Origin of the sequence: Nocardia gamkensis NBRC 108242, assembly GCF_001612985.1 — a bacterium.
GTDB lineage: Bacteria > Actinomycetota > Actinomycetes > Mycobacteriales > Mycobacteriaceae > Nocardia > Nocardia gamkensis.
In genome coordinates this window covers 1-57671 of the sequence record NZ_BDBM01000024.1, presented here as the reverse complement: position 1 = coordinate 57671, position 57671 = coordinate 1, and the positions used below count along the sequence as shown (strand labels likewise).

At 68.6% G+C, this 57671-nt stretch carries 46 protein-coding genes (1 of these 46 running past the window's edge); 18 read left to right on the top strand and 28 right to left on the bottom strand.

Annotated elements, in window-relative coordinates; all coding sequences use genetic code 11:
* Positions 1–1049, top strand: the 3' portion of a protein-coding gene (locus NG1_RS20635; RefSeq protein ID WP_062973234.1) for an ABC-F family ATP-binding cassette domain-containing protein. It extends 607 nt beyond the left edge of the window; the window shows 1049 of its 1656 coding nt (coding positions 608–1656); its start codon lies beyond the left edge, outside the window; the stop codon is at positions 1047–1049.
* Positions 1050–1457: 408 nt separating this feature from the next.
* Here the strand turns inward: NG1_RS20635 and glmM are convergent, their stop codons facing one another.
* The 5 genes from glmM to NG1_RS20610 form a co-directional block, all read right to left on the bottom strand.
* Positions 1458–2834 carry a phosphoglucosamine mutase gene (gene glmM, locus NG1_RS20630; RefSeq protein ID WP_062973195.1) on the bottom strand — a complete coding sequence of 459 codons (1377 nt, stop codon included), beginning with the start codon at positions 2832–2834 and terminating at the stop codon, positions 1458–1460.
* 215 nt (positions 2835–3049) lie between these two features.
* Positions 3050–3559: a 30S ribosomal protein S9 gene (gene rpsI / locus NG1_RS20625; RefSeq protein ID WP_062973192.1), complete on the bottom strand. Its 510-nt coding sequence runs from the start codon at positions 3557–3559 to the stop codon at positions 3050–3052.
* Positions 3556–3999 (bottom strand): 50S ribosomal protein L13, encoded by a 444-nt coding sequence (gene rplM / locus NG1_RS20620; RefSeq protein WP_040864934.1) that lies wholly within the window; start codon positions 3997–3999, stop codon positions 3556–3558. The genes rpsI and rplM overlap by 4 nt, the downstream gene beginning before the upstream one ends.
* Before the next feature lie 175 nt (positions 4000–4174).
* Positions 4175–5824, bottom strand: coding sequence for a hypothetical protein (locus tag NG1_RS20615; protein WP_373686126.1), 1650 nt, complete (start codon positions 5822–5824; stop codon positions 4175–4177).
* Between the two features lie 106 nt (positions 5825–5930).
* Positions 5931–8423: an FHA domain-containing protein gene (locus NG1_RS20610; RefSeq protein WP_062973188.1), complete on the bottom strand. Its 2493-nt coding sequence runs from the start codon at positions 8421–8423 to the stop codon at positions 5931–5933.
* A 106-nt stretch (positions 8424–8529) separates the two neighbouring features.
* Between NG1_RS20610 and NG1_RS20605 the strand changes: the two genes are divergently transcribed.
* Complete coding sequence (locus NG1_RS20605; protein WP_062973186.1) at positions 8530–9975, top strand: neutral zinc metallopeptidase; 1446 nt, start codon at positions 8530–8532, stop codon at positions 9973–9975.
* A 6-nt stretch (positions 9976–9981) separates the two neighbouring features.
* Here NG1_RS20605 and NG1_RS20600 read toward each other — a convergent pair whose 3' ends face one another.
* Positions 9982–11331, bottom strand: coding sequence for an FHA domain-containing protein (locus NG1_RS20600; protein ID WP_062973184.1), 1350 nt, complete (start codon positions 11329–11331; stop codon positions 9982–9984).
* Positions 11332–11486: 155 nt separating this feature from the next.
* Between NG1_RS20600 and NG1_RS20595 the strand changes: the two genes are divergently transcribed.
* From NG1_RS20595 to NG1_RS20570, 6 genes are all read left to right on the top strand, one after another.
* On the top strand, positions 11487–12692 hold the full coding sequence (locus NG1_RS20595) for a DUF7373 family lipoprotein (protein WP_062973182.1): 1206 nt from the start codon (positions 11487–11489) through the stop codon (positions 12690–12692).
* Between the two features lie 112 nt (positions 12693–12804).
* Entirely contained in the window at positions 12805–14004 is a 1200-nt protein-coding gene (locus tag NG1_RS20590; protein WP_157114142.1) for a DUF7373 family lipoprotein, read from the top strand.
* Positions 14001–15230, top strand: coding sequence for a DUF7373 family lipoprotein (locus tag NG1_RS20585; protein ID WP_062973178.1), 1230 nt, complete (start codon positions 14001–14003; stop codon positions 15228–15230). Before NG1_RS20590 ends, NG1_RS20585 begins: the two co-directional genes overlap by 4 nt.
* Before the next feature lie 82 nt (positions 15231–15312).
* Entirely contained in the window at positions 15313–16842 is a 1530-nt protein-coding gene (locus tag NG1_RS20580) for a serine/threonine-protein kinase (RefSeq protein ID WP_062973232.1), read from the top strand.
* Positions 16843–17251: 409 nt separating this feature from the next.
* Positions 17252–17569, top strand: a complete 318-nt coding sequence (locus NG1_RS20575) for a WXG100 family type VII secretion target (RefSeq protein WP_039795679.1) — start codon at positions 17252–17254, stop codon at positions 17567–17569.
* 36 nt (positions 17570–17605) lie between these two features.
* Entirely contained in the window at positions 17606–17908 is a 303-nt protein-coding gene (locus tag NG1_RS20570; protein WP_062973176.1) for a WXG100 family type VII secretion target, read from the top strand.
* A 102-nt stretch (positions 17909–18010) separates the two neighbouring features.
* On the opposite strand, the gene NG1_RS20565 is transcribed toward NG1_RS20570, so the two are convergent.
* Both NG1_RS20565 and eccCa (NG1_RS20560) read right to left on the bottom strand, forming a co-directional pair.
* The gene (locus NG1_RS20565; RefSeq protein WP_157114141.1) at positions 18011–19447 is read right to left on the bottom strand and encodes a type VII secretion-associated protein; all 1437 of its coding nucleotides are present in this window, start codon (positions 19445–19447) and stop codon (positions 18011–18013) included.
* Positions 19447–23478 (bottom strand): type VII secretion protein EccCa, encoded by a 4032-nt coding sequence (gene eccCa / locus NG1_RS20560; protein ID WP_062973173.1) that lies wholly within the window; start codon positions 23476–23478, stop codon positions 19447–19449. Before eccCa (NG1_RS20560) ends, NG1_RS20565 begins: the two co-directional genes overlap by 1 nt.
* Positions 23479–23648: 170 nt before the next feature.
* Here eccCa (NG1_RS20560) and eccD (NG1_RS20555) point away from each other — a divergent pair, with 170 nt between their 5' ends.
* Positions 23649–25115 (top strand): type VII secretion integral membrane protein EccD, encoded by a 1467-nt coding sequence (gene eccD / locus NG1_RS20555; RefSeq protein WP_040864923.1) that lies wholly within the window; start codon positions 23649–23651, stop codon positions 25113–25115.
* 10 nt (positions 25116–25125) lie between these two features.
* Positions 25126–26598, top strand: a complete 1473-nt coding sequence (mycP, locus tag NG1_RS20550) for a type VII secretion-associated serine protease mycosin (RefSeq protein WP_084499060.1) — start codon at positions 25126–25128, stop codon at positions 26596–26598.
* A 528-nt stretch (positions 26599–27126) separates the two neighbouring features.
* Here the strand turns inward: mycP (NG1_RS20550) and eccB are convergent.
* Complete coding sequence (eccB, locus tag NG1_RS20545; RefSeq protein WP_245659973.1) at positions 27127–28509, bottom strand: type VII secretion protein EccB; 1383 nt, start codon at positions 28507–28509, stop codon at positions 27127–27129.
* Between the two features lie 217 nt (positions 28510–28726).
* Here eccB and eccE point away from each other — a divergent pair, with 217 nt between their 5' ends.
* Together eccE and NG1_RS20535 are read left to right on the top strand one after the other, a co-directional pair.
* Entirely contained in the window at positions 28727–30370 is a 1644-nt protein-coding gene (gene eccE / locus NG1_RS20540) for a type VII secretion protein EccE (RefSeq protein WP_062973171.1), read from the top strand.
* A gap of 138 nt (positions 30371–30508) precedes the next feature.
* The gene (locus NG1_RS20535) at positions 30509–30760 is read left to right on the top strand and encodes an HMG-box domain-containing protein (protein ID WP_062973169.1); all 252 of its coding nucleotides are present in this window, start codon (positions 30509–30511) and stop codon (positions 30758–30760) included.
* A gap of 332 nt (positions 30761–31092) precedes the next feature.
* Here NG1_RS20535 and NG1_RS20530 read toward each other — a convergent pair whose 3' ends face one another.
* Positions 31093–31653: an NADPH-dependent FMN reductase gene (locus NG1_RS20530; RefSeq protein ID WP_062973167.1), complete on the bottom strand. Its 561-nt coding sequence runs from the start codon at positions 31651–31653 to the stop codon at positions 31093–31095.
* 454 nt (positions 31654–32107) lie between these two features.
* On the opposite strand from NG1_RS20530, the gene NG1_RS20525 reads away from it, so the two are divergent.
* The gene (locus NG1_RS20525; protein WP_062973229.1) at positions 32108–32950 is read left to right on the top strand and encodes an NAD(P)H-binding protein; all 843 of its coding nucleotides are present in this window, start codon (positions 32108–32110) and stop codon (positions 32948–32950) included.
* A 200-nt stretch (positions 32951–33150) separates the two neighbouring features.
* Here the strand turns inward: NG1_RS20525 and NG1_RS20520 are convergent, their stop codons facing one another.
* A complete protein-coding gene (locus tag NG1_RS20520; protein ID WP_062973165.1) occupies positions 33151–33960 on the bottom strand; it encodes an S-methyl-5'-thioadenosine phosphorylase in 810 nt (269 codons plus the stop codon).
* 196 nt (positions 33961–34156) lie between these two features.
* Here NG1_RS20520 and NG1_RS20515 point away from each other — a divergent pair, with 196 nt between their 5' ends.
* Positions 34157–34480, top strand: a complete 324-nt coding sequence (locus NG1_RS20515) for a metal-sensitive transcriptional regulator (RefSeq protein ID WP_062973163.1) — start codon at positions 34157–34159, stop codon at positions 34478–34480.
* 5 nt (positions 34481–34485) lie between these two features.
* On the opposite strand, the gene NG1_RS20510 is transcribed toward NG1_RS20515, so the two are convergent.
* The 5 genes from NG1_RS20510 to NG1_RS20490 form a co-directional block, all read right to left on the bottom strand.
* Complete coding sequence (locus NG1_RS20510) at positions 34486–35421, bottom strand: TAXI family TRAP transporter solute-binding subunit (protein ID WP_245659972.1); 936 nt, start codon at positions 35419–35421, stop codon at positions 34486–34488.
* Positions 35418–36839 (bottom strand): sensor histidine kinase, encoded by a 1422-nt coding sequence (locus tag NG1_RS20505; RefSeq protein ID WP_062973160.1) that lies wholly within the window; start codon positions 36837–36839, stop codon positions 35418–35420. The genes NG1_RS20510 and NG1_RS20505 overlap by 4 nt, the downstream gene beginning before the upstream one ends.
* 28 nt (positions 36840–36867) lie before the next feature.
* A complete protein-coding gene (locus NG1_RS20500; protein WP_040864915.1) occupies positions 36868–37527 on the bottom strand; it encodes a response regulator transcription factor in 660 nt (219 codons plus the stop codon).
* A 46-nt stretch (positions 37528–37573) separates the two neighbouring features.
* Entirely contained in the window at positions 37574–38950 is a 1377-nt protein-coding gene (locus NG1_RS20495) for an MFS transporter (RefSeq protein ID WP_062973158.1), read from the bottom strand.
* Between the two features lie 127 nt (positions 38951–39077).
* Positions 39078–39911 carry an LLM class F420-dependent oxidoreductase gene (locus tag NG1_RS20490; protein ID WP_062973226.1) on the bottom strand — a complete coding sequence of 278 codons (834 nt, stop codon included), beginning with the start codon at positions 39909–39911 and terminating at the stop codon, positions 39078–39080.
* Between the two features lie 173 nt (positions 39912–40084).
* Between NG1_RS20490 and NG1_RS20485 the strand changes: the two genes are divergently transcribed.
* Positions 40085–40597 carry an Hsp20/alpha crystallin family protein gene (locus tag NG1_RS20485; RefSeq protein WP_084499063.1) on the top strand — a complete coding sequence of 171 codons (513 nt, stop codon included), beginning with the start codon at positions 40085–40087 and terminating at the stop codon, positions 40595–40597.
* A 48-nt stretch (positions 40598–40645) separates the two neighbouring features.
* Here the strand turns inward: NG1_RS20485 and truA are convergent, their stop codons facing one another.
* From truA to infA, 8 genes are all read right to left on the bottom strand, one after another.
* Complete coding sequence (gene truA, locus NG1_RS20480) at positions 40646–41467, bottom strand: tRNA pseudouridine(38-40) synthase TruA (RefSeq protein WP_062973224.1); 822 nt, start codon at positions 41465–41467, stop codon at positions 40646–40648.
* A gap of 146 nt (positions 41468–41613) precedes the next feature.
* Positions 41614–42135, bottom strand: a complete 522-nt coding sequence (gene rplQ / locus NG1_RS20475) for a 50S ribosomal protein L17 (RefSeq protein WP_062973156.1) — start codon at positions 42133–42135, stop codon at positions 41614–41616.
* 128 nt (positions 42136–42263) lie between these two features.
* Positions 42264–43322, bottom strand: a complete 1059-nt coding sequence (locus tag NG1_RS20470) for a DNA-directed RNA polymerase subunit alpha (RefSeq protein ID WP_039796155.1) — start codon at positions 43320–43322, stop codon at positions 42264–42266.
* A 104-nt stretch (positions 43323–43426) separates the two neighbouring features.
* Positions 43427–44032 carry a 30S ribosomal protein S4 gene (rpsD, locus tag NG1_RS20465; RefSeq protein WP_043719990.1) on the bottom strand — a complete coding sequence of 202 codons (606 nt, stop codon included), beginning with the start codon at positions 44030–44032 and terminating at the stop codon, positions 43427–43429.
* A 20-nt stretch (positions 44033–44052) separates the two neighbouring features.
* The gene (rpsK, locus tag NG1_RS20460; RefSeq protein ID WP_014349147.1) at positions 44053–44466 is read right to left on the bottom strand and encodes a 30S ribosomal protein S11; all 414 of its coding nucleotides are present in this window, start codon (positions 44464–44466) and stop codon (positions 44053–44055) included.
* A 9-nt stretch (positions 44467–44475) separates the two neighbouring features.
* Positions 44476–44847, bottom strand: coding sequence for a 30S ribosomal protein S13 (rpsM, locus tag NG1_RS20455; protein WP_040864911.1), 372 nt, complete (start codon positions 44845–44847; stop codon positions 44476–44478).
* A 247-nt stretch (positions 44848–45094) separates the two neighbouring features.
* Positions 45095–45208, bottom strand: a complete 114-nt coding sequence (gene rpmJ / locus NG1_RS20450; RefSeq protein ID WP_011207363.1) for a 50S ribosomal protein L36 — start codon at positions 45206–45208, stop codon at positions 45095–45097.
* Positions 45209–45357: 149 nt separating this feature from the next.
* Positions 45358–45579: a translation initiation factor IF-1 gene (gene infA, locus NG1_RS20445; RefSeq protein WP_003418601.1), complete on the bottom strand. Its 222-nt coding sequence runs from the start codon at positions 45577–45579 to the stop codon at positions 45358–45360.
* 511 nt (positions 45580–46090) lie between these two features.
* Here infA and NG1_RS38430 point away from each other — a divergent pair.
* Complete coding sequence (locus tag NG1_RS38430) at positions 46091–49369, top strand: MinD/ParA family ATP-binding protein (protein ID WP_245659971.1); 3279 nt, start codon at positions 46091–46093, stop codon at positions 49367–49369.
* Between the two features lie 51 nt (positions 49370–49420).
* On the opposite strand, the gene NG1_RS38425 is transcribed toward NG1_RS38430, so the two are convergent.
* Positions 49421–49732, bottom strand: coding sequence for a DUF4254 domain-containing protein (locus NG1_RS38425; RefSeq protein ID WP_245548824.1), 312 nt, complete (start codon positions 49730–49732; stop codon positions 49421–49423).
* Positions 49733–50087: 355 nt separating this feature from the next.
* Here NG1_RS38425 and NG1_RS20430 point away from each other — a divergent pair, with 355 nt between their 5' ends.
* Together NG1_RS20430 and NG1_RS20425 are read left to right on the top strand one after the other, a co-directional pair.
* Positions 50088–50894, top strand: a complete 807-nt coding sequence (locus NG1_RS20430) for a GntR family transcriptional regulator (RefSeq protein WP_062973152.1) — start codon at positions 50088–50090, stop codon at positions 50892–50894.
* 3 nt (positions 50895–50897) lie between these two features.
* Positions 50898–51503 (top strand): GNAT family N-acetyltransferase, encoded by a 606-nt coding sequence (locus NG1_RS20425; RefSeq protein ID WP_084499058.1) that lies wholly within the window; start codon positions 50898–50900, stop codon positions 51501–51503.
* Between the two features lie 91 nt (positions 51504–51594).
* Here NG1_RS20425 and eccCa (NG1_RS20420) read toward each other — a convergent pair whose 3' ends face one another.
* The 3 genes from eccCa (NG1_RS20420) to eccD (NG1_RS20410) form a co-directional block, all read right to left on the bottom strand.
* Entirely contained in the window at positions 51595–55674 is a 4080-nt protein-coding gene (eccCa, locus tag NG1_RS20420; protein ID WP_062973150.1) for a type VII secretion protein EccCa, read from the bottom strand.
* A gap of 47 nt (positions 55675–55721) precedes the next feature.
* Positions 55722–57101 (bottom strand): type VII secretion-associated serine protease mycosin, encoded by a 1380-nt coding sequence (gene mycP / locus NG1_RS20415; protein ID WP_062973221.1) that lies wholly within the window; start codon positions 57099–57101, stop codon positions 55722–55724.
* A gap of 32 nt (positions 57102–57133) precedes the next feature.
* Positions 57134–57671, bottom strand: a 538-nt coding sequence (gene eccD / locus NG1_RS20410) for a type VII secretion integral membrane protein EccD (protein WP_063910384.1), incomplete at its 5' end; no start/stop codon positions are given.

Genomic DNA, 57671 nt, shown 5'->3' with positions numbered 1-57671 from the left:
GCGTGCGGGTCCCGCTGATGGTGATCAGTCACGACCGCGAGTTCCTGGCCCGCACCGTGAATCGCGTCGTCGAGCTGGATCTCGCCCAGCAGCAGGTCGGGTTGTACGACGGCGGCTACGAGTCGTATCTGATGGAGCGCGAGATCGCCCGGCAGCACGCGCGCGAGGCCTACGAGGAGTACGCCGACACCAAAGCGGGCTTGGAGTCCCGCGCGCAGATGCAGCGCAACTGGCTCGAGCACGGCGTCCGCAACGCACGCCGCAAGGCGCGCGACCCCAGGAAGATGGACTCGGACAAGGCGGGCCGCAAGATGCGTGCCGAATCCACCGAGAAACAGGCCGCCAAAGCCAGGCAGACCCAGCGCCGCATCGAACGACTCGATGTGGTGGAGGAACCGCGCAAGGAGTGGGACCTGCGCATGAGCATCGCCGCCGCCCCGCGCAGCGGCTCGGTGGTCGCGACGCTGTCCGCGGCGAAGGTCACCCGCGGCGACTTCACGCTGGGCCCGATCACCACCCAGGTCGACTGGGCGGATCGCATCGTCCTCACCGGGGCGAACGGCTCCGGGAAGTCCACCTTGCTGGCGCTGTTGCTGGGAAAGCTCCGGCCGGACAGCGGGACCGCGAGCCTGGGCTCCGGCGTCGAGATCGGCGAGGTGGACCAAGCTCGCGCGCTGTTTCGCGGAACCACCGCGCTGGCGGACACATTCGGCACCGAGCTGCCTGATCTGCCGGAGGCGGAGGCACGCACGCTGCTGGCGAAATTCGGCCTGCGCGGCCCGCACGTGCTGCGCCCGTGCGACACCCTCTCCCCAGGCGAACGCACCCGCGCCGCCCTCGCCCTGCTCCAAGCCCGCGGGGTGAACCTGCTCGTGCTGGACGAGCCGACCAACCACCTGGACCTCCCCGCCATCGAGCAGCTGGAGCAGGCCGTCGAATCCTTCACCGGCACACTGATACTCGTCACCCACGACCGCCGCATGCTGGACACCGTCCGCGCGACCCGCCGCTGGCACATGACCGCGGGCACGCTCACCGAGACAGTCTGACAACGGGCGCGCGTCGGCGCGACGCAGCATCCACCGAACCGCGCCGGTCGCGGCCCGGCTCACCTTCACGCGGCCACCGCGTGCCCGCCTGATCACCGGTCATCAGCACGACCGCCGACCACAACCAACCGCGTGCACGATGCCCAAAACCCGCGCCCCCACGCGCCCAGCACACCCCAACTCCCGATTTCGAGCGAAGCCAGACCGAGCATCCGCCGTCCGCGGCCCGGCTCACGTCCGCCACGTCCACGACTGCTCACCGGCCGACGGGACAACCGCCGCCCACAACGAACCGCGTGCACGATGCCCAAAACTCACGCCCCCACGCGCCCAGCACACCTCAACTCCCGATTTCGAGCGAAGCGAGACCGAGCATGCGCCGTTCGCGGCGCCGAAGGCGCTGCCAAACTACACAGCCGCAACCCGCTTGGCGAGGTCGTCGGCGAGCTGGCGTGCTTGGCCGGGGTCGGTGGCCTCCACCATCACGCGCACCAGTTCCTCGGTGCCGCTGGGGCGCAGCAGTACTCGCCCGGAGTCGCCCAGTACGCGCTCCGCTTCCAGCACCGCTTCCCGGATCTCGGGTGCGCGTGCGACCACGGACTTGTCGCTGACGGGCACGTTCACCAGGATCTGCGGCACGGTCTGTAGCACGCTCGCCAGGTCGGCCAGGGTGCGCTGGGATTGCGCCATCCGCGCCATCAGGCGCAGGCCGGTGAGGATGCCGTCGCCCGTGGTGCCGTATCGGGGGAACACCACGTGCCCCGACTGCTCGCCGCCCAGGGTGAAACCGCCGCGCCGCAATTCCTCGAGCACATAACGGTCGCCGACGGCGGTGGTGCGCACGGTGATTCCGGCCGCGCGCATGGCGATGTGCAGCCCGAGGTTGCTCATCACGGTGGCGACCAGGGTGTTTTCGGTCAGCTCGCCCGCGTCGTGCATGGCCAGGGCGAGGATCGCCAGGATGGCGTCGCCGTCGACCACATTGCCGTAGGCGTCGACGGCCAGGCAGCGGTCGGCGTCGCCGTCGTGCGCGAGTCCGAGATCGGCGCCGTGCTCCACCACCGCGGCCCGCACCTGGTCGAGATGGGTCGAGCCGCAGCCGTCGTTGATGTTCAGCCCGTCGGGCTCGGCGTTGATGGCGATCACCGTCGCCCCGGCCTCGCGGTAGGCGGCGGGTCCGACTTCCGCGGCGGCGCCGTGCGCGCAGTCGACCACGACGGTCAGTCCGGATAGGTCCTGGCCGGTCGCCTCCACCAGGTGTTCCACGTAGCGTTCGTGGGTGCCCGCGAGGCTGTACTGGTCCGGGATGCTGAGCCCTTGATCACGCGCGCCCGCCGCGTTGCGCACCCGTCCGATGCCGGCGCCGGTCGGGCGGAACGGCGTCTGCGCGGCCATCAGCGCCTCGATCCGGTCCTCGATCGCGTCGTCGAGTTTGTGCCCGCCTGCGGCGAAGATCTTGATCCCGTTGTCGGGCATCGGGTTGTGCGAGGCGGAGATCATCACGCCGAGACACGCGTCGTACAAACCGGTGAGGTAGGCGACGGCGGGCGTCGGCAGCACCCCCACCGCGAGCACGTCCACGCCCGCCGCGGTCAGACCCGCGGTCACGGCGGCCTCGAGCATTTCCCCGCTGGCCCGCGGATCGCGGCCGACCACCGCGAGCGCCCGCATCTTGCCCCGGCTCAGGATCTGCGCGGCCGCGCCGGAAACGCGCAGCGCCAGCTCCGGACTCAGTGATTCGTTGGCAAGCCCGCGGACTCCGTCGGTGCCGAACAACCGTCCCATACCTCGCCCCTCATTGATGATCTGTGGCGTAGGCGTCGACCTGGGAGGCACCGGCCTGTGCACCACGAAGGCCCCGCGAACGCCGCGTGTTCATACAGCGCGAGAGCAGGCGACCAGCTGTTCGCTGGGAGCCTGCTCTCGTACAGCTGCCGCGACGACCGTACCGCGTCCGGCACCGCTGGGGCGCCGGACGCGGAAGATCGACGATGCCGATATCAGCGCTTCGAGTACTGCGGCGCCTTACGCGCCTTCTTCAGACCGTACTTCTTGCGCTCGGTGGCACGCGGGTCACGGGTCAGGAAGCCGGCCCGCTTGAGGGCGGGACGGTCCTCGGGGGTGACCTCGATCAGCGCGCGGGCGATGGCCAGCCGCAGAGCGCCTGCCTGGCCGGACGGGCCGCCGCCGACCAGGCGGGCGTGCACGTCGAAGGACTCGGTGCGCTCGACGGTCACCAGCGGCGACTTGACCAACTGCTGGTGCACCTTGTTCGGGAAGTAGTCCTCGATGGTGCGGCCGTTGAGCACGAAGTTGCCGGAGCCGGGGAGCAGGCGCACGCGCACGACGGCCTCCTTGCGGCGGCCGACGGTCTGCACCGGGCGGTCGATCACGACCGGAGCGTAGGACGCCGAGTCCTCGGAGTCCTCGTAGCCCGCGCCGTCCTCGACAGCTTCGGCAGCGTCGAATTCCTCGACGAAGTCCTCGTTGAATTCCTCGGGAGCGGTCACTGGGCCACCTGCTTGATCTCGAACGGAATGGGCTGCTGGGCGGCATGCGGGTGCGTCGGGCCCGCGTAGACCTTCAGCTTGCCCGCGATCGCGTTGCCGAGCTTGTTCTTCGGGATCATGCCCTTGACGGCCTTCTCCACGAGCCGATCGGGACGCGTCTCCAACACCTGACCGACGGTCCGCGACTTGAGGCCGCCCGGGTGCCCGGAGTGGTGGTGGATCAGCTTGTCCTGCCGCTTGTTGCCGCTGATGGCAACCTTGTCGGCGTTGATGATGATGACGAAATCGCCACCATCGACGTGCGGGGCGTAGGTCGGCTTCGTCTTGCCACGCAGCAGATTCGCTGCCTGGACGGCGAGACGGCCGAGCACTACGTCAGTGGCGTCGATGACGTACCACTTACGGGTCACGTCACCCGCCTTGGGGCTGTACGTAGGCACAGTGCTTCCCTGTCTGTCGTCGGTGTTGCCGGCCCAGCGTGTGGTCGAGGTGTTCCCGGCGGCCGGTGGAGACCCGGGACTCGGCGGACGTTCGGGCGATTCATCAGGAGTCGACCGGACGTTCCACACGCCGACGAGCCACGATACCAGTGGGGTATCGCGGGAGGAAATCGCCTCAGGTCTCGATCGGCGGGCCGAAGTCCATGGCGCCGGGCGGTCCGGGGATCAGGTAGCGCAGGGTGTCGACGTCGGGTCGTCCGCACTCGGCCGCGCTTTCCCGCACTTCCCGCTGGTCCCCGCGAGCGTTGGTGACTCCCGGTCGCGGCTTGGTGATCGCGTAGGGGGCGGTCGCACAGGCGACCGGATCGGCCGCGGCCATCTTCTCCGACACGACCGAACCCGTGTCCAGGACGACCGACTGCGCGGTCAGCTCCACCCGATGATTCCCGGACGGAAGCGCGACCACGGCCAGCGCCACCGCACCGACCACGGTATTGGCCCCGAACAGGTTGCCTTTCATCTTGTTCCACAGCTTGCCCTTGCGGTGCCGGTCCTCATCGTCGGACTCGGCGCCCTGGTCCTGCCATGGTCCCTGGCCGCCGGGGTACTGCGACTGCTCCGGTGCCCCCGGATAGGGCGGCCGTGGGCCGAGGGGCGCCACCGGCCCCCCGGGCGGCGGCCCCGCGAGCCCGCCGCCTGCCTGCTGATCCTCGGACGCGCTCGGCGGCCGGGTGAAACGGCTGCCCAGCTCGGCGAGGTTCGGCGGGAGGCCGCGCGGCGCTTCGTCGGGTCCGATCCTGGTCGTCGCCTCGTCGGGCTGGGTCGGATATCCGGGCCCGTACTGGACGCCGGGCACCGGCCTGCTCGACCGCTGTCCCGCGTCCGCCGGTTGCGGCGGGGCCGTGGCCTGCGACGGGTACTCGATGGGGCGCTGCGGAGCGGGCGCGGGTTCGGCGTGGCCGCTCGCCGGTTCCGGCTCACCCGCCTCCGTATCGCTCACCAGCAGGTGCGCCGCGCCGAGGACGAGCGCGTGCATCGGATGGTCGGCCACCTGCAGGCGGTGCCCGAGATGGTTCTGGAAGGCCAGCCGCAGCGCATCGTTGAAGCGCACATTGCCCGACAGCAGCACCGTGGAGGTGTCCGCGCCGATCGAACGTGCCGCCGCCATCACCTCGATCACGACGTCGTCCGCCGATCGGGCGTCGCGCATGGCCTCCGCGTCCACCGGAACGTCGACCGATTCGGTGGGCTGCTCGTCGTCGCCGTGCACCGCCACCACCAGCATGCTGCGGCCGTCGGAGTACACGCCCGTCGCGCCGATGCCGTTCGGCCTGGACCGGTCGGGCGGGTGCACCAGTCCGAGCGCGCGGACGTAGCCGGACAGCGCGACGCTCTCCGGCAACGGCTCGACGACGACGTCGAGCTGTTCCACCATCGAGGCGTAGACCTCGACCTTCTCGTCCGGCCAGCTGTCCGGGAAAGGCAACGCCACCAGGTCCGGCTTACCGCGCAAGTGCTTGCCGATCTCCGCGAGCGGGTTGTACATGCGCGCGCGGAAGACCAACTCGGCGGGCCAGGTGGCGCCCGCGACCACGATCTGCGGATGTCCGAGGATGTCGCGCACGTCGGCGATCGCCATCCCGAGATCGGGCCTGTTGCGTTCCACGCCCGCCGTGTGCAACCGGCCCGACGAATCCGCCAGCAGATATGCCGGCGGCGTCCACATACCTTCCACTTGCACCGGGCGGATGGGAACGCCACCACCACCCGCGGCCACGGACACCACATCCCAGCCGAGATGCACTGCCCCTACTCGCACCGTCACAGGCATAAGTGTGCCCGGTTCCCGGCCGAGATGCTCGTCGGTGCCTTCCGTTGCCGTCCGGCGCCGCTTTCGCGCACCGGGGCGCTCGCGTCGCGTTCGAACCGCGTCACGCCGACGACTTCTTCAGTCGCAACCGTCGCCACGTCATGACCGCCAGCACCAGGGTGATCAGCAGCAGCACGCCGACGTCCAGCGCCCAGATCTCCGGCTTGTGCTGCCAGAGCGTGTCGGGTTGCGCGTTCAGGAACAGTTCGCGGATGTTCACCGTCGACGCACCGCTGGCGTATCCCCACCGAGCCGGGAACAGCCAGGACACCTGCTCGAGCACGACCCGCCCGGTGACCGGGATCAGCCCGCCCGCCATCACCAGCTGGCACATGATGGCGACCACCAGCAGCGGCATCACCTGCTCGTTCGACTTCGCCAGCGACGAGAGCAGCAGGCCGACGACCACGCAGCAGATCGCGGTCAGCGCGATATCTATGTAGAGCTCCGCGCTGCCGGACGCCAGCACCGCCCCTTCGCCCGGCCGCTTCTTACCCGCCAGCACGATGCCGACCAGCACCGCCGACTGCAGCAGCGCGGTCAGGCTGAACACGGCGATCTTCGCCATCAGGTACGCCGAGGGCAGCAGCCCGACCGCGCGTTCGCGGTGGAAGATCGTCCGCTCGCCGACCAGGTCGCGCACGGTGAGCGTGGAACCCATGAAGCAGGCGCCCAGGATCAGAACCACCAGCAGCTGCTGCGTCTCACTGCCGCCTTCTGGCACGAATGTGCCATCGGGTAGCGCTTTCAGCGCGCCGCGCTGAAAACCGTTCTTACCCGGCACCACCAGCGAGAGCCCGCCGAGGATGAACGGCAGGATCACCAGGAACGTCAGATAACCGCGGTCGGCCAGGATCAACCGGACCTGACGACGCGCCAGCGTCGAGAACTGCTTGCCGCGGCTGGACTGCGGCGGACTGCCCGCGGGCCCGTACGGCTGCGCGGGCGGCGGCGGTGGCGGCGCGAACGCCTGGCGAGAGCGATAGGCCGCGAACGCCTGATCCGGATTGGCCGCGACGTTGGCGAAGATCTCCGCCCAGTCGCTGGTACCGAGCGCGGCGCCGACGCCTGCGGGGTTGCCGCAGTAGGCGGTCTTGCCGCCGGGGGCGAGCAGCAGCACCTGGTCGCACATGTCCAGGTGCGCCACCGAGTGGGTGACCACGATCACCACGCGGCCCGCGTCGGCCAGTTCGCGCAGCATCACCATGACCTGCCGGTCCAACGCCGGGTCCAGGCCCGAGGTCGGTTCGTCCAGGATGAGCAGCGACGGACCGGTCAGCAGTTCCAGCGCCACCGAGGCGCGCTTGCGCTGGCCGCCGGACAGGCGGTCGACCCTGGTGTCGGCGTGCTCGGTGAGCGAAAGCTCTTGCAGTACACCGTCGATGACCTTCTGCCGGTCCTGCTTGCTGTTGTCCCTCGGCAACCGCAGCTCGGCCGCGAACCCGAGCGCTTGGCGCACCGTGAGCTGGCGGTGCAGCACGTCGTCCTGCGGCACCATCCCGATGCGGGAACGCAGCGCCTCGTACTCGGCGTGCAGATTGCGCCCCTCGAACGTGACCACGCCGCCCGACGGCTGGGTAGTGCCCGCGATCAGGCGCGACAGCGTCGACTTACCCGCGCCGGACGGGCCGATCAGCGCGGTGAGCGTCCCGCGGCTGGCCGACATGTTCACATCGACGAGCAGTTGCTTGTTGCCCTCGACGGTGAAACCGACCCCGTGCACCGCGAGGCCTTGCTCGGCGACCGGCTTCTGCCGATGCACCAGCGTGCCCTGCTGGACGACGAAGTCGATGTTGCCGATGGTGATGATGTCCCGCTCGCGCAGCACCGCGCGCTGCTGGCGGTGCCCGTTGACGAACGTGCCGTTCGCCGAGCCGAGGTCCTCGATGGTCAGGCCCTCCGCGGAGGCGACCAGGCGGGCGTGCTTGCGGGAGGCCAGCGGATCGTTGACGACGATCTGGTTGTCGGTGGTGCGTCCGATTCCGAGACCGCTCGGGGGAATGCGGTCGGGGCGGGCGATGGGCGCCGTGCTCGCCCTCGCCCGGACCGGCGGCATGTTCGAGGTGTCCGCCCTGGTCGTCATGTTGACGTTCAGCGCGGGCGACGGCGCGTCCTGCGGTGGCGGATAGCTCGGCCGCTGGAATTGCTGCGCGGGCCGCCGGACCGCGTGCGGCGGCGGTCCCGGCTGCGGCGCCTGCGCCGGTTGCGGCGGGCGCGCCGAGGGCCGTTGCGGTGGTTGCGGGTTCGCCGGCAGCAGGTGCAACAGCGGGCCGCTGATCGCGTCCCCCAGCCGGACCTGCGTGGGGCGGTCGATCGACACGGGCTGGGTCAGCCTGCGCGCGTCCACGAACACCCCGTTGGTGCTCTTGTTATCGGTCAACACCCAGGCGCTGCCCTGCCAGGCCAGCGTCGCGTGCACACGCGAAACGAGCGGGCTGTCGACGAACAGCGTCACCTCCGGCGCACGGCCCATCGTGACCTGCTGGCTCGAATCGAATACTCGTTCGTTTCCATCATGGCGCACGGTGATGGTCTGCGCCCCCGGTGAAGACATGCAGCGGATACTATTCCATCACCCGGACATCGGCGGTGCCCCCGATGCGCCAATTGCCCCGATCCGGCGACCGATGTGAACGTATAGCGGCCGACGAGGGGGAGCCTTGCCGAGAGTCCGTGCGACCGTGCTTGTCGCGGCGCTGCTCAGTATTCTGGCGCTGGTCGGGGGCTGTGTCCGAGTGGTCGACGGCCGGGCCGTCTCCATCTACGACGACCCGTTCAAGGTCGCCGGACTGCCCACCACGAGCGGCCCGAGCGGCCCGCGCACCGGCGTTCCGGACAGCACACTCACCGCGACGAACGGCGACGGCGGGTCCATGGATACGTTGGCGCTCAACGCCATCGATGACATCCAGACCTTCTGGCGCGGCGAGTTCGGCAAGGAGTTCCAGGGCGAGTTCAAGCCGGTGGACAAGCTGCTGTCCTGGAGCGCGAAGTCCGGGCGCAGCGAGGCGGTCGAGTTCTGCAAGGAGACCACCTACCGCTTGGTGAACGCCGCCTACTGCCGCCTGGACAATTCCATCGGCTGGGATCGGTCGGTGCTGCTTCCCACCATGGAGGAGGCCTTCGGGAAGATGTCCGTGGTGATGGTGCTCGCGCACGAGTACGGGCACGCGGTGCAGACCATGGCCAAGATCGTCGGCCCGAAGGATCCGGTGATCGTGAAGGAGCAGCAGGCGGACTGCTTCGCGGGCGCGTTCATGCGGCACGTCGCCGAAGGCAAGTCCAGGCATTTCACGATCAACACCTCCGACGGCCTCAACTCGGTGCTCGCGGCCACCGTCGCCATCCGCGACTCCGACCCCGACGATCCGGAGAGCGTGCACGGCTCGGCCTTCGAACGCGTCACCGCGGTGCAGATCGGTTTCACCGACGGCCCCAAGGGATGCAAGGGCATCGATCAGGACGAGATCGACCAGCGCCGCGCGAATCTGCCGCAGAGTTTCAGCGACGACCAAGGGCACGGTGAGTTCCCGATCACGAAGGAGACGCTGATCGAACTCACCAAGGCGCTCGAAGCCATCCTGCCGATCGACGAGGAGCCGACCTACGACTACTCCCGGGCCGAGATCGACTGCCGCGACGGGGCGGTCACCGAACCGGTGTCGTATTGCCCGGCGAAGAATACGATCGCCACGGACATTCCCGGCCTCGCCGAACGGGGAACGTCGAATTCCGGTGAAGACGACGCTCTGCCGCTCAAGGTGAGCGGTGACTACAACGGCTACGTCGTATTCATCTCCCGCTACACCCTGGCCGTCCAGCAGAGCCGTGGCGAGAGCCTGGTCGGCGCCAAGACCGGACTGCGCGCGGCCTGCCTGTCGGGAGTGGTCACCGGCAAGCTCGCCGAATCCGGGCGCCCGATCAGTCAGGGTGACATCAAGCTCGCCACCGGCGATCTGGACGAGGCGGTCTCGGGTCTGCTCACCGACGGCTTGGCCGCGAGTGACGCCCAAGGCAGGACCGTGCCCAGTGGATTCTCGCGCGTCGAGGCCTTCCGCGCCGGAGTCCTGAGCGGCGAGAGCGTCTGCGCAGCGCGCTATTCGTAGCGGGGCTCAGCGGCCGAACGGCGGCGGCGCGGCCAGTTCGAAGCGCAGCACGCGGTTGCCGAGCATGATCTCGGTGCCCGGTACGAGCACCATCGACTGGTGCGGCGCCAAGCGCACCCAGTCTCGGTAGCCCGGCAGGCGGGTGCGGGTGCCGTTGGTCGAACCACAGTCCACCACCGTGACATCCCAGTTCACCAGGCGGATTTCGGCGTGGGCCCTGGACATGCCACCGGAGGCGTCGTCGACGCGTAGCGGCACGAGTCCGCTCTCCGCGGCGGGGGAACGCTCCGGATCGCGACCGACTACCGCGTCGGCGGCGAGCATGTAGGTCATGCCGTCGTCGAGGATCAGCATGCCCAGCGGCGGGCGGACCACTTCGATCAGTGCCTGGGTCTGGTCGACCGGCATCCCGCAGACGGTGCAGAACGCCGACCGCGGATCGCTGGGATGCGCACGCGCGCACTTGAACCCCATCACCTTGACGGTCAGCGCGGTGGCCTTCGCGGTCGCCTCCAGCCTGCGCTGAAGTTCCGGGTCGGGCCGCGGCGCGGGATTGGTGCCGCCCACCTGGGTGGGCGCGTGGTGCGGGTCGATCGGCGTCTGCTCGGTCTCCGCGTCGAGCATCGCGGTCGACGGCGCGGTCGGATACCGCGGGCGCGCGGCCACCGGCTGCGGTTGCGGCTCGGGCCGCTCCCGCCGTCCGGTCTCGGCGGACGGCTCGTGTTCGACGCGCGCCGTGGGCAGCGACGATGTCTCCGGGCGGCGACGGGTGCCCGCGGAACGGGACTCGCTGCCGTTACCGGAAATCCCCGCGCGGGGACCGTCCGACCAGACGATCGCGCCACCCGCCTGGGCGATGCCCTCGACCAACCTGCCGATGCCCGGCTCGGGCGGCAGGTCCGGGATGCGGCCCTTCCCGTCGTCGACGAACAAGGCGGCGGCCCGCGCCGGGACCGCCGCGACCCGATCCACCGTGAAGGCCGCGTCGCTGCCGCGATATCGCTCGAGCACGCCGTCGCCGGCCAGCACGGCGGTGATCGCGCCGTGCAGGAAGATCGCCACGCCCCCGTTCTCGGCGGCGGAGAGGATGCCGAAGTCGATCGGCTCACCCGGGCTGATCTGCTCGGCGTGCTTCATCAGCCAGCGCGTCGCCTGCCGTGCCACCAGAGCGCCGGGGCCGCCCGGCTCCCGATCGGTCGCGTCGCGCACCAGTTCGGCCAGTGACTCGAGGGCGACGACGGCGGGCGAGTCCTGGGTCGGCCTGCCCGGCTTGCGGTGCGCGACCACGACCACCGCGCCCGCGACCCGCGCCACGGCGTGGCTGCCTACGACGACCTCGACCTGCCGATCCTTCACCGGTATCGGCCTCCGCCGGAGGTGTGGTTCGGGGTCGTGGTCACACCGACAAGGGTACCGACAAAGGGTATTGCGATACGAAGGCCATCGGTCCCCCTCCCCGGCGTCCGTCGGGTAACTTCAGTGTCAGCAACGGGAGGAACGAGGGGCCTGAGATGGTTCGGACGCAACGCATCGCGCTCACCGCGTCATGTCTGGCACTGGCAGGGATGCTGGCCGGTTGCTCTGGCGTGCAGGGGACGCCGACCGCGGGCGAGATCGACGTACGCACGCTGGAAGTCGGCACCTATCCCGTCGACAAGCACGAGTACAGCCAGGATTCGGGCGGCAAAGGCGCACTGCTGGAGGGCATGCGGATGTCGGACGCCGTGGTCCCCACCGTGCGCATCGACCCCGTGCTGAAGTTCGGTCGGGGCAGCACCGTCGTCGCGGATGCCGAGCAGGCATTGGGCTTCGTGGCCAAGGTGTCCAGGCCGGTCTTCGACAACCGCAAACTGGTCGTCGGATACGCGGCCAGCGGCGCCGATCGCCCCGACCCGGCAGGCCAGACCAATCCGGCGCCGGATGCCACCGCGGTCACCGACGCCCTGTTCCGTTTTCCCGACGAGGCCGCCGCCAAGCTCGCCGCCCGCGAACTCGAGGACGTCGACATCGCCGTCTCGCCGGACAACCGCAAACTGACGTCGTCGAAGTATGCCGACGCCTACATCCACTGGCGGCCGGGCGTCCCGAACGTCGGTGCCTTCATGGCGCACAAGGAATTCGTCATCTCCTTGTTCATCCAGCGTCCCGTTGCGGATGGCGACGACCTGGTGAAGTGGGTCGACAAAACGCTGGCCGCCCAGGTCGCGCAGCTGGACCGGTTCACCGCGACGCCGGTGAGCAAACTCGACACCCTGAAGGCCGACCCGGACGACCTGCTCGCCCGCGTCACGGTAGCCGACCGCAAGAACCGCGCGCCCGACCCGGCGACCTTCGCCGTCTACGGCGGATACCACACGGTGCACCGCGCCGACGACGAGTCGGTACACCTGCGCCTGATCGAGGACGCGGGCGTGGACCACATCGGCCTCGTCGACGACAGCTACGTCGCACGCACCCGCGACGCGGCCGCGGCCCAGAAGCTGGTCACCGGCCTGCTGGAAAGCGAAGGCGCGCACTACGACACCCTCGGCGCTCCCAAGGACGTCCCCGGCGCCAAGTGCCTACAGCTCAACAGCAAGGGCGACCCGGACCGGGAGTACAAGTACCGCTGCTACGTCGCGTACAAGCGGTACGTCGGAGTCGTCACCAGTGATAAGGAACCGGACGTACGACAGAAGGTCGCCGCGGAGTACGCGCTGTTGGCGAACAGTTTCTGAGATGAGCAGCGGTAGGCGCCCGGCGCCTCCGCGATCCCGGGCCATGGGTCGGCCCACGTAGGATCCGGCGCAACTACCGCAGTCAGGGGAGGGAAGAGTGCAGCACGGCGCTATGTCCAGACCGATTCGAACCGCCTGTGCCCTGGTGCTGGCCGGTGCCGTCGCCTTGAGCGGTGGCGCGTGCGACGGCTCCGAGGCCGCGACGGAGCGGCCCGCGCAGCCCGTCGATCTGGCTCAGCTCGACGTGGGCAATTACCCGACGAAGCCACGTGCGCTCGCTACGGCGAAGAATCCCGAGCAGGCGCGCATGATCGAGGCGGAGCGGCTGGCGAACTTCGTCCCGCTGTCGTCGGATATCGACCCGGCGTTCGTTTCCGCGAATCCGTCCATCGCCAAGGTATTCATCGATCCGAAGGGTTCGCTCGGCCGCATCATGCAAGTCTCCCGCTTCGCGGAGGCCGCACCGGATTTCGTCGCTGGGTTCCTCAGCAGCGCGGGCAGCGCGCCGGACAACCGCGGCACCGACCTGGTCAACGCCGTGCTGATCTTCCCCGACGAGCAGAAGGCGGCCGCCGCGGCAGCGGCTCTGGAACGCGTCGACTTCGAGGCGAACAACCGGAACACGCCGGTGCAGATCCCGAAGTACCCCGCCGCGCACGCCCACTGGCAGCCGCAGGAACAGTCGATCGGGTCGTGGTTCGCCACCGGCAAATTCGTCGTCTACACCTGGGTCTTCGACTACGTGAAGATCTTCCTGGAGAAGGTGGACCTCCCGCCGCTGCTCAGCCTGGTCGAGAAGAGCCTCGACACCGTCGTCCCGGCGATCGGCCGGTTCACTCCGACCCCCGTCGATCAGCTGATGACAGCGCCGATCGATATGGACGGCATGCTCAACCGGGCTCTGCCGCGACCCCGGGAAGACTCCTGGATCGACCCACCGGGCGCGTACACCGGCGCGGGCGCCCTGCACTTCACCACCGATTCGGCCGAGGACCGCAGGATCATCGAAGCCGCGGGGGTCGATCGGTACGCCACCGACGGGACCGATCTGTTCCGCACGCGCGACGCCGACGCCGCCGTGCAGTTGCGCGAGCAGCGCGGCGGGCTGTCGAAGAAATTCCGCGCCGCCGAGTCGCCGAAAGGCCTGCCCGCCGCGCATTGCAAGGAATACATCGGCAACAAGACGGTGGTCGTCCGGTTCTACTGCTCGGTGGCCTACGACCGCTACACGGCGTTCGCGTGGTCGCATCAGCTGCTCGACGCGCAACAGCGCATCTCCGCCCAGTACGCATTGTTGGTGAATGCCGCATGACGAAATTCCGCACCGCCGTCGCCGTGCTCGCGTGCGCGGTGACCGCCGCGATCCTCACCGGCTGTGGTTCGACGATGACGGGGGCCGCGCAGCCGGGTGAGATCGACATTCGCGATCTCGACACCGGCAACTACCCCACCGAGCCGCCGAACGCGCACGACGACGACTACCAGCCGCTGTTCATCGACATGAACAAGGTTGCCGCGATGCGGCTGGCCGACCACGTCGCGTCGGCCTACGACATCGACCCCAGGATGAAGTACAGCTGGACGCCCTCCAGCATCAGCAAAGGGACGCTGCCCGGCGAACTCGGCAACCCGGCAGACCTGCGGCCGATCGCGGAACGCAACCGGATGATGTTCGGGTTCCACACCAACGGCTCGGATCAGGACATCAGCCTGATCGCGTCGGGATGGCCGACCAAGCCCCGGCCCAATTCCACGACGGTCGGCACGATCGTCATGCAGTTCCCCGACCCGGAGCGCGCCCGGCAGGCCGCGACCGAGTTCTACGACGCCGATTTCGGCTCCTACCGCGAGCAGAACGAGCCGGTCACACTGCCGCGGCAGCCACAGGCGCGAGCGCACTGGCGTCCCGGCTCGCCTTTCCTGCGCACGATCCTCGCGCACGGCTCCTACGTAGTGGCGTTCCTCCTTTCGGCGAACGCTCCCGACCGCGCCGCCCTCGTCGCGCTGGCGGAGAAGGCGTACGACGTTCAGCTGCCCCTGCTCGACCAGCTCCCTCCGCTGACCGAAGAAGAGATGCTGCGGTTGCCCTGGGACCCCGACCATCTGCTGAGCCGCACCCTGAATCCGTCCAAGGTCCAGTCTCCGAGCTACGACGATTCGAACGCGCTGTTCGGTCTGCGCGGAATCATGCAATACACCGGAGACCTCGATTACGCGAAACAACGTTTCACAGCGATGGGCGCCGAGAAATTCGCGGCCAACGGCGACACATTGGTGATCCGCACCGCCGATGCGGAGACGGCGCGGCGGGTTGTCATGGAACGTATCACGCCCACGGTGGTTGCCCGTCCGGTCGATCCGCCACCGCATCTGCCCGATTCGGCATGTGTGGAGAACCGGTCCGGACTATTCGACGACCGGCGATTCACCTGCGTCGTCGCGTACAAAGAATACGTCGGATTCGTCGCGGCGAATCAGCTGCTGGACGCTCAGCAGCGCGCTGCCGCACAATATTCCGTTTTTGCGAACAGCCGATAATGCCGCATTTTGGTCGTACATCGGGTCGAGTATGCTGCGGGGCGAACGCCAGCGGCCCGCGTGGAGTCAGGAGATCGTGAAGATGCCGATGAGCCCCGGGACCATCGTCGGCGGGTACCGCATCCTGCGGGTTCTCGGCGCGGGCGGCATGGGCACGGTGTATCTGGCCAAACATCCCAGCCTGCCCAGAACCGACGCACTGAAGGTGCTCGGTGGCGAACTCAGCCGCGACTACGAGTTCCGCACCCGTTTCGAACGCGAAGCCAATCTCGCCGCCGGGCTCGACCATCCGAACATCGTCTCGGTCTACAACCGCGGTGAGGAACACGGCCAGTTGTGGATCGCCATGCAATACGTCGACGGCACGGATGCCGCCGCCGAACTGGCCCGTGATCCGCACGCGATGAATCCGCTGCGCGCCCTGCGTATTACGACCGAGGTCGGTAGAGGGCTCGATTACGCCCACCGCAAAGGCCTGCTGCACCGTGATGTCAAACCGGCGAATTTCCTGCTTTCCTCCCCCGCCGACGGTGAAGAAGAACGCGTCCTGCTCACGGATTTCGGCGTCGCCAAATCCAATGACGACACCACCGAACTCACCCAGACCGGCAGTTTCGTCGCCACCATCGCCTACGCCCCGCCCGAGCAGCTCACCGGCAGCCCGCTCGACCACCGCGCCGATGTCTACAGCCTCGCGTGCTCGTTCTTCAAACTGCTCACCGGACGTAACCCCTACCCGGGCACACAACCCGCACTGGTGATGATGGGCCATCTCCACGAGCCCCCGCCGCTGGCCACCGCGGTCAATCCCGGCCTTCCGCAGGCCATCGACCACGTCTTCGCCCGAGCCTTGGCGAAGAACCCTGCCGAACGATTCCACAGCTGCCGCGAATTCACCGACGCCGCCGCGAGCGCTCTCACTCCCGGCTACAACCCCGTCGCCACCAACACTTCCCCCACTTATCCGGTCCAGGTCTTCGATCCACGGCCGGGGACCGATCCCCGAGTCGCCGTCTCCGGTCGGGTGACCGCCGCGCCCCCGCGCAAGAACTGGCGGCTCGCCGCGGCCGCCGGCATCGTGACCGTCGCCCTCGCCGCGGGAATCGGCATCTGGGCGCTGAACCGGGACGAGTCCGGCCCCGCGTCCGCGTCCGCCACGCCGAGCAGCACGGCCGCCCTGGCGCCGCTGGACCGGGCGCGGGCGGACAATCCGGTGTTCCGGGGCAAGACGATCACGATGGTGGACGTGCCACGTGGCTCGCAGGTCTCGATCTTCCTGGGTGGCACCCCGCAGACGAAATTCCTGGAGGATCTCGGATTCGTCTACAACCTCGACTACGCACGTCAGGGCGACGAGGCATCGCCTCGGGAACTGACCGGCTCCACCAGGCTGGAGGCCGCGGCGGACGGCTACGTGCTGGCCGTGCGCAGCGACGAAAAGGCCGGTGGCGGTGGACTACTCGGTCTGCCCTACCAAGTGGCGGGCACGCGCGCCACGGTGATTCCGCTGGACGATCCCGCGGCCGTCGCCGCGGTCCGCAATTGGAGCGAATCGTCCGAACAGACCCTGCTCGACCGTCTGGTACCGGTGCTGCGCAATCGCGTGAAGTGATTCGGCCACCTTCGCTGAAGCGAAGGCTTGGTTGGCTTTTCGAATTCCGGGACCACTGGTTTTCGCCATTCTGCTGGTAGCGGCGAACTTAGGCGTTCGGTAAGGTGTACCGCAGCCAGCCCACTCGCCGATCATTACAGCAGCGAGCAGGGGGAAGGAGGGGAGCCGAGCGCTGGCGTTACAAGTCATGCGGACCCGGATTGCGTCGTGGTCTTCCGAGCAGGCCCGTACGCGGCCGCCGAAATCACGGAAGATCCGGGCCGACGGGCGCAGGGCCCTGATCCCGTGGGGCGATGCCGAACTATTTCAAGTCGGATGGAACCGATCAGAGCCACACCGCGTCCAACCAGATGTACAGGCCAACTGAGGCTTCCGCCGTTGGCCGAGACGGGAACCGAAAGGAGCCGAAATGGCAGGACAGCTCGAAGCGAGTGAAGAGGCGATCTCGAAGTTTGTGGACAACTGCCGGCAGCGGCACCAGGATCTGCAGACCGCGATCACCGCACTGAACAGCAAGTCGGATCAGACCACCGCCACCTGGAGCGGTGCGGCGCGTCAGGCGTTCGACACCTTCATGGACAGCTACTTCGCCCAGGCGCGGAAGCTGAACGACCAGCTGGATCAGACGTCGGACAAGCTCGCCCACGCTGGACGGAAGTTCGCCGATCAGGACCAGCAGTTCGCCCAGCAGGTGGCCGCGCAGGCCTCCAGCCTGGACCTTCCCTGATCCGATAGCCGTACCACAGACAACAAGGAGCTCCACATGGTAGCGAACGATCCCGGTCGGATTGCCTCCAACTTCGGCGAGGTCGAGGCGGGCGCCCAGGCCATCGTGGCCGAGGCGCGCAGCGTCATGACCATGCTCGAGGATTTCCACAAGCAGGTCACCGACTTCGTGACGAACTACTGGAAGGGTGACGCGAACGACGCGTTCGCCTCGCTGCAGGCCCAGTGGAACACACAGGTCACGCAGCTCAACACCACGCTGGAAAGCGCGGGCAAGATGGTCAGCAGCGGAAACTCCGACCTGCAGGGCACCGACACCGCGCTGGCGGGCCTCTTCTGAGATCCCGTCTCGGCTGATTCGAGCCCCCGGTACTTCGGTACCGGGGGCTCGAATCGTTCTGACAGCGCAACGTTCGATCAAGCACGGCACGGCCGCGCAGGGTCACGGGACGACGCGGACGGTGTCTCCGAAATGCGAGCACGGGGCCTCCAATTGCCCCCACTCGTCTCCCGCGTACTGGCAGCCGATGCTGATCTGAATCCCGAACTCCAGCAGAACATGCCAGTGAACGGTTGATCCGTCCCCCGGATGTTCCAGGTAGGCCAAGCCGGAACGGCCACCGAACATGACGTCCCGCTGCAAGTCGGTCAGTACCCCCGGCGGCCGCTGCGCCATCTGTGTCTCCAGCTTCGCCGCGACCTGCGCATAACTGGACGACGCCGTCAGCGGTGCCTGCATCACCGTGATTCGCTGCCGAGCACCGGCTTCGGGCACCAAATCGAGACGAGCACGTCCGGTATCGGGCGATTGGGTGACGCGCCAGCCGGGCGGAACTCGGAATCGCAGGCGGCCGAATGCTTCCGGTGGCGCCTCATCAGGCGGGCCGATCGGCGGCGGCGCGGCGATCGGCGATGCCGCTCCCGTGCCCGGCGCCGCTGCCGTCTCTTCACCTCGGCGACCGGACAAGATGACCGCACCGGCGACGATCAGAGCGACGACCGCCAAGGCCGCGACGGCGACGACCGCCGAACGCGCTGTGTCGCGTCGGGGCTGCTGGGCAGCGGCGCGTTCCCGGAGCGATTGCATCCACTCGGTCGGGGCGGTCGACGCTTCGCGCCGGTCGTTCGGCTCGGCCCGGCGGCCCTGGACGAGATCGGCACCGGCGACGGTACGCAGCTCGACGTCGGCGCCCGCGGTCTGATCGATCGCGGCACGGAGCAGGTCGAGTTTCGAGGGATCCGCGATAGCGACCACCTGCACGAGATCGATCGGACCGCTGTCCAGCAACCGAGCGATCAGGCTGCACAAACCGGCGTACCCCGCTGACTCCGCCGTGATTTCGGCCAACGCGAGGGTCGGCTCGTATTCACAGGATTCGAGATGCACGCCGCGATGGCTGCGGATGACCGCTGAGGCCGTGGTGGCCAGCATTCCGAACTCCAGTACCAGGGTTCGCCTGCTATGGCTGGTGCCCTCGTCGGAGGCGACCGAACGCACCGCGATGTCCTCGAATACGACGTCCGTGGCGTAGCGGCGCGCCGCCTGGTCGAGCACGCCGCGACGGCCGGCGCCCCAATCGGTGGGGCAGATCAATGTCATCCGGGCACACGGGGCCGCGACACGCAGATTCTCGAGCAGACCCGCGAAGACAGCGCCCATCGCGTCCACCACCGAAGGCGTGCGTGGCGGCAGGGCGATGGCGTCGGCGGGCACGAACTGGATCACCGAACCGACCTGGGTGGGCGGCGTAAGTGGCTGCCCCACCACGAGGTCGAAATCGTTGCTGCCCAGAACAACCGAGGGCGGCATGTCCCAGTGCGTGTCGGCGCCGCGCGCCCAGATACGCGCTTCCGTGACGACGAGCTCGACCTCGGACATCAGGGCGACGGCATCCACGCCGTCTGCACCAGGCCCTCCATATTCCGGGTGACATAGGTGCCTCGGCCCGGCGGCATCGGGCTCGGCCGCTTGGTGCCCATCAGGACGCCTTCGTCCTTGCTGCAGCTGAGGATCAGGCCCGCCGAGCCCAGGTCTCGCATCCTGGCCAGCGTCGCCTCGAACATCGCCCTGCTCGCTCCACCCGAACGCCGGGCGATGATCACGTGGAAGCCGAGGTCCCTGGCGTGGGGCAAGTGCTCGAGCAGCGCCTGGACCGGATTGCCCGCGGAGGTGGCGACCAAGTCGTAATCGTCGATGATGACGTACAGTTCCGGCCCGCTCCACCACGAGCGATCCCGCAACTGCTGCGGAGTGACATCCGAGCCGGGAGTGCGCTTGCTGACGTAGGCGGCCAGGTCGTTCATGTTCTGGGTGAACTGCGGCGCCGTGGAACCATAGCCCGCGAGGTACCCCTCCGGGACGAGCCCGAGCATGCTGCGCCGGTAGTCGCCGAGAATGAAGCGGGCCTTGTCGGGGGTGTTGGACGCGGCGATGCCCTCGATCAGCGAGCGCAACAGCGTCGTCTTCCCCGATTCGGTGTCACCGATGATGATGAAGTGCGGGCTCTCCGCGAAGTCGATGTACACCGGTGCAAGCTCGGATTCGTTGATACCGAACGGGATCCGCAGGCACTTCGTGTTCGGGTCGACCTGCGAGGGCCAATCGCCGGCCAGGTACAGCAGTTGTTCGCGCGGAAGCTGTTCGGGCAGCATGCGCACCTGCGGGGCATGACGGCCCGGTGTCAGCCTGGCGATGGTGGCGACCGCGTCCGCGACGGCCTGGGTGAGGTTGGTCGGATCTGGGGTGCCGTCGATGCGGGGCAGGCCGGTCAGCATGTGCAGGCACTCGGGGGTCATACCGCGGCCCGGCCGCCCTTGCGGGACCAGCGAGGCGAACTTGCGACCCAGATCGGAGTCCATCGGATCACCGAGGCGCAGCTCGATCCTGGTGCCGATCTGGTCCTTCAGCGCGGGCCGCGCCTCCGCCCAGCGGTTCAGCGCGATGACCACGTGCACGCCGTAGGACAGACCCTGCACGGCGAGGTTCATGATGGTCTGCTCGAGCATCTCGAAGTCCTGGCGGATCGAGCTGAAGCCGTCGATCACCAGGAACACGTCGCCGAACGGATCCTCGTGCGCGCCTGCGGCGCCCGGACTGCTGGCCGGGTCCATCGCGCGCAGTCTGCGGAAGTCCGTCATCGATTCGATGCCGAGTTGCCGGAAGCGCGCCTCGCGCTGCCGGACGATGGTGGTCATCTCCGCGATGGTGCGCCGGACCTGGTCCTCGTCCAATCGGCTGGCGACCGAGCCGACGTGCGGCAACCCTTGCAGGCTCGACATGGTGCCGCCACCGAAGTCGAGGCAGTAGAACTGCACCTGCTCGGCGGTGTGCGTCAACGACATCGCCATGATGAGGGTGCGCAGCGCCGTCGATTTACCGGACTGCGGACCGCCGACGATGGCGACATTGCCGCGGGCGCCGGACAGGTCGATGACCATCGGGTCGCGGCGCTGGTCGTAGGGCCGGTCGACGATGCCGATCGGGGCACGCAGCGTGGACACCGCGGAGTACTCTCCGGTGAGGAGAGAGCGCGGGAGGAGCTGGTCGAGCGTCGGCGCCTCGTCCAGCGGCGGCAACCAGATCTCGTGCGCCGGGCGGCCGTGGCCGCGGATCCGGGAGACCAGCATGTTCAGGTTGGACAGCTGCTCGCCGTCCTCGTCCTGCTCCTGCTCGAGGCTCGGTTCGGGCGGCAGCGGCACGCGGTCCGCCGCGCGGAAGTCGACATGCATCGCGGTGAACTGTCTTGCCTTGACGTCGATCTCGCCGGACTGCGTGGCCACGATCATGTCGCGCTGCGAGCCACCGCCGACGTACTGGCCGGAGACATAGGAGGCCTGGAAGCGCTGGATCTCGCCGGAGTCCGCCTTCAGGTAGCCGCCGCCGGGGTTGTTCGGCAGGTTGTAGGCATCCGGCACACCGAGCACCTGACGGGACTCGTTGGCGGAGAACGTCTTCAGGCCGATGCGGTAGGACAGGTGGGCCTCGAGACCCTTGAGCTTGCCTTCTTCCAGGCGCTGCGAGGCGAGCAGCAGATGTACGTGCAGCGAGCGGCCGAGGCGGCCGATCATGACGAACAGCTCCGCGAAATCCGGGTGCTGGGTGAGCAGTTCGGAGAACTCGTCGAGCACCACGAACAGCGCGGGCAGCGGATCCAGGTCGGCGCCGGCGGCCCTGGCCTTCTCGTACTCGGAGACGTTGGCGAAGTTGCCCGCGGCCCGCAGCACTTCCTGGCGGCGGTTCATCTCACCGGCCAGGGCGTCCTTCATGCGGTCGACGAGGTCGGCCTCTTCCTCCAGGTTGGTGATGACGGCGGCGACGTGCGGAACACCCTCCAAGCCGAGGAACGTCGCGCCGCCCTTGAAGTCGACCAGCACCAGGTTCAACTGGTCGGGTGAGTGCGTGGCCAGCAGGCTGAGCACGAGGGTGCGCAGGAATTCCGACTTACCGGAACCGGTGGCGCCGATGCACAGACCGTGCGGGCCCATGCCGTTCTCGGCGGCCTCCTTGATGTCCAGCTCCACCGGAAGGCCGTCGGCGCCCACCCCGAACGGCACGCGCAGGCGTTCCCGTCCGTAGCGCGGCCGCCAAGCGTGTTCCGGGTTGAACGCGCCGATGTCGCCGAGACCCATCAGCTGGCTCCAGGTCGAGATCACCTCGGAGTCGTCGGTTTCGACGTCGCTGCTGCGCTGCGTGGCCGCCCGGTAGGGCGCGAGCCTGCGCGCCACCTGCTGCGCCTGCTCGGGGCTGATCCGGTCGATCAGTGCGAAGCGCTCCTGATTGCCGGTGGCGCCACGGCCGACGCACTCGCCGTTCTCGACGATCATCTTGATGCCGCGCGACACCGCCAAGCGCGGCGCGTAACCGCACAGGTCGATGATGGTGACGCCCTCGTAGCCGGACTCGCGCAACTGATCGTCCTCGGCCTCGAGCAGACCGCCGTCCACCACGAAGACGATGTGCACCATGTTCGCGTTGGCCGGCTGGTTGCGCGAGTACCTGACCCGATTGCCGAGCAACGGATGCAACCCGGCCATGGCCTCCCGGATCGAACCGTAGAACATGCGCTGGGTGCCGATGCCGTCCTGCGCGTCGGGATGCTGGGTGTGCGGGAGCCACTTGGTCCACTCCCACTCCGGCGCGGTGTCCGGTCCGCAGACGACCGCGACGAGCACCTGGTCCGGCGCCTGGAACATGCACAGCTGCACCAGCATCGCGCGGGTCATATCGCGCGCCTGCGCTCGGTCGCCGTCCAGCGCGATGGTGGCGAAGCCCTTGACCGCGATGGCGGTCGGCAGATCGGGCACGGTCGAATGGGCGCGCACGAAGCGGCGCAGCGAGACGGCGGCGATCGGCTCGAGTTCCTCGACCGGGCCGGTCTCGGGGGCGACCAGCCTGGTGGCAAGGCGCTGCCCGCCGAGACCGATGCGGGCGTGGCAGAAGTCCTTGTCCCCCGCCCGTCGTTCCCACATGCGGCTGGTGCCTGCGAGCATCCAGACCAGTCCCGGCTCCGGGTGGCTCCATTCGACGGAAGCCCGCTGCTGCGCGGCGGTCTCGTCGACGTCCTTACGAACCTGATCGAGGTAACGCAGGTAATCCTTGCGATCCTCGTTCGCCTCGGCGGCCTTCTGCCCCTTGCCTCCGCCCTGACCGGCGAACATGCCGACCATCGAGAACATCATCATGAGCGGGAACATCATGCTCATCGGGTTGGAGGCGATACCGCCGCCCTGGGTGAACAGCAACGCCATCATGCCGACCATGCCGATCACCATCACGACGGGCATGAGCTTCATGACGAGGTTTCCCGGTGTGACCCGGGGGATTTCGGGCGGGGGCTGCAGCGTGACCTCGCCACCGGGTGTTCGAGGCATCTCGCGGCGCGCACGGCGCTGGAAGCGGACAGTGCTCATCGACGAGAATCCCCCTTCGGCCAGCTGTGATCCGGCCTCAGTGTAGAGGTCACAGCCGACATGTCGTACAGTTCGACCAGCATTCTGCTGCCCGGACCGTGGGTTCGCAAGCTCTCCCCCGGCCTGCGGGGCCGCGGAATCACGAGGTAGAAGACCGAGTTGGGGGAAGCTTGACGCACGCGCGACTTGACCACATCGACGAAGAATCCTCGCGCGGGATCGTCCGCGCTCCCGATCTCGCCCGGGTGACGATTCTGGCCAAGCACACTCAGGTCGACATGGCCATACCGGTCGACGTGCCGGTCGCGCTGGTGATTCCGAGTGTGGTCGACATGGTCGCCCAGCACAGCCGCAGCAACGATTTCGACAACGAGGGCGAGCGTTACGAGCCCGCGGAATGGGTGCTCGCCCGGATCGGCCATCCACCGTTCTCGAACTCGCTCAGCCTCGGCGAGCACGGTGTCCGCGACGGCGAACTGCTCATGCTGGAAAGCGCCTCGCACACCGCGCCGACACCGCTGTTCGACGACATCATGTACAACGTCGCGATCGCCGACACCGACCACTACCGCAGCTGGACTCCGCGGATCGCGCGGATCACCGGCTCGGTGCTCGCGGCGATCACCATGATGGTCGGCTGCCTGGGTCTGCTGCTGTCCCCCGGCTCGCTGCCGATCGGGGTGGGCGGCTCGATCGCGCTGATTGTCGCGATTCTGCTCGTCGTGAGCGCGATGGTGCTGAGCAGGATGTACGGCGACACCGGCACCGCACTGGTGCTCGGCGGGTGCGCACTGCCCCCCGCGTTCAGCGCGGGCATGCTCTTCGTGCCGGACGATTACGGCTGGGCGCACATCCTGCTCGGATCGGTTCTCGCGGGGGCGACGGCGATCCTGGCCTGGCGGGTCATCGGCGTCGGTCTCGCGTTGTTCATCGGCGTGGCCACGCTCGCGACATACGCGGTGCCCGCGGCGCTGGTCGGCCTGCTCACCGACCATCCGGAGCGCGCGATCGGCGCGGGCGCGGCGGCGCTCGGTCTCGGCGGGCTCTCCCTGGCGCCCCGGGTGTCCATGCTGCTGGCGAAACTGCCGCTGCCGCCGGTCCCTTCGCCGGGCACCCCCATCGATCCCACCGAGGACGACCCGGACGATCACCGCGCGCTGCCGACCATGGAGGCGCTGCGGGTGAAGTCGGACCACGCCCGCAAGTACCTCGCGGGCCTGGTCGCGGCGACCACGCTGGTCACCGCCGCCGGCGCGATCGCCGCCACCGACCCGGCCTCCGACGACCCGTACTGGCAGGGCATCGCGCTCGCACTGGTCTGCGCGGCGGTGCTGATGTTCCGCAGCCGCACCTACGCGGGCGCGGAGCAGGCCGTCGTGCTCATCGCCGGTGGCGCGGGCATCGTGCTGATCATGCTGGTGGGCGCCGGTTTCGCGATGCACCAGCCGCTGGCCGTCTTCGGCGCGGCGATGGTGGTCCTGGTCGCGGCGCTGATCCTCGGCATCATCATCCCGAACCAGTCGGCCACCCCGCCGATGCGCCGCGGCGTCGAACTGCTCGAGTACACGTTCGTCGCCGCAGTGCTGCCGCTGGTCTTCTGGGTGACGGATCTCTACGCCCTCGTCCGCGGGCTGTGAGCTCGGGCCGATGAGTTCGAAACAGCGGCACGACAGTTGTTTCCGGGCGGTTCGGTTAGCGACGGCAGCATGCGTGCTGGCACTCGGCGTCTCCGTCGGGCTCGGCGCACCCGTCGGAATCCCGCATGCACGGGCAGAGAAGCCCACCGTGAGCCCGAATACGCCACCGCCGCCGGGTGAGCCGGCCGCTCCGCCGGACAAGACCGAGCGGGCGTCGAATACTCCATGCGTCAGTACCGGTTCCGGAGGCAACGGGCCCTCGACGCCAGAGGCACAACGCTCCCTCGACCTGGAGCACGCCTGGCGATTCTCCAAGGGCGCAGGCCAACTCGTGGCCGTCATCGACACCGGTGTCGCGCGTCATCCGCGCCTACCAGGATTGATCGCGGGCGGCGACTATGTGAGCAATAGTGACGGAACCGAGGACTGCGATGCGCATGGGACGTTGGTCGCGGGGCTGATAGCGGCGACAGAGGTCGACGGTCAGGGCTTCTCTGGAGTCGCCCCGGAGGCGCGAATCCTCACTATCCGCCAGACCAGCAAGCTCTACCAGAAAGAGGGTGCAAATCGGGACAAAGGGCCCGATGCGCTACCCCAGGGGTACGGCACCACTCGCACCATGGCGTCGGCGATCCGTCGTGCGGCGGACATGGGAGCGAGCGTGATCAATGTATCCGAAGTCGCGTGCAAGCCGACTTCTGAGCCTTTCGAAGACACCGACCTGGGTGCCGCTGTCCGGTATGCCGCCATCGAGAAGGACGTGGTCGTGGTGGTAGCAGCCGGCAACAGCGGCGAGAGCGCCGACGGTTGCAAGGGCTCCAACGCGGTCATCGATCCTCTCGATCCCGCCGGCGACCCATGGGGCAAAGTAGACCTGAACGTGTCCCCGGCCCGTTATGACGACTACGTGCTCGCTGTCGGCTCCATCAACGGGAACGGCCAGCCGTCAACCTTTACAGTGCCCGGGCCATGGCTGGGCGTGGCGGCGCCCGGCGAGAACATCACTTCCCTGGATCCACTGTTCAATGAGCCGAACAGCAAAGGAACCGCGGTCCAAGTCGGCAGCGTGCAGCAATCAGGAAAGCTGGGGCCGATTCAGGGCACCAGCTTTGCCACCCCGTTGGTATCAGGTGTAGCCGCACTGGTGCGAGCACGTTTCCCGGAGCTGAGCGCTCTGGAGGTCATCAAACGCATCCAGGCCACCGCGCACGCCCCTGCAGAAGGGTGGAACCCTTACGTCGGCTACGGCGCTGTCGATCCGATTGCCGCACTGACCGCCGAAGTACCGAAAACGCTCCCACCCAAGCGACCCGCGGCAGCCTCCAGTGTGCAGTTGCAAGTTCCGGCGCCGCCCCCACCGCCCGACCATCGCGCACGAAACGTGGCGCTGATCGGCAGCGGCGGCGTCGCCGGACTACTGGTTCTGGGCATGCTCGCCTCATTCCCGATCCGCCGCCGATTCGGCATCCGGGAGAACGAGTGACCGGCCGGAAACGGTTGTAGCTGTCGCCCAGGGGCTACAACCGCTCGGAATCATGCGGCTCGGTCAGGGGTAAGAATTGGCCTTGACAAACAAGCCCCACGATTTGTTTTCCACCCACTCCCACGGCTCACAGTAATAAGTGACGCCAGGGGCAGTCGAGTCCGCATTTTGCCTCCGATAATCGGCGTTGCGCCTCGCCGCCTCCTTCTCACATGCTTCCGAACTGTGGTACTTGACAAGCGGATCCGCGTACACAGGCCCCGCATTGAACGCACAGACTCCCCCGATTACGGCAATCGATGCAGCAAGCGATGCCAGCGCCGAAACCTTACTATTCATGCGAACCCCTTTCCTGATCCACCGTTCAGCAGTTGCTGCACGGCAACGTGGCGACGAACCTTGGAAACAAAACTCGATCCGTCACAAGGGTTGGATGTCGGTTGGAGGAGTTCGGTTCCCGCCGAGCAGAAGTCCGACAAGTGATCTACGTCATGGCCATGAGCCAGGCGTCAGACATCGGCCACGGAATTATTTCGCCGAGGCCACCGGCTGCTTAGCGGGTGAGGAGTCCGGAGCGACACCGTCATGGGCGACCATAGCGCCCTCACGGCTGAGGGTGGGGCCGCTCGCGAGCAGCCCGACAATCGGCCAGGGCGCGGGTTCGGGCGTCACGCTCGATTCCTTGTCCATACCGAGCGCCTTCACGGCGTCGTTGTCCTTGATGCCGAAGCGGACGCCGGTGTCGGCGATGTAGAACATGCTGTCCTTGCGGCGGCTGTCCGGTTCGATGCCCGTGGTCTGGACGAACGCGCCCGAACCAGGCTTGAAGTACACCGAGTCGACGTTGTCGCCCCTGCCGTCCGCCTGGGCGAGCGGAACCAGTCTGGCGCTGCTCGACATCGGCAGGTCGCTGCCGTCGATGATGGCGAGTTCCGCACGCAAGGCGACGTCGGCATTGCCCGCGAATCCCGGAATGGGCTTCCAGGACAAGCAGCTCACCGGTCGCGCTTTGGGCTCGATGATGGTCGGCGCGACCGCGGGATAGGAGTCGACCTTCAACGCATGTGAGACCGGCGCATGCTTCGCCTCGAAGTCACCGATGGCGGTGCCGTGATCCGGGTTGCGCTGCGAGCTGCGGATGACCTCAGCGGTGAATGCGCTGATGGGCTGCAGGCCGTCATGCAGGACGACGGAGTTCTCATTCGACTTGCCGGTCACCTGGACGACCGTGCCGATGCGCAGACCGTTGAGCGAGTAGGACGGCTGCCCGCCCGGATCATCGATCTTCGGTGGCACGATCGCATCGACCTCGGGAATCGCGTTCAACAGACCCTCACTGATCGGGCGCGGCGTCATGCCACGAATCCCCAACGGACCGGCGACAGTCGGGTCGTTGATATCCACACGGGCGCGCGTCTTGTTCCAGATCAGGTAAGTCGCATCCTTGCCCTTCACCAGCAACGCCTTGTCCGCACCGATTTCCGACGCTTTGTCACCGAGTTCGAGGTCGCCGATCAGCACGGAGGTACTGCGGTCCTCGGTGCCGTCGGTCTTCAGCGAGTCACACACCGTCCAGGCCCGCCCCTTGCCTTCCTTGTCGAAGCGCAGCGAGCCGGGAGCGCCTGGGATGCCGATCAATTGGCCGCGGGGTTTCTTGCCGAGCTCGGACTCCTTCACGGTGGCGGGCTTGGCCGCCTCGCCCGCGGCCAGGCGGGCCGAGGCGAGGTTGAGGGCCGGGTGCACCACGTCGTCGATCACCACGTAGACGGCGCCGGAGTCCTTGCCGATCAGGATCTTGTTGTCGTCGCCGATCTTGCCCTGGGGACGAAGCAACGCGAGCACGCCGCAGCCCGCCAGGACGACACACGCCAGGATCAGTCCCGCCGCGTACGCGCGGGACTGGGATCGCATGGGGTCGTGCAGCATTCGCACGTCCCGGCGCACCAAGGCGTCATCCGCCGGACCAGAAAGCGGTAGCCGCTCACCTGCCAGCGCGTGGTGGGTTTTGAAGGCATTATTCCTCCCCCGAACAGTGCTCACGTTCGCGGAACACAGTACAGTTCCCGAGGACTCTTGTTCAGCGCGGCCACAGCGAACCGGCCGATATCGGGTACTTTGGGGGACGAGGATGGCGGAACCGGCAGGCGCGGGACCACGACCGCTTCTCGGGCGCGTCTCGATGCAGAACCTGCTGATCGCGCAGATCATCGGGCTGATCACCGGAGTCGTCGCGCTGTTCGCCGGGCTGCCCGGCCTTCCCGCGTTCGCCGTGGCGGTCGTCGTCGCGTTGATCCCGCTGGTTCCCGTCGCCAAACGCACCCTGCTGGACTGGATCGGTACGTATTGGCGCTATCTCACCCATCGTGACTACGAGCTCGGCGACACCGTCGACTTCCGCGGCACGGACGGACGTTCGCTCGGCCTGTACTGGGACGGCAGCCGCGTGGTGACGGTGGTCGAGGTGCTGCCCCCGCCCGGCGGGCTGACCAGGATCGCCCGCACCACGGTGCACGCCTCGCACCTGCTTCCGCTCGCCGAGTTGGCGAAATGCCTGAACCAGCACGACATCCTGCTCAGCGGCATCGACATCATCAGCCACGGGCACCGCAGCCGTTCCGGCACACCCGCGGGCAAGATCTACGAATCGCTGCTCGGCCCGCTGCCCGCCACCGCCCACCGCACGGTGTGGCTCGCGATCGGTTTCGACGCGGTGGCCTGCCCGGAGGCCGCGGACCGGCGCGGCGGCGGAGCGGAAGGCGCCTCGCGCGCGGTCACCATCGCCACCCAGCGGATCATGCGCACACTCGAGGACGCCGACTGCAACGCCCGCATCCTGACGGCGCCCGAGATTCGCAAAGCGGTCCTGCAGATCACCGGTGGCTACGACCCGCGCACGCTCGAACACCGCTGGCGCTATGCCGAAATCGGCAACAACGTGAACATCGGCAGCGCCGTGGATCCCAAGCGGCTCGCATCCGATCTGCTCGCCCAGCTGTGGGTGGCTCCCTCGCGCGGAACGACGGTGGCGGTGCGGCTGCGCCCCGGCAGTTCGGCCGAATCGGTGAGCATCGGCGCCGCATGGCGGCTGACCGCGCGGGAGCTGCCGGAGCGGTCCGAGCTGCCGGGCATGATCTCGATGAACGGACGCCACCGCGACGGGCTGCTGGCCCATCTGCCGCTCGCGGTTCCCGGTGTGGACGACACCGTCCCGATGGTCGAGCACCTGATCGACATCGTCGACGATCTGCACCTGCCCTCCTCCGGCTGCGGCCAGCTGATCGGGTCGGACGACGAGGGAAACGGTGTGGCGGTCCGCATCGTCGGCGCGGGCATCTCGACGGTGTACGTCGCGGGCGAGCTGTATCTGGCGCAGCAGTTGGTGTTCCGCGCGCTCGCGGTCGGCGAACGGATCCTGATCCGCACCGATCGGGCGCGGGCATGGGAGAACCTGGTCACCACGATCGGCAATCCGGAGCGACTGACCATCGCGGCCGAAACACACCAGTCCGACGCGGGATTCACCGCCACGGTGGTGGACGGGGTGCTCGCGCCCGCCCCGCACGCGGGCGTCACCACCATCTATGTCACGGGTGATCCGACGGGCTGGCCCGCCAGCCGTCCCGACTTGGCCATCCACCAGCCCGGCGCGATCGGCAACCATGTGGTGCTGCGCACCGGCACCGCGCAGGTCGACCTGACCCTGGTGTCCATTCCCAGCGAAGCCACCTATATCGGCCAGCCGCGCGGCCGTCGGGCAATGCAACCGCAGTAGACCGCGTGCCCGGAACAATTCGACGCCGACTCACCCGGTGGCGACATTCGTTTGACGCTCCCAAATCGGAAAGCTAATGTCTGGCAAGGCGGCTCGAGATCGGGCCGTCCTGGTTGGGAGTTCCAGGAGGGGAAATTCATGAGGGTATCGGCCTGTGTCTTCACGTCGTTGCTGACCGCCGGCATCGCTTCGGCTGTGCTGAATCCGGGCGTCGCGAACGCGCTGCCGTCCGGCTGTCACACCGGAGGTTTCGGGGTCAGCTGCACGACCAAGAAGGACTGCGAATCGGCGCGCTCGGAGCTCAAAAAGCAGCATCCGTCGATCAGTCGCTGCTATTCCCAGCAGCCGGACAAGGAAAAATTCAAGTACGTTTGGTCGGCGAACTGGTAATCGTCGGCTCACATTGCGACAAACGATCCACGCCGGAAGTTTCACCTGCGCGTGATCCACCGAAGTCGTTCCGCCGGTCGAGGTGCGCCGAGCAACGAAAATATCCGCCGGCGACGATCTTCAGTCGTAAATGTGAATGAAGTGGTATTGCGGACTCGTCCGCGCTTTCTCTGACGAGTGTCCGGACAGACCATGCCTGCCGATCACGCCGATCCGGATATCCACAGACTCGGCGTGATCGGCAACCAGCTACGCACCGGCACGGTGCAGGCCGACCTGGCGCTGGTATCGGTTTCCGACGAGCCGACCACATCGGCCGAGCCTGGTAGCGGTCAACCGGGATACGGGTCAACAGCGCGGGCAGATCGCAAAGTGCTTGCCCACCAGCTCAATTGGTGCAACATTCGTTCCGCCGCGTCGATGGCGGCGCCGTCACGAGTGTCGCCCGTTTCATCGAACGACTTCTTGGCCTGGTGGAAGCTGACCGTCTCGCGCACCGACACCATGTGGATTTCGGCGACGACCTGGCGTAGTTGCTCTACCGCACGCAGCCCACCGGAAAGTCCGCCGTAGGAGACGAAAGCGATCGGTTTCGCGCGCCACTCGTGCTTCGCGGTGTCGAAGGCCGTCTTCAGCGACGCCGGGTAGCCGTGGTTGTACTCGGAGGTGACGACGACGAAAGCGTCGGCCTGCCGCAGACGCGCGCGATAGGCCACGGTCTCGTCGTTCTCGGTGAGTTCCACCGGCAACGGTGTGTGCGCGAGATCGATGACACCGGTGTCGAATTCGGGATGCGCGCGCACCGTACGCAGGAACCAGTCCGCGACCACCGGCGCGAACCGCTCCGGACGCACACTGGCCACGATGACCTCGAGCCGTAACGGAGTATCCACCGCGCGAGCCTAACTCGGGACCTGTCGACCGCCGGGCACCGCCGCGCTCGGAACACCCCGCGAGCCGGGCTTGCCACCGTTGTCGGGCCACCACTGAGTACCGATACGCAAGTCGCAATTCGCCCGGCACGGACGTACCCAGAAGACTTGCCGCGAACCAGCTTCCCGTCAGTGGCGAATTTCCGGTCCCCAATACAGCAGATACGCTTTGGCCGGTCAGACCCCTACCCTTCGCGCGACTGTAGACATCCCGAACGAGCACAGCGTTGAGCAGGCTGAAGGCGACTACTCAACTGGACCAGCGAGCGATCGATCCCGCGTATATCCCTCGCGCAACGACGTCGGCCCCGCCAAGTCCATCGAGCCGAGCATGGCCCGTTCGCGGCCCGGCTCGAAATATGCGGGCCGCGGAACACTGTGCACCGCCGAACTGGAAGACGAAGACGGAGACGAAATGATCCTGGTGACCGGCGCCACCGGCAATGTCGGCGCGGAACTGGTGCGGACCCTCACCGGATGGGGCGAGCAGGTGCGAGCACTGGTGCGCGACCCCGCCAAGGCGACGCTCCCGCCGGGCGCCGAGGCCGTCACCGGCGATCTGAATCGCCCGGAGACGCTGGCCGACGCACTGGACGGCGTGAACGGAATGTTCCTGCTCCCCGGCTACGACAACCTGCCGGATCTGCTGGAACGCGCGAACAAGGCCGGGGTGCGCCGGGTCGCGCTGCTCTCCGGCGGTTCGGCCGCGCTGCGCGACATGGCCAACGCCGTATCCCGCTACATGACCCTGTCCGAGGACGCGGTGCGCGCCTCCGAACTGAGCTGGACCTTGCTGCGCCCGCGGTCGTTCATGTCGAACGCGCTGCGCTGGTTGCCGCAACTCGCCGCGGGCGACGTCGTCCGCGTGCAGTTTCCCCGAGTCCGGGTCGGCGCGATCGACCCGGCCGACATCGCGGCGGTCGCGGCCGCGGCGCTCACACGAGACGAACTCTCCGGGCAGGTGCTCGAGCTCACCGGCCCGCAGGCACTGCGACCGGCGGAACAGGTCGCTGTGCTCGCCGCAGTGCTGAACCGGCCGCTCGTGGCACACGAACTCGTCGACGCGGAGACCGAGGCCGAACTGGCCGCCACCATGCCGAGGGAGTACGTCGACGCGTTCCTCAGCTTCTTCGTCGAGGGCACGCTGGACGAGGCGACGCTCTACCCGACCGTCGAGCAGGTGACCGGCCGATCGCCGCGCACCTTCGAACAGTGGGCGAGCGCTCACGTCGAGGCGTTCGCGCCGACACCGAGCTGAGCGACCGCACCCGACCATCCGAGTGATGCCGGATCACGCGGACTCGGAGCGTCCTGCCCGGCGCCACCGTGACCCCGAGACCCAGGTCCTTCCGTGTCCGCGACGAGATGCCGAACGTGTCACCGATGCGGTAACGGCTGGTCATCACCAGCGCAGGCGCCCGCTCAGGCCGCGTCCTGGTGACCAGCACCGCATCGGACTCAGGGCAGTTCGAACGGCAGCGACACTCCCGCGTGGACGCGGCAGCGGTCACACGTGTCGGTGCCGTCCACCCCGGCCACCGCGCGGCGAATGAGTTCTTTGAAGGGCGCGAGGTTGCGTTTGAACTCGGCGAAGACATCGACGGCGTGCACTCCCTCGCCCTCCTCCAGACCGGCGTCCAGATCGGTCACGAGAGCGACGGCGGCGTAGCACATTTCGAGTTCGCGGGCGAGCACCGCCTCCGGATGACCGGTCATATTCACCAGGTCCCAGCCCTGCGCGGCGAACCACCGGCTCTCGGCGCGGGTGGAGAAGCGCGGTCCCTCGACCACGACCATCGTGCCCGCGTGCATCATGTGCAGCGCGTCGGACTCGGCCTTGATGGCGGCGGCACGCAACTCCTCGCAGTACGGATCGGCGAAGGACACGTGAATGCCGCCACCCTCGAAGTAGGTCTGCGGACGGCCGGAGGTCCGGTCGACCAGCTGATCCGGCACCGCGACCGTGCCGGGGCCCCAGTCCGCCCGCAGGCTGCCCACCGCGCAGGGCGCGAAGATGCGGCGCACGCCCAGCGAGCGCAGGGCCCACAGATTGGCCCGGTAGGGCAGGGTATGCGGCGCGAATTCGTGGTTCTTGCCGTGTCGCGGCAGGAACGCCACCGGCCTGCCCTCCACCTCTCCGACGGCGATCCCCGCGCTCGGGGCGCCATAGGGAGTCTCGACCTCGATGGTGGTCGCCTCGTTGTCGAAGAAATCGTAGAAGCCGCTGCCGCCGATGACGGCGAGGGCGGGCCGGGGGTGCGAACTCATACCCCGATTGTCTCGTCCCGCGACGGCCGTCGCGCGGCGGGCTGCGCGTTACCCTGCTTCCGGGGCGGCTCGTCGACTGTTGCGGCCGCCGCCGGGTGGTCGTCAGCGGGTCCGACCTGACAAGACGGCCCGACAACTGTACCCTAGGGGGGTATTGATCCGGTTCCGGCGACCGGCAGGCAGCGAGGAGACATCGGTGGCAGATTCCCCCCACGACCACACGGCGGCCGAGCACGCCGGGCACGGCTATATCACCGCCAAGGACGACTACCTCAAGCGGCTGCGGCGCATCGAGGGCCAAGCGCGCGGTCTACAGCGGATGGTCGAGGAGGAGAAGTACTGCATCGACATCCTCACCCAGGTCTCCGCGATGACGAAAGCCCTGCAGGCGGTAGCGATGGGCCTGCTGGAGGACCACATCAGCCACTGCGTGGTCGACGCGGCCGTCGCGGGTGGCCCGGAGGCCGAAGCCAAGATCAAGGAGGCCACCGACGCCATCGCCCGCCTGGTCCGGTCCTGACGTCGCTAGCCGTGCCAGCGGCGGTAGACCGCGGCCGCGCCGGGATGTAGCGGAATCGAGCCGGTGCTGATCAGCGAGCGCCCGTCGAGGAACTGGGTGCCCGCCGCTTCGGTGGGCACCAGCGCGTCGGCGTGCCATACCAGCAGTTCGACGATCGATGCGGCCACTTCCTCTGGCATGGCGGGGGCGGCGAGCAAGAGATTGGCCACCCCGATGGTGTGCACCGAGACGCCGCCCGGATACGCGTCCGCGGGGATCGCGACCCGGTCGTACACCGGCCCGAACAGCTCTCGCATCGGCGCGGCCAATTCGCCCATGTCCACCAGCCGCATCCGGCTCGGCACCGCGAGCAGCCTGGTCGGGACGCCGCCCGCCCACAACAGCGCATCGGCCTCGCCCGCGGTCAGGGCGGCCACCGCCTCCGCCAAGGGGCGGTGCGAAATCGCCACGTCGGCATGCGGGTCCAGCCCCGCGACGCGCAGGATCCGCTCGCCGGTCAGGGCCGCGCCCGACCCTTCCGCACCCAGGCTCACCCGGGTTCCGCGCAGATCCGCGACCGAGCCGATCGTGCTGTCCGAGCGCACGACCAACTGCAGGTAGTTCTCATAGACCCGCCCCAGCGCACACACCCGATCGGCGTCGTCTCGCAGCGAGTCCGCGAGCGCCAGCGCGGCATCGACCTCGCCGCGCGCCAGCAAAGCCAGATTGGCCTGCGAGCCCGAGGTGGCGACCCGCTCGATCCGCACGTCTCCGAGGTTCTCGGCGGCCAGGCCGAGCAACCCCGCGAAGGCGTGATAGAAGCCGCCGACCTCGCCCGAGGCCAGCCACACCGTGGCTTCCCCGCCCCTCGGAGCGCAGCCTGCGACACCCGCGGCGACAGCCAACGCGAGGAAGCCGCGCCGATCGATGCCGCGCCGGCGGATCGGCTCGCGGCCGGTCACCGGGCCTCCGCCGCGGGCAATCGCACACTCACCGCGAGACCGTGCGGACGCGTCGCGACGACGGTGAGAACGCCACCGCGCGCCTGCGCCAACGCCGCGGCGATCGGCAGGCCCAGCCCCGAGCCACCGCTCCCCGCGGACGAACCACGGAAGAAACGCGTGGTCAGCTTGTCTATCTCGTCGGGGGGAACACCGATGCCGTCGTCGCGGACGGTCACGGTGACCCAGCCCGGCTCCGTCGCGACGACGAGATCGACGTGCGCGCCCGCCCCCGCGTAGCGCGTGGCATTGCTCAGCGGTACGTCGAGCATCTGCGCGAGCACGTCGGCGGGGACCGCGACGTCGGCGCGCTCGGTCATGGGCGGCACCCGCAGTCGCTGGCCGGCCGCCTCGAACGCCGAGCACCAGGCGTCGAATCGGTCGGCCGCCACCTGCACGGCGTCGCATTGGTCGTCGCCCTCGGCGGTGTGCGTCATGTCGAAGGCCGCGGGTGTCTCGGCGACGGCCAAGCTGAGCAGGCCGTCGAGCAGCGCGGTGAGCCGGTCGACCTCGGCGCCCGCGCCGCGGAAGGTGCTCGCCGCGCCGGCCGGGATCGCGGGCTCCAGGGAATCCAGGCGGATGGTCAGGGCGGCCAGCGGGTTGCGCATCGCGTGTGCGGTGTCGGCGACCAGTTGGCGCTGCGCGTCCGCCGAATCGGCGACCGCCAGAGCCATCGCGTCGAAGGACTCCACCAGCGCGCGCATCTCGGGCGGCCCGCCGTAGCGGCCCGCGATCGACACCGGAGCGATCGTCCCCGCGCGCGGCTTGGGCAGCGTCGCGGTCAATTCCGCCACACCCTGCGACAGCGCCGCCAGCGGCCGCAGCACCCAGCGGCCGATCGTCACCGCCAACAGCACGAACAGCGCCATCGCGACGACGCCGCCGAGCACGATCACCGCCCAGGCCCGCGCGATATCACCGCGGGCGCGCGCCGTCGACGCCTCGATCACCACGGCGCCGTTCACCTGCACACCGGTGCCGACAGGCCGCGCGACGAGCATGGTAGGCGCACCCCACGGTGTCAGCTTGTCCGCCGCGTGCGGGCGCTGGTTGCGACGGGCGGCCGCCACCGCCGCTTCGACGTCGCGATCGTTCACGTCTGCGCCCGCGTTCACCGTCGTCGCACCCCTGGCGTCGACCACCAGCACGTTCTCGCCGTACAGCTCGTGGTAGCGCAGTACCTCGTCGGCCAGCGCGCGGCTGTCTCCGGCGGTGACCGCGTTGTCGGCCAGAGTGGCGAAGCGGTCGGCGTCCCCGGACCGGGCCAGCACCAGCTGCTGGGTGCGGCTGGTGGCGACGGTCAGCGACAGCGGCACCGCGAACGCCAGCACCGCGATGGCCGCGAACAACGTCAGCGCGACGAGCAAGCGACGCCGCATGGCATACCTCCGGCCCGCCGGACCGCGCTCACTGTCCCCACCGATACCCGTATCCGCGGATGGTGGTGATCAGACCGGGCCGGTTGAGCTTCGCCCGCAGACCGGTCATGTGCACATCCAGGGAACGCGAGACCGCGACGAAGGCGTCACCCCAGATGCGATCCATCAACTGCTGGCGACTCACAGCGGCCCCCGGCCGTTCCACCAGCGCCTCGACCAACTCGAACTCCTTCTGGGTCAACGGCACCGGCGCACCGGCGACCTCCACCACGCGGGCCCCCAGATCCACCCGCACGTCACCGGTGACGACCACCGATTGCGCCTGCCGCGCCGCGGCCGCCGCCCGCCTGGTGACCGTCTCCAGCCGCGCGACGAGTTCCGCGATCCGCGGCGGCTTGACCAGATAGTCGTCCGCGCCGCCGCGCAGGCCGCGCACGATCGAACGTTCGTCGCTGCGCGCGGTGAGGATCAGCACCGGAACCGAACTCACTTCGCGCAGTCTGCGCAACACCTGCAGACCGTCGCCGTCGGGCAGTCCGAGGTCGAGGACCACGGCGTCGAAGTCGCGGTGCGCGACCAGCAGATCCGCTCCGCGACGCATGCGTTCTGCGCGGTAACCGCGGGCGTTCAAGGCCTCGACCAGCGCGTCTCCCACGCCGTCGTCGTCCTCGACCACCGCAAGCCGCACGCGCCGATCCTCCCACAGCGGGGGGACCGGCGCGTGTGCCGGACGGTCAGTCACGCACGGTGGCCATCCGCCGTCCCGGCTCGGCCACCGCGGCGCCGGTGGGCTCGCTGTCGATCTGCGACGAGGCCGAGGTCTCCCGCATGAAGTAGTAGGTGAGCAGCGAGATGGCGATGCAGCCGGCGACGTACCAGAAGTACAGCGACTCGTGGCCGCCCTTCTTCAGCGCGAGCGCGATCGTCTCCGCGGTGCCGCCGAAGATGGCGACGGTGAGGGCATAGGGAAGCCCGACACCGAGCGCGCGGATCTTCGTCGGGAAGAGTTCCGCCTTCACGATCGCGTTGATCGAGGTGTATCCCGTGATGATCAGCAGGGCGACCATCATCAGGCCCCACGCGGCGACCGGATTGGTGGTGTGCGCGAGCACCGTCATGATCGGCACGGTGAGCAGTGTGCCCGCCACGCCGAAGAAGATCAGCAGTTTGCGCCTGCCCACCCGGTCCGACAGCGCGCCCGCGAGCGGTTGCAGGACCACGAAGACCAGCAGCGCGATGAAGTTGATCCACGCCACCGTCGATTTGGAGATGCCGGAGGTATTGATCATGAACTTCTGCATGTAGGTCGTGTACGTGTAGAACGCGACCGTTCCGCCCAGCGTCAACCCGACCACCAGCAGACACTCGCGGGGGTATTGCAACAGGATCCGCAGCGAACCACGCGACTGCCCCGCTTCGGCGGCCGTCGCCTTCTTCCGCGACGCCTGCCCGGATTCGGCGCGGAACTGCTCGGACTCGTCCATGCCGCGCCGCAGCCACATCACGATCAGCGCACCGGCGGCGCCGATCACAAACGGAATCCGCCAACCCCAGGCGTTCATCCGGTCGGCGTCGAGGAATTGTTGCAGCACGATCTGCACCCCGAGCGCGACGAGCTGGCCCGCCACCAGGGTCACGTACTGGAAACTCGAGTAGAACCCGCGCCTGCCCGCCGAGGCCACCTCGGACAGATATGTCGCGCTGGTGGCGTATTCTCCGCCGACCGACAGACCTTGCAGGAGCCGGGCGACCAGCAGCAGGGCCGGAGCGGCCACACCGATGGTCTGGTAGCCGGGTGTCACCGCGATCAGCAGAGAACCCGCCGCCATCACGGTCACCGACAGGGTCAGCGCCGAACGACGGCCGAACCGGTCGGCGTACCGGCCCAGTGCCCAACCGCCGATCGGACGCATCAGGAAGCCGACCGCGAACACGGCGGCGGTGGACAACAGCTGCGCCGTCGGATCGTCCTTGGGGAAGAACGTCTTCGCGAAGTACACGCTGAATGCGGCGTAGACATACCAGTCGTACCACTCGACCAGGTTTCCGATGGATCCGCGTAGCACGTTCGCGACCACCCGGCGCTCACTCACGGGCTGTGTCGTAGTCACAAGATCTCCTCCTCCGACGCCTCATCACGTCGTCGCAGATCAGTGTGGCGACAGTCACAAGCTCGCGGAATGGCTCTCGATGCTTCCTAACAGTCCCTTAGGACGATCGCCGGAGACGAGCCGATGCTCAGGCTTTCGCGGTCAGCAGCGGGGCGAGGGTGCGCAGCGCGGGGAGGTGGTTGTCGCCGAGGATCTGCACCGCGACATGGTCGGCACCGGCGTCGAGGTGCTCCGACAGCCGGGCGGCGATCCGCTCCGGCGTGCCGTACGCGATGACGGCGTCGAACACGCGATCGCCGGGCGGGACGGAGAGGTCGGCGTCGGTGAAGCCGAACCGGCGCAGGTTCGACGCGTAGTTGGTCAGGCCCAGGTAGAACCCGACGGTCTCGTCGGCGACGGCGTGCGCGGCTCGGGTGTCGTCGGTCAGCACCACCTTGTGCTCGGTGGCCAGCAGCGTGTCCGGGCCGACGATCTCGCGAGCCTTCGCGGTGTGCGCCGCGGGTACGAAGTACGGCAGCGGCCCCGCGGACCGCTCGGCGGCCAGCTTGAGCACCCGCGGGCCGAGTGCGGCCACCGCGCGCCGTTCGGCGGGCACACCGGCGGCGTCGAGGTCGTCCAGGTATTCGACCAGCGCGTCGTACGGCTTGCGGTACTCGCCGGTGTGCTCGGGGTGTCCCGCACCGATGCCGAGCAGGAACCGGCCGGGGAAGCGTGCCTCGATCCGGTGGAACGAGTCGGCCGCCTCCTTCGCGGGCGACGCCCAGATGTTCACGATGCTGGTGGCCACGGTGATCGTTTCGGTCGCCTCCAGCAACGGTTCGACGGTTGCCAGATCCGCGGGCGGCGAGGCCCCCAGCCACAGCGCGCCGTAGCCCAGCTGCTCCAATTCCCGTGCGTCCTCCGGGCCGAACCCGTTGAACGCCCGCCACACTCCGAACCGTCCGAGACTGTCGAATGCCATGTCCCGAGCCAACACGTGCCCGGAGGCGGCTATTCCGTGCCGGCGGATCTCGCGGTCGCGCATCCGTCGGGCTTGATGCTCTCCCGCTTCAGGAGGGCTACTGTGGCTATTGCACAGCTATGGCGCCCGCCGCCGTGGCAGGCGTCACCACTAACGAGATGGAGGTGATCGCTGTGCTGAGATTCGATCCATTTCATGACATCGACACTGTCGCCCGCCAGTTGCTCGGTGAAAGCGCAGGAACGGGTCGCGCACCGCGATTCATGCCGATGGATCTGTTCAAGGCGGGAGATCACTACGTCCTGAACGCGGACCTGCCCGGCGTCGATCCCGGCTCGATCGACGTCAGTGTCGACAACGGCACGCTCACCCTTCGGGCCCAACGCACCGTGCCGAGCGAGGAAGGCGTCCAGTGGATCGCCTCGGAACGCTTCGCGGGCACCTTCATGCGCCAGATGTCGCTGGGTGAGAACGTCGACGTCGAGAACATCAGCGCGACGTACAACAACGGTGTGCTCTCGGTGACGATTCCGATCGCGGAGCGCGCGAAGCCGCGGCGAATCCAGATCTCCGGCGCGTCGCAGGAACCGAGGACGATCGAAGCGCAAACGGGCCGTTCCGGACAGCCGGCGCAGGCCGAGCAGCAGGGGCAGTCCCAGCAGCAGTACCCGCAATCGTCGAAGTGAGCGCCGCGCTGCCCGCACCCGAGCACGGGTGCGGGCAGCCCCGCATTCCTAGTCGCCGCAGCAACCCGCCTGCTGGGCCGGGACCGACCGCATCTCCCGCGTCTGCGCGTTGCGGGCGGCGAGTTCCCCGTCGGCCGGGTAGTCGACGGCGATCAGGCTCAAACCGTGTGCGGGCGCGACGGTGACCGAGCTGGAGCGCTCCGTCTCCCGCAGCAGCGCGGCGACCCATTCCACGGTGCGCCGCCCCTCGCCGACGGCGAGCATCGCGCCGACCAGGCTGCGCACCATCGACCAGCAGAACGCGTCGGCGCTGACGTAGGCGACCAGCAGATCGCCGTCGCGCACCCAGTCGAAGCGCTGCAACTCCCGAACCGTCGTCGCACCCTCCCTGCGGCGGCAGAACGCGGCGAAATCATGCAGCCCCAACAGTGTTCGCGAAGCCTCCCGCATGGCCCCGACATCGACGCCGGATCGGCAAGCGACCACGCTGCGGGCCTGCAGCGGCTCCGCTCCGTACGGCGCGGTGGTCAGCCGATAGGCATAGTGGCGGCGGATGGCGGAGAACCGGGCATCGAACTCGGGCGGGGCCGGGCGCGCCCCCGTGATTCGCACGTCCTTCGGCAGGAATCGCGCCATTCGGTGCACCAGCTTCTCCGCGTCCAGTTCGCCGGACGTGTCGAAATGCGCGACCTGCCCCTCGGCGTGCACGCCCGCGTCCGTTCGCCCCGCCACGGTCAGCTGGATCGGCTCGCGGAACACCTTGCTCAGCGCGTCCTCCAGCACGCCCTGCACGGTGCGCAGACCGGGCTGACGTGCCCAGCCGGTGAAATCCGTGCCGTCGTAGGCGATGCTCAGCCGGACCCGCGACATGCCGGTTTCCGGCACGTCCTCGGGCGGCCGGTCCGCACTCGATCCCACCGATTCCTCCACGGTCACATGATCCTCCGGTCGAAACGAACGAGCCCGCCGACCCAGTGCGGGTGGCGGGCTCGTGCGCGGACTCCGAACGCTAGGCGTCAGGCGTCCTTCTTGTCCTCGGCGGCCTCCTCGGCAGCCGGAGCCTCGGCGGTCTCGGCGGTGGCCTCCTCGGCCTCCTCCTCGACGACCTCGGCGGCCGGAGCCTCCTCCGCCTTCTTCGACGCGGCGACGCGACGGGCGCGATCGGCCTCGTTGGTCACGGTCTTCTCCCGGACCAGCTCGATGATCGCCATCGGCGCGTTGTCACCCTTACGCGGCAGCGTCTTGGTGATGCGGGTGTAACCACCCTCGCGTCCCTCGAACGACGGACCGATCTCGGCGAAGAGTTCGTGTACGACGTTCTTGTTGCGGATGACCTTCAGCACCTCGCGACGGTCGGCCAGAGTGCCGCCCTTCGCCTTGGTGATCAGCTTCTCCGCGTAGGGGCGCACGGCCTTGGCCTTGGCCTCGGTGGTGGTGATCCGGCCGTGCTCGAAGAGCGCCGTCGCCAGATTGGCGAAGATCGCCTTCTGGTGCGACGCCGACCCGCCGAAGCGGGCACCCTTCTTGGGCTTGGGCATTGTGGTGTTCTCCTGTGTGTCTTTTGCGGCGCTCCCGGCGCCATGCGTGGTTACGCTCTGCTACCGCTTCCGGGCGCGTCGCTCACGCCACGGGTACGAGGCCGGGCCGGGGCGCCTACCCCGGGGGCCTAGAGCTGTTCGGTCTCGGCGTAGTCCTGCTCGCCGCCATCGGTGTCACTGAACGTGCCGCTGTCGCTCCACGTGCCGGTGCTCGCGTCGTAGCCGACCACGCTGGACGGATCGAACGACGCCGGGCTGTCCTTGAGCGAGAGGCCGAGCGCGTGCAGCTTGACCTTGACCTCGTCGATGGACTTCTGGCCGAAGTTGCGAATGTCCAGCAGATCCGACTCGGTGCGGGCGACCAGCTCGCCCACGGTGTGCACACCCTCGCGCTTGAGGCAGTTGTAAGACCGGACGGTGAGGTCCAGGTCCTCGATCGGCAGGCCGAACGAGGCGATGTGATCCGCCTCGGCCGGCGAGGGGCCGATCTCGATGCCCTCGGCTTCGACGTTCAGCTCACGGGCCAGGCCGAAGAGCTCGACCAGGGTCTTGCCCGCCGAGGCGAGCGCGTCCCGCGCGCTGATGGAGTTCTTGGTCTCCACGTCCAGGATGAGCCGGTCGAAGTCGGTGCGCTGCTCGACGCGGGTGGCCTCGACCTTGTAGGTCACCTTCAGCACCGGCGAGTAGATCGAATCCACCGGGATCCGGCCGATTTCCGCACCGGAGGCCTTGTTCTGCACGGCGGGGACGTAGCCGCGACCGCGCTCGACGACGAGCTCGATCTCCAGCTTGCCCTTGTCGTTCAGGGTCGCGATGTGCATGTCCGGGTTGTGCACCACGACGCCGCTGGGCGGGACGATGTCACCGGCGGTGACGGTGCCCGGACCCTGCTTGCGCACGTACATCGTGACCGGCTCGTCCTCCTCCGAGGACACGACCAGGCCCTTGAGGTTCAGGATGATGTCGGTGACATCTTCCTTCACGCCCGGGACGGTGGTGAACTCGTGCAGGACGCCGTCGATGCGGATGCTCGTGACCGCCGCCCCCGGAATCGAGGACAGCAGGGTACGGCGCAGCGAGTTGCCGAGGGTGTAACCGAAGCCCGGCTCGAGCGGCTCGATGGTGAACTTCGAGCGGTTCTCGGCGACGACCTCTTCGGTCAGCGTCGGACGCTGTGAAATCAGCATTAGGATCATCCTCCTTTTTGGGCGCCCGCTATTTGACGCCTCGTCTCAGGGGTTGTGTGTGGCCGCCCGTGTCCGGGCGACCACACACCAGCAGCACGTGCCGATTACTTCGAGTAGTACTCGACGATCAGCTGTTCCTGCAGCGGCACATCGATCTGGGCGCGCTCCGGCAACTGGTGGACCAGAATCCGCAGCCGGCCCGGGATCACCTGCAGCCAGCCCGGCACCGGGCGGTCGCCGACGGTCTCGCGCGCCACCTGGAACGGCAGGGTGCCCAGCGACTTCTCCTTGACATCGATGATGTCGTACTGGGTGACCTGGAAGCTGGGAACGTCGACCTTCTTGTTGTTCACCAGGAAGTGGCCGTGCGAGACCAGCTGGCGAGCCTGGCGGCGGGTACGCGCCAGACCGGCGCGGTACACGACGTTGTCCAGCCGGGTCTCGAGCAGACGCAGCAGGTTGTCACCGGTCTTGCCCTTGAGGCGGTTGGCCTCTTCGTAGTACCGGCGGAACTGCTTCTCCATGACGCCGTAGGAGAAGCGGGCCTTCTGCTTCTCCTGCAGCTGGAGCAGGTACTCGCTCTCCTTGATCCGCGCGCGGCCGTGCTGGCCGGGCGGGTAGGGGCGACGCTCGAACGCCTGGTCGCCTCCGACGAGGTCGACGCGCAGACGACGCGACTTGCGGGTGATAGGGCCTGTGTAACGAGCCATTGTTCGCTATTCCTTTCCCGCTAGACGCGACGCCGCTTGGGCGGACGGCAGCCGTTGTGCGGCTGCGGGGTGACATCGGAGATCGTGCCCACCTCGAGGCCTGCGGCCTGCAGCGAGCGGATCGCGGTCTCGCGGCCCGAACCGGGGCCCTTCACGAACACGTCGACCTTCTTGACGCCGTTCTCCTGCGCCTTGCGGGCGGCGTTCTCGGCGGCGAGCTGCGCGGCGAACGGGGTCGACTTGCGCGAACCCTTGAAGCCGACATGCCCGGACGACGCCCAGGAGATGACGTTGCCACTCGGGTCGGTGATCGACACGATCGTGTTGTTGAACGTGCTCTTGATGTGCGCGTGGCCGTGCGGGACGTTCTTCTTTTCCCGGCGACGCGACTTCTGGGTCTTCTTGGGGCCGGAGGCCCTGGACTTCGGAGGCATCGGTTATCCCTACTTCTTCTTGCCGGCGACGGTGCGCTTCGGGCCCTTGCGGGTGCGCGCGTTGGTCTTGGTGCGCTGGCCACGCACGGGCAGGCCACGACGGTGGCGCAGGCCCTGGTAGCAGCCGATCTCGATCTTGCGGCGAATATCGGCCTGCACCTCACGGCGCAGGTCACCCTCGACCTTGAACTCCGAAGCCTCGATGTAGTCACGCAGCTTCGTCAGATCGTCGTCGCTGAGATCCTTCGAACGCAGGTCCGGGCTGACGCCGGTGGCGTCGAGGATCTCCTTGGAGCGGGTACGGCCAATGCCGAAAATGTAGGTCAGTGCGATCTCCATGCGCTTCTCGCGCGGGAGGTCGACGCCCATGAGACGTGCCATCTGGCAGCTTCCTTAATCGTTGCGGAGGTCTGCTCCCTGTCCGTCCCCTCGTCTTGTGTGGGGCACCGGCCTCCGAACCGGTGGTAGGCGCACACGCCCAGGGCGAACCCTGATATCCGCAGCGTGCGGCTGGTGCTGGGAGTTCTTCTTGCCAATCCGAACTGCGGTTCGGTGCTTGGCTGGTGTCGCGTCGAGCGGCGCCTTCGGCAAGCCTCGGGCGGTGGGACGAGGTCTCCCTCGCCTCCGCTCAGCCCTGGCGCTGCTTGTGGCGCAGGTTGTCGCAGATCACCATGACCCGGCCGTGACGGCGGATCACCTTGCACTTCTCGCAGATCTTCTTGACGCTCGGCTGAACCTTCACGTCCGTCCAATCTGTTGTGGTTCACAGGGGTGTGAACACAGTTTTTCCCCAGTCGGCGACTGGGGAAGTTCTGTAGCGAGTCTTTCGACTCGGCCCCGGCTCACGCCGGGACTGCCGGGTTCGTATCGACCCGATCGCGCCGGGCGCGATCACTTGTAGCGGTATACGATCCGGCCGCGCGACAGGTCGTAGGGCGAGAGCTCGACGACAACGCGGTCCTCGGGCAGGATGCGAATGTAGTGCTGCCGCATCTTCCCGCTGATGTGCGCGAGAACCTTGTGCCCGTTCTCGAGCTCGATCCGGAACATCGCATTGGGCAGCGGTTCGACAACTCGACCCTCGACCTCGATGGCCCCGTCTTTCTTCGCCATGTCCTCCGCGATCCCGGTTACGCTCAACCTGGTTTGTTTGCCTGAGTCTGCTCGGATGGATCGACCGCCGGAGCGGACCGCTCGCACACAAACAGGCGGCGCGTAGGTGCACCGCCGCTCCAGCTTACCGATCCGTTCCGGATCGGGCAAAAATGCCTCCCTGTATACCCGTGTCGCCTGGGGTTTCGCAGCCGTCTTCCCACTCATGGCGGGCCTCGGACGCTGTGCCGCGACGGGGGCGGGTTGTCGCGTAAACTGGCCGCTGTCCAGGTATTTGGGTCGAGCAGATCGAGGGGGATGCGTGAGCCGGCGCAGCGAGCGAGCCACCGGCGGAGGCGCCCTCGGTCAGGGTCGAAGCGAGCGGCAGGGAGGCGAGGCCGTGAGTAAGCGTAGCGAGCGAGTCACCGGCAGAGCGCCCCTGGCCACGACCGAGCCGAGCGGCAGCGAGGGAAGTCGTGAGTGAACGCAGCGAGCGAGTCGTCGGCACGCCGAGTGTCAGCGAGGCGCAGTCGTGAGCCGTAGCAACGACGGCCTGCCCATGCTGCCGCCCTGGCTGTCGGAGAGCGAGGTCGGCCAGAGCGGCTACGAAGCGCCCGTACAGAACCTTCCGCACGAAGATCTCATCGAGGAAACCCCTGGCCGCAGGCGCGGACGTTTCAAGAACCGCGCGCCAGAGGCGGACCGCCCGGACGCCGCGCGCCCGGAGAAGCGCCGCAAGGGCTGGCGCCGCGACAAGCACGAGGGGGCCGCCGACGAGGAACAGCGGCAGAGCGAGGCGAGCCGCGCACCCGCGCCGGTCCCGGACGAGCCCGTGCCTGCTCAGCTCCCGCCCGAGTCCTGGCAGCACCCCGGCTACGACCGCACACCCCCGGCGCAGGACAACTCGTGGCAGGCGCCGCCCCAGCCCCACCAGCGCGACAACACGCCGCAGCACAGCCTGCCCACCCGTAACCCCTCACAGCCCTCCCCCGGTTTCCAGCCGCTGGGCAGCAGGGCCGCGAACCCGGCCGGGTCGAACGACCAGCAGACGCACCGGCAGTCCGAACGGCCGGATCTCCCGCCACTGCCGCGGCAATCGGCCGACGAGCAGCCCGGCCGGACACCGAACGACGAGCCCGTCTCGCCCTCGCGCGGCGAGAGCGCCCAGGTCACCGGTGGCGGCCGACCTCCGCTCGGACCGCAGAACGGCGGATGGCCCTCCACCGGCAACCCTCGGCTCGACGCCGCGCTGGCGGCGGTGCGGCCGAGCCAGTGGCCCACCTCGCCGCCGCCAGGCCAGGCCGCCGCACCGGTGGCCCCGGCCGAGCCCGCGCACCCGGGTAGCGAGCCCCGGGAGATACCGCCGACCGGCAACCAGCCGACCTCTCCGACCGGCGGCAACCCATCCGCTCCGCCGCCCCAGGGCGGATACCCGTTCGCCCCGGACCCCGCGACATGGCAGAGCGGATACTCGCCGACACCGACAAGCGCGCAACCCACGCCGCCGCACGGCGAATACCCCGCCGCGCCCCCGTCCGCCCCGAACCCCGCGACATGGCAGCACGGACACCCACCGACACCGACAAGCGCGCAACCCACGCCGCCGCCACCTATCGGCGACCCGACGCCGCCACCCACCGGCGACAGCACGGCCGAGCAGGCGGGCGGCGATAGCTCCGCTGCTTTACCGAACTCGAGCGCGCCGCCGGTTGAGCACCCGACGACATCGGCGGGTGGTCCCACACCGGGCGCGAGCGACACCACGCCACCGATCGATGCCCACCAGGCGCTCCCGGCTGATCGTCCGGCGCCGCCACCACAAGCCGCCCAAGCCGAGCCCACCGCGGTGACGCCGGACGGGCCGCCGCCCTGGCTCGCCGCGCCGCAGCCCGCGCAGACCGAGGCATCCGCCCCGGACACACCCCGCCGTCTTCCACCACTGCCCGATCCGCCCGCGCCGCACGAGCGGCCGCACAGCGGCGGGTCCGGCACGCCCGCGACGGCTCCGGCGCACGACGAGCACCGGCCGACGCGCGGTACGGACGGCCCGCCACCCTGGCTCGGTCACACCGCATCGGAGCAGACCGGTCGTCCGAGTCGGCCCGGTCTCCCGCCCGCACCGAACGAGACTGCCGCACAGACCGACAGCGCGACGCACGAACCCCATCTGCCTGCCTATTCCTCACCGGCATCGCATCAAGGATCCGCGGATAACGGTGCTACGGAACCGTTCCTCGCTCCCTCCGCGACCGTCCCGCACGCCGGACAGGGCGGGGCGGTCCCCGTTTCGCCCGCACCCCTGAGCGCCGCCGCGATCGGCGCCGCGCCTGTCTCCGCCCCTGCGCCGGGTACCGACGCGCAGCCGGCTCCGGCCGACTGGGTGCACACGACTCGTGCGCAAGGGGAGCCGGGCGCCTCCGCGCCGGGCTGGACCAGTGCGACGGAAACCGGTCCGGCGTCGATGCGACCCGTCGCCGGTGGCGGGCGGCACCGGCTGTCCGCCGAGTCCAACGACCCAACGGCTGCGCAGGCACCGGTCGAACAAGCACCGAACGTCGACCAGCAGCCGGTTCCGCAGCAGCAGGACACGGCCTACCACGCAGGCGGCCCGCACGCGGCGAGCGGCGTATACGCCGGTCCGCCAACGCCATTCGCGAGTGGTCAGGTACCGGGTCTCCCACCTCAGACCCCCGCCGCCCAGTGGGGCAATGCCGCCGCACCGGCCCCTGCACCCGAATCCGGTCCGGTAGGCCCGCATTCCGCGCCTCCGCAGTATCACCCCGAACATCAGGCCGCTGGGCAACCGGTACCGCAGCCCGGACAGTGGGGCACGCCGCCGGGCTACCCGCAGCCGCACGCGCAGCCGCCGGGCGCGCCGTTCCAGCAGCCCTCGCTCGACAACGTGCCGCTGCGCCGGGCCAAGAAGGCGCCGGGATCGGGGTGGCGCAAGGCGGTGCACCACGTGTCCGGCGGCTCGATCAACCCCGGCATGTCCGCCGAGGAGCGCAGACTCCAGGAACTGGTCGCGCGGATCAGGCAGCCCGTCCGCGGCGACTACCGGATCGCGGTGCTCTCGCTCAAGGGTGGTGTCGGAAAGACCACCACCACAATGGGTATCGGCTCCATCTTCGCCTCCATCCGGGGCGACCGCGTGATCGCGGTGGACGCCAATCCCGACTTCGGCACCCTGTCGCAGCGGGTGCCGCTGCAAACCAGGTCCACCGTGCGCGACCTGCTCCTCGATTCGTCCATCCAGCGCTATTCGGACGTGCGCAGGCATACCTCGCAGGCGACGAGCCGACTGGAAGTGCTGGCCAGCGAACGCGATCCGGCCGCGTCGGAGGCGTTCAGCGAGGACGAGTACCGTGCGGTGGCCCGGATCCTGCAGCGGTTCTACAACATCATCCTCACCGACTGCGGTACCGGACTCATGCATTCGGCCATGGCAGGCGTATTGGACCTGGCGCACTCGCTGGTGCTCATCTCCTCGCCGGCCATCGACGGAGCGCGCAGCGCCGCAGCGACATTGGACTGGTTGTCGCTGCACGGCCACGACCACTTGGTGCGCAACGCGGTGGTGGTGATCAACTCCCCGCGGGCCGGATCGCCGAATGTCGGTATCCAGCAGCTACGGGAGTACTTCCTGTCCCGGTGCCGCGCGGTGCACATCATCCCGTTCGACCCGCATATGTCCGAGGGCGCGGAGATCGATCTGCACCGGCTGCACAAGCAGACCAAGCGGGCCTACGTCGAGCTGGCCGCGACCGTCGCGGACGACTTCGCCACCGATCACCGCCGCTACCAACCCTGACACCCGCCGGGCCGTGGCCCGGCGGGCAAGAAGGGCGAACGGATCAGCCGCTCACCACTCGGGCAGACGCCGCCTGCCCGCCATGACGTCGCGCACCAGATCGTCGTAGGCGTCCGCGAGTTCGGCGAGATGATGCCATGCGTTGTGCAACAGCTCATCGTGTGCGTTCAGAGTCATCAACGCGTGGTGCGCGCGCACCGACGACTCGGCGAGGCGATCGATCACCGCGCCCACCGTTTCGGTGTGCAGCGTGGCGCCGAGCCGATGCTGCGGCACGCTGCGCATCACCCAGTCGTCGATCGCCATCACCAATTCGACTCTGCGACGCTCGATTTCGCGGATCACCGCCACGGCGGTATCCACCGATCCACCGCGGCCGACCAGGCGGCGCTCATGTAGCACTGCCAGATCACGAGCGAACCACAGGAGCGGGCCACCGACTACCCGGTGCCCGCGACACGCCCGAACCAATAGGTCGGACGTGGGAAGCAATCCCGGTGCCGGAGAGCGCACCGAAGGATCGACACACCTCGGTGTGCCGGGGATGGCCATTACGACCGTTGTATCCGAACCTGCCACGTTGCCTCGCCGTCATCGCCGCACAACACCGGATCAGGACTTCATTACAATAAACCTCTGAAGGCGCCTGTCAAGCGTTACCCGGCCGTAGGGAGTCACGAAGAGTACACTTCGTTACCTGCATGACCAACCGAGGAGCATGATGGCGGACGGTCCGACGTATCACCGGATCGCAGACCTCCTCCGCGAGGAGATCCGCGCAGCGAAGTGGAAACCGGGTGACCGACTGCCCAGTCATTCCGAGCTTGCCGATCAAATGCAGGTTTCGATAACCACCGCCCGCAACGCGATCCAGGTGCTGGTGACCGAGAATCTGGTCTATACAGCTACTTCCCGCGGGACGATCGTTCGAAACCAAGAAGTTCTGGAATCCGTGGTCACCGACTCTATCCGTCCCGACCGGCCGCAGACACCGCACGACATCTTCGAGGAGATCGCGCGGGCCGCGGGCCGGGAACCGTCGAAGGAGTTCAGCGCGAAGATGGAGCCGGCCAGCCCCGAAGTCGCGACTTGGCTGGGTATACCGCCGGAGTCCTGGGTGCTGGCCAGGACCGTTGTCCAGTTCCTCGACAACGAACCGTGGTCGTGGGAGGTCAGCTTCTATCCCCGGGACCTGGCCGAGGCCACCGGGATCGACTCCCCGCACGACATTCCGGAGGGCACCACCCGCCGCCTCGCCGACCGAGGGCATGCCGAGACCGCGCACCGCGACACCCTCGTCGCACGACCTGCCAGTGCGGAGGAAGCCCTGGTTCTCGGCGTCGCCACCGGCACCATCCTGCTCGACCACCTACGTATCGGCGCCACCCACGAGCGGGTCACCCGGGCCACGCGGCATCGCTCGCTGGCCACCGGCAATCGGCTCGCCTACGAACTCGGCGATGCCGAAGGCACCGCGGTCATCCGGACCACGCTGGCCAATCCGCCCGGGTCCGGTTCGGCCTAGCCCATGACGATCGTGCTGCGCCAGGCGACAATAGGAGATCTCGGCATGATCTGCCACCTGCGCGTGCAGCGCACGGCATGGCTCACCGCGCGCGGCTCCGACCAGTGGACGGTCGCCGGACGCGGCCTGCCCATCGAGATCTTCGCCCGCGCCGTCGGACGCTCGCTGGACGCCGGTGAGACCTGGATCGCCGAGATCGCGGGCGAGCCGGCGGGAACTATCACGGTCAACGACCGCGCCGATGCCGGTCTGTGGTCGCGGTGGGAACTCGACGGCTCGGTGATCGTCCATTTCATGATCGTGGACCTGCGCTTCGCGGGCCATCGTGTCGGTCACCGGATGCTCGCCCATGCCGGAATGCTCGCCCGCCACCAGCGACGCGAGTGGGTCCGGCTGGACGCCTGGACCACCAACACCGACCTGCACGACTACTACCGCTCGGCCGGGTTCCGCCTGGTGCGCATCGCGGGGCCGCTCGCGGTGGGACCTTCTCGCGCGCTGTTCGAACGGCGGGTCGACAGCTGGGACGACGAACTGCCGGTGCCGGTTTCGGCGGTGGCGCATGCGGCGCCCTCGGCGTTCCTGCGCACACCGCGGCAGAACAACTGACCGAAGCGCGTGGGCTGTTGGACGTCCGTCGCGGGCCGCCCGGTGCGCGCCGGAGGTATGCGGCGCGCGAGGGGTTTCGACGGCGCGCCGATCAGACCGGCGGCAGGTGCGCGATGTGCACCATCTCGATACCTCTGCTGCGCGAGACCAGGGTTCCGCGGCCGGGAGGCAATTTGCTGGGCCGCACGTCCCCCATCAGCTTGCCCTCGTCGCGCGACCCGCTCATGATCAACGTCTCCACCGACATGTTCTTCATGGTGCCCAGGATCGGGTCGTAGAGCGCACGGGAGACACCGCCGCTGCGGCGCGTGACCACGAGGTGCATGCCGATGTCGCGGGCCTGCGGCAGGTATTCCAGCAGTGGCGCGAACGGATTCATGCCGGTGCCGGTGGCCACCATGTCGTAGTCGTCCACCACGATGTAGATCTCGGGGCCGCTCCACCAACTGCGTTCGCGCAGTTGCTGCGGGGTGATGTCCGAGCCGGGAATCCGCTTGGCCAGATACCCGGCGACCTCCTGGATCATCGGAGCACAGGTCTGCGAGGACGTGGAGTAGCCGGCCAGGTGGTCGCCCTCGACCACGCCGAGCATGGTCCGGCGGTAGTCGACCATGATGATCCTGGCCTGCTCGGTGGTCGACTGCTCGACCACCCCCATCACGATGTTGCGCAGCAGCGTCGTCTTGCCGCATTCGACGTCGGCGAAGGCCATGAAGTGCGGCTCGACGCCGAAGTCCAGGACCAGCGGCTGCAATTCGGCCTCGCCGAGACCGACGACGACGCGGGTGGGGCTCAGCTCGATACCTTGGGCCTTCGCGGAGGCCATCAGCTCGTCCCTGCCGAAGCGCAGCGGCAGCATGCGCACCTCGGGCGCGCGGCTGCTCGGGTACTGCTGCTCGAGTCCGGCCCGCGCCCGCGCGACACCGTCGGCCATACTGCCCGGGTCGGAGTCGGAGTCCAGCCGCGGCAGGGCGATCAGCATGTGCAGCTGCTCGGGGGTCAGACCGCGACCGGGGCGGCCGACCGGAACCTGGTGCGCGGTGCGCCTGCCCATCTCCGAATCCGACGGATCGCCGAGCCGCAGTTCGATGCGGGTGCCGATCTGGTCCTTGACCACCGGCCGGATCTCCGCCCAGCGCGCGGCGCCGATCATCAGGTGGATGCCGAACGACAAGCCTTGCGCCGCGATGGCGTTGATCTGCGGCTCCAGCATGTCGAACTCTTCGCGGATCGCGGCCCAGCCGTCGATCACCAGGAACACGTCGCCGAACTTGTCGTCGGCCAAGGGATCGGACGGTCCGGCCGCGCCGTCCGGAACGCGCCGGCCTTCGCCGAATTTGCGCCGCCGGAACTCGGCCATCGATTCGATGCCCAGGGCGGCGAACCGCTCCTCGCGCTGGCGCATCAGCGTGGTGAGTTCGGCGATGGTGCGGCGCACCCGGTCACCGTCGAGGCGGCCGGCCACCGAACCCACGTGCGGCACGCCGGACAGGCCCGCCATGCTTCCGCCACCGAAGTCCAGGCAGTAGAACTGCGCCTGTTCGGGGGTGTGCGTGGCCGCGGTCGCCATGATGATGGTGCGCAAGGTCGTCGACTTGCCCGACTGCGGGCCGCCGACCACCGCGACATTGCCCTGTGCGCCCGCCAGATTGATGGTGAGCACGTCACGCCGCTGCTCGTACGGCTTGTCGATGACGCCGATCGGCATCCACAACTGGCCGTGCCGGTTGACCGGCGAACGCCAGTCCGGGTCCGGCAGCAGCATGTCCACCGTCGGGGATTCGTCCAGGGGCGGCAACCACACCTCGTGCGCCGGGCGGCCGTGCCCGGTGAGCCGCTTGACGACCACGTCGAGCAGCGTGTCCGGGATACCCTCGTCGGCGCCGGGCACGCTGCCGACGGCCGAGGGTGGCGGCGGCAGCTCCAGCAGCGGGTTGGACGGCGATGCAGGCGCCGCCTCGGCCTCGGTGTCGAGCGGCTCGGGCAGTTCCACCGGCGCGGCGGTGAACAACGCGGGCCGGTGTCCCGCGACCGGACTGCCGTCCTCCCCGGTCACCGCTCCCTGCGGCGCGACGTAGGGTCCGGACACGTAACTCGCGTTGAACCGCAACGGATCCGACGCATCGCTCTTCAGGTAGCCGGAACCGGGCACGCTCGGCAGGTGGTAGGCGTCGGTGATGCCGAGCACCGCCCGCGACTCGTTCGCCGAGAACGTGCGCAGGCCGATGCGGTAGGACAGGTGCGACTCCAGGCCGCGCAGCTTGTTCTCCTCCAAGCGCTGCGAGGCCAGCAGCAGGTGCACGTGCAGTGACCGGCCGAGCCGGCCGATCATCACGAACAATTCCGCGAAGTCCGGCTTCTGCGAGAGCAATTCGGAGAATTCGTCCACCACGATGAACAGCGCGGGTAGCGGGTCGAGCGGCACGCCCGCGGCGCGCGCCTTCTCGTAGTCGGTGACGTTGGCGTAGTTGCCCGCCGAGCGCAGCAGCTCCTGGCGGCGGTTCATCTCACCCGCCAGCGCGTCCTTCATGCGGTCGACCAGCGACAGTTCCTCTTCCAGGTTGGTGATCACCGCGGCGACGTGCGGCAGCGAGTCGAGGCCGAGGAAGGTCGCGCCGCCCTTGAAGTCGACGAGCACCAGGTTCAGCGCGTCGGGCGAATGTGTGGTGACCAGCGAAAGCACGAGGGTACGAAGGAATTCGGACTTTCCGGAGCCGGTCGCGCCGATGCACAGGCCGTGCGGGCCCATGCCGTTCTCGGCCGATTCCTTGATGTCGATCTCCACCGGCGTGCCGTCGGGAGTGATGCCGATCGGCACCCGCAACCGCTCCCGTCCGGTGCGCGGACGCCACACCCTCGCCGGATCGATCTGGGCGGCGTCCGGGATCTTCAGCAGCGCCATCAGCCCCGGGTCGGTGGTGGTTCCCTCGCCGAGACTGACGATCTGCGCTGCCGTCGCGAGCCGGTACCTGGCCAGCGAGCGGGCGAAGGACTCGGCCTCGGCGGTGCTCACCTCGTCGGCGGTGGCGAACTTCTCCACTCCGGCAGCACTGCGCGCGGCCACCTCCCCGTCGGCGGCGACCAGTTGCAGTCCGCGCCGCGCCGCGAGCCCGCCCTCCGGCGCGGTGAGGTCCAGCACGGTCACCGAATCCAGGCCCGATTCGCTGACCAGCCGTTCGCTGCCGCTGACGTAGCCGTCATCGATGACCACCACGAGGTGCAGGCGCCCCTGGGTCGGCTGGGGGTTGCGCATGAACCGGCCGCGCTCGAGCAACTCGGCCGCCAGCGCCGTCTCCAGCTCGCCGAGCGAGTGATACATCATCCGCGCCGAGCCCATGCCGTCGCGCTGCGTGGGATGTTGCAGTTGCGGTAGCCATTTCGCCCAGGACCAGGCCGGGCCGTCCGGGTCCGAGCAGACGATCGCGATCGCGAGATGGTCGGGACCGTGGAAGGCGGCCAGCTCCATCAACATCGCGCGGACCAGCATGTGCGCGTCTTCGCCGCGGCCGCTGATGTTGATCGCGGGAAACGCGCGCAGCGACACGGCGGTCGGCAAGCGGTGCACCACCGAGTGGGTGCGCACGAAGCGGCGCAGCGCCACGGTGGACACCGGCTCCAGATCCTCCAGCGGGCCCGTCTCCGGGCGCGCCAGTTTGGTGGCCAGCCGGTGGCTGCCGACGCCGACGCGCACGTGCCCGAAGTCGGGGTCGTTCGGCCTGCGCTCCCACATCCGCCTGGTGCCGATCAGGGAGGGCAGGTCGGCCGGTTCGGGATGACTCCACCGCAGCGTCTCCAGTTGCTTGCCGCCGGTGCGGCGCACCTCCTTGCGGACCTGGTCGAGGTAGCGGAAGTAGTCCTTGCGTTCCTCGTTGAGCTCGACCGCGCGTTTGGGCCCGCCGCCCCGGAAGCCCGCCATCATGCCGACCATCGACATGAGCATCATCATCGGGAACATCATCATGAACGGATTGGCCAGCAGGTTGCGGCCCATCATCGCCATCATCGCGATCATGCCGACCACCGCGACCACCATGACGATCGGCATCAGCTTCATCATCAGCGGCGCCGGCAGCGCGCGTGCGATCTCCGGCGGAGCGGTCAGCGCCACCTCGCCGCCGGGTGCCCGGGGCGGTGCGATGCGTGGGCGGCGCACAAAGCCTTCGGTAGCCATGGTTCCTTCGTTCGGTCGGCGGCCAGCGGTCGATATAGCCGCTCGCGCTACGGATCGAATTCCGCGTTCAGGTCCCGCCCGGACCGGCGGAACGGCATCGCCACCGCGACACCGATGGCCAGGCAGCCCAGGCAGAGGATGGAGCCGATGACGGCGATCCGGCGTGGCCGCGGGTCCGGGCCGGGCGGGATCACCGGCGCGGCGACGGCTCGCGCGGCGTCGGCGCCCGCGCTCACGGGTTTCTCCGGCAGTTGCGCGGTCAGCGCGGCGAGCGGATCGATCAGGCCGTGCCCGATCCGGTCGTCGCGTCCGGTGCCCGGTCCGTGCGCGGTGCGGATGATGCGGTCCATCACCTGCTGGGCGGTGAGTTCCGGGAAGCGCGCCCGTACCAGCGCGGCCAGCCCGGCCACGTAGGGCGCCGCGAAGCTGGTGCCCTCCACGGCCCTGATTCCCTCGGTGGTCTGCACGCCGTCGACCAGGCCGGTGGCGCCGGGCTTGCTGTCGAGCGACACGATATTGCGGCCGATCGCCGCGACGGCCACCCATGGGCCGTGCAGCGACAGCTCGGACACCTGGCCCGTCGAGTCCACCGAGCCCACCGAGAGCACGTAGGGCGTGAACCAGGCCGGACTCGCGACGGTGGTCACCGAACTCCACCCGGAACCCTCGTTCTGTTTCGAGCACGCGCCGTCGGGTTGCAGGTTGCCCGCGGCCGCGACAACGACGACATTGCGGTCGTAGGCGTATTTCACCGCCGCGCCGAGCGAGGCGTCGGCGGTGTCCGATCCGGCTGCGGTGCAGGCGACTTCGGAGATGTTGATGACGGTGGCGCCGAGATCGACGGCGCGGACGACGGCCGCCGCCAGCGTGAGCACGCTGCCGTAGCCGTCGCTGCTGATCTTGCCCGGAGGATCGTCCCGGCCGCCGCGGTCCTTCGGCTCGTAGGCCAAACTCAGCTGCCGGATGGTGAGCAGGTCCGCGTCGGGCGCGACGCCCGCGAAGGCGTCGCCGGGATGGGGCTGGGCGGCGATGATTCCGGCGACCAAAGTGCCGTGGCCGTCGCAGTCGGCTGTTCCGTCGCTGTCGGAGACGAAATCACCACCCGGTTGCAGCGAACGCAGCCGCGGGTGCGGATTCACCCCGGTATCGATGACGGCCACTTTCTGGCCGGCGCCGCGGCTGAACTGCCACGCAGACGGCAGATCCAGCACTCGTTGCGCCATCGGTGGTTCGCTGGGCGCCGCGCCGGTGAGCAGTGGTTCGGCGCAGACCGCGCGCTGCTCGGTCGGCTCCAGCGGCGCGGGCCGCACGCTCAAACCCTGTGCGACGCCGAGTGCGCCGGGATCGATCGCGGGCGGCGAGATCGCCTGCGCGGTCGGGCACGGCATACCGATTCCGGCGCCGACAACCATTGCGGCGCAGGCCATCCGCACGACTCTGGGACGGAAGGCGCTGCCGGTCATATGTTCCGGGCCATCGAGTAGACGTTCATCACCCACAACACCAGGGGAATCACCGACACGATCAGCAGATACTCGAAGACCTCGATCATCCGCCTGGTCACGGGCGTGACCTCGATGTGCGGTCCGATCACCCCGAAGCCGACCACGCCGGTCGCGAACGCGAGCAGCACGCCCGCCGCGAGCAGGGTGTACTCCGAGTCGCCCACGGCGAACCCGACGGCCAATGCGACGGAGGTCAGGCACCCACCCGCGATCATCGTCGCCGCCTGGGTGAGATCGGCGAACGAGCGGCCGCGCAACGCGAGGATGATCGCGGTCACGACCGCCAGCGTGATCCCTTGCCAGCGCGCCGAACCCAGCGGATCGGCCACGCCGAACGCGCCGATGACGGCGCTCACGGTGCACGCCGCGATCAGGCCGGACTGGAACCGGTTGGCCACGCGGGCCCGCACCCCGAGTCCGGCGGCCGAGGGCAGTGCGCTGGCGCCGATGGCGCCGATGCCCTCGATGGTCGGGCGCGGCTCGTGATCGGCC

What these genes read in the sequence shown, in the direction of transcription:
- NG1_RS20430 (WP_062973152.1), top strand. Translation starts at nt 50,088, where the DNA reads ATGATGGCGGACGGTCCGACGTATCACCGGATCGCAGACCTCCTCCGC.
- NG1_RS20425 (WP_084499058.1), top strand. Translation starts at nt 50,898, where the DNA reads ATGACGATCGTGCTGCGCCAGGCGACAATAGGAGATCTCGGCATGATC.
- NG1_RS20535 (WP_062973169.1), top strand. Translation starts at nt 30,509, where the DNA reads ATGAGGGTATCGGCCTGTGTCTTCACGTCGTTGCTGACCGCCGGCATC.
- eccCa (WP_062973150.1), bottom strand. Translation starts at nt 55,674, where the DNA reads ATGGCTACCGAAGGCTTTGTGCGCCGCCCACGCATCGCACCGCCCCGG.
- NG1_RS20470 (WP_039796155.1), bottom strand. Translation starts at nt 43,322, where the DNA reads ATGCTGATTTCACAGCGTCCGACGCTGACCGAAGAGGTCGTCGCCGAG.
- mycP (WP_062973221.1), bottom strand. Translation starts at nt 57,101, where the DNA reads ATGGCCTGCGCCGCAATGGTTGTCGGCGCCGGAATCGGTATGCCGTGC.
- rpsK (WP_014349147.1), bottom strand. Translation starts at nt 44,466, where the DNA reads ATGCCTCCGAAGTCCAGGGCCTCCGGCCCCAAGAAGACCCAGAAGTCG.
- eccCa (WP_062973173.1), bottom strand. Translation starts at nt 23,478, where the DNA reads ATGAGCACTGTCCGCTTCCAGCGCCGTGCGCGCCGCGAGATGCCTCGA.
- NG1_RS20610 (WP_062973188.1), bottom strand. Translation starts at nt 8,423, where the DNA reads ATGTCTTCACCGGGGGCGCAGACCATCACCGTGCGCCATGATGGAAAC.
- NG1_RS20565 (WP_157114141.1), bottom strand. Translation starts at nt 19,447, where the DNA reads ATGTCCGAGGTCGAGCTCGTCGTCACGGAAGCGCGTATCTGGGCGCGC.
- NG1_RS20505 (WP_062973160.1), bottom strand. Translation starts at nt 36,839, where the DNA reads ATGCGGCGTCGCTTGCTCGTCGCGCTGACGTTGTTCGCGGCCATCGCG.
- truA (WP_062973224.1), bottom strand. Translation starts at nt 41,467, where the DNA reads ATGTCGCGGGTCCGGCTGAGCATCGCCTACGACGGCACGGATTTCACC.
- eccE (WP_062973171.1), top strand. Translation starts at nt 28,727, where the DNA reads ATGGCGGAACCGGCAGGCGCGGGACCACGACCGCTTCTCGGGCGCGTC.
- NG1_RS20525 (WP_062973229.1), top strand. Translation starts at nt 32,108, where the DNA reads ATGATCCTGGTGACCGGCGCCACCGGCAATGTCGGCGCGGAACTGGTG.
- NG1_RS20575 (WP_039795679.1), top strand. Translation starts at nt 17,252, where the DNA reads ATGGCAGGACAGCTCGAAGCGAGTGAAGAGGCGATCTCGAAGTTTGTG.
- NG1_RS20570 (WP_062973176.1), top strand. Translation starts at nt 17,606, where the DNA reads ATGGTAGCGAACGATCCCGGTCGGATTGCCTCCAACTTCGGCGAGGTC.
- rpsM (WP_040864911.1), bottom strand. Translation starts at nt 44,847, where the DNA reads ATGGCACGTCTCATGGGCGTCGACCTCCCGCGCGAGAAGCGCATGGAG.
- NG1_RS20580 (WP_062973232.1), top strand. Translation starts at nt 15,313, where the DNA reads ATGCCGATGAGCCCCGGGACCATCGTCGGCGGGTACCGCATCCTGCGG.
- rplQ (WP_062973156.1), bottom strand. Translation starts at nt 42,135, where the DNA reads ATGCCCAAGCCCAAGAAGGGTGCCCGCTTCGGCGGGTCGGCGTCGCAC.
- infA (WP_003418601.1), bottom strand. Translation starts at nt 45,579, where the DNA reads ATGGCGAAGAAAGACGGGGCCATCGAGGTCGAGGGTCGAGTTGTCGAA.
- eccB (WP_245659973.1), bottom strand. Translation starts at nt 28,509, where the DNA reads ATGCGATCCCAGTCCCGCGCGTACGCGGCGGGACTGATCCTGGCGTGT.
- NG1_RS20585 (WP_062973178.1), top strand. Translation starts at nt 14,001, where the DNA reads ATGACGAAATTCCGCACCGCCGTCGCCGTGCTCGCGTGCGCGGTGACC.
- mycP (WP_084499060.1), top strand. Translation starts at nt 25,126, where the DNA reads ATGAGTTCGAAACAGCGGCACGACAGTTGTTTCCGGGCGGTTCGGTTA.
- rpsD (WP_043719990.1), bottom strand. Translation starts at nt 44,032, where the DNA reads ATGGCTCGTTACACAGGCCCTATCACCCGCAAGTCGCGTCGTCTGCGC.
- NG1_RS20595 (WP_062973182.1), top strand. Translation starts at nt 11,487, where the DNA reads ATGGTTCGGACGCAACGCATCGCGCTCACCGCGTCATGTCTGGCACTG.
- NG1_RS20490 (WP_062973226.1), bottom strand. Translation starts at nt 39,911, where the DNA reads ATGGCATTCGACAGTCTCGGACGGTTCGGAGTGTGGCGGGCGTTCAAC.
- NG1_RS20590 (WP_157114142.1), top strand. Translation starts at nt 12,805, where the DNA reads ATGTCCAGACCGATTCGAACCGCCTGTGCCCTGGTGCTGGCCGGTGCC.
- NG1_RS20520 (WP_062973165.1), bottom strand. Translation starts at nt 33,960, where the DNA reads ATGAGTTCGCACCCCCGGCCCGCCCTCGCCGTCATCGGCGGCAGCGGC.
- glmM (WP_062973195.1), bottom strand. Translation starts at nt 2,834, where the DNA reads ATGGGACGGTTGTTCGGCACCGACGGAGTCCGCGGGCTTGCCAACGAA.